Genomic DNA, 57,671 nt, shown 5'->3' with positions numbered 1-57,671 from the left:
ATATTCTCCGCGTAGATAGACAATGCGCTGCGGCTCCGGTGGAGGAATCACTAGCACCTTGCCGGGAATACAACAGCGTCCAGACAGGAAGCCGGGATTCAGTTGCTCCAGCGCCTCCGGACTGACTCCGAACAAAGCCGATATTTTCTGCTCATGATCCTCTTCCTGTACCGCATATCTTCTGCGGGGCGCGGAGGGGAGGAACAGAATCTGTCCGGGATACAGGTACGGCTGTCTGGATGCCCATGGGTTACCTTGAATGACATGCTTCGGCGTTAGTCCATGCATGGCGGCAATTCGGCTTACGGTATCTCCCCTGCGTGCAATGTATTGCTGCATATGCCTCATCCTCTCGGCATGATTTGCCGTTGCCCGCTGATAGACGTTCACCCGGGCGTGACCCGGATAGCAGCGGGACACAGCCCTCTGCTCTATTGTATGCAGCTCCAGCTGTCCCACATGAGGACACTGGGAAACTTCGTGCAGCCGCTTTAGATACATGGTATGAAAAAAACGGGCATCGCCCAAGAAGGCGATACCCGTTTTTAGTTGTCGACCGATTCAGGAATCCTGAAGGTTGTCCTTGTTCCAAGCTGCGGCAAACATAACTACAGCGTGGACACCTGCCATACGACGGGTGTTCGCTTGATCTGCTCTCCAAGCCAGTCACGGGCGATTTTCTGAAACATCTCTGCATCCCCGCTGCAAAAAAATTGGTGAATAGGACTCTCGTCTCCGCTGGCCAGCTTGCCTTTGTCATATAAAATGGTGCTTACTTCCCGGGCCGTCTCGTCCGCTGAGCTGATCAGCTTGACGCCTGCTCCCATCGTTTTTCCGATAGGTTCCACTAAAAAAGGATAATGAGTGCAGCCTAGAATCAAAGTATCAATATTGCTGTGCCTGATGCCTTCCAATGCCTGGCCTACAACTTCCTGACTTTCATCCGAACGGAACATTCCCTGCTCCACAAGCGGGACAAGAGTCGGACATGCCTGACTGACTACCTGGACATACGGAGACAACTGCTGCAACGCAGCTGTATACGCTCCGCTTCCGATCGTTCCAACGGTACCGATTACACCGACCTGACCGCTCTTGGTGACACTGATCGCTGCCCGGGCACCCGGGTGAATAACACCGATCACTGGAATGTTAACTTTGGCCGAGATATAATCAAGTGCCGCCGCCGTGGCCGTGTTGCAGGCGATGACGATCATTTTAGGATTGAACTGAATCAAATAATCTACGATTTGCTCGGTGAACAACTTCACTTGCTCGGTCGAACGGGGTCCGTACGGGGCTCTGGCAGTGTCTCCGAAATAAATGATTTTCTCCCTTGGGAGCTGTCTCATCACTTCCTTGGCAACCGTCAATCCTCCCACACCTGAATCCAATATTGCAATAGCTTGCTGCACGAACACACCGCTTCCTTCTACTTGTTTTGTGTAGCTTATGTAAGGCGAAAACAAAAGGTACCTATCTGTTACCCCAATTGCAGATATTACTCCATTTCAGGCCGTAGTTCAAGGCAGTTTGTTAAAGCTGATGAGCATTCCTGCATTCTTATGTCATAGAAAAGCCGCTCTCCGCCCCCTGCGGAAACCGGCTCTACTCAATGATATCACCCTTATGATTTCAGATCATTTACGGGTAAAGAAGTTCTTTATTTACACCGTCTCATTGCTCCCGGTTTCATTGGTAACGGCAGACTCACTGCCGTCGTTGGAGATAGCTTCAACCTCCGCAACAACACTTTCAGTCTCTGCAGCTACGGCAACTTCATCGACTACAACAGCCGTGATCACAGCCTCTTCAACTTCTACTGCTTCTACTGCTTCTACTGCTTCTACTGCTTCTACTGCTTCTACTGCTTCTACTGCTTCTACTGCTTCTACTGCTTCTACTGCTTCTTCAGTAATTATTGCGTCTACAGCATCTACAATACCGGCCGCCTCCGCAGTTTCTTCAGTATCCTGAGCAACAGTAATACTTTCGCTAACTGCAGGCTTCTCCTGTTCATCGGCTTCGGTATATTGTTTACTCCATTCCCGCACCTCGTGTACCACATTACCTACTGCATCTTTGGCTTTTCCGTACAGTTCTGTACTTTTATCACCTACCTGTGCAGCCAGTTCTTTGCTCTTCTCCAATGTAGCCGATGCGCCGTCGGCAATATCCTTCCGCAGCTCTTTCCCAGGCTTAGGAGCAAAGAGCAGAGCGGTTACCGAACCGATGACGCTTCCCGCAACAATACCCCACAACAAGTTTTTCGAATCTTTTTTCATCTTGTAATCTCTCCTTCTACTTTAAGATGTACTCCGGTTCCGAACAAGACATATCCAGGCTATTTGCGCTTGTTCCAGGCTGTCCAGAGGGTCAGCCCGGCATCCAGGGCGCGCAGAGCATGATCCATTCCAGGCTCATTACGCTCCCTGGCTCGCTCCAGCGCATGATTCACAGAAGCTGCTGTCTTGCGGCTCAGCGTCTTCAATTGTCCTCCAGCCTCGCTCAAGGATTCTCCAACGCAAGCCAGCCCCGACGCAAGCGGCTCCATTTCCCTTAGTCTTGCTTCGGCGGTCTCCGCTGCGGCCGCCGTCCGCTGCAGAGTCTCTGCAGTATCGGCGGCAAGCGAGGTACCGACCTGCCCCAGGCGGGTCACCATCTCACTCAGCGCAGCCAAGGTCTTCATGACAGATACGGTCAACAGCAAGGTAGCAGTGACCAGAACACTCATCCCGGTCACCAAGACCGCAGCCAGCCAGCCGTCCATGGCTTCTCCTCCTCCCCGCCCTACCGGGCAAGTGCCTATTTCTGCTTTATCATAAGCAGAGGGAGTTCGTCCTGTGACTGACTGGCGCAACTTTTTTTACAATACCTGTCTTGACTACCTTGACGCCATCCAACAGCGATAGCAGCGACGACCTAGACATATACTTCCGAGGTTGGCTGTTCCCTCATTATTTCAACACGTTGGCCCCCAGTTCCTGATCCAAATACTGGTGAACCTCTGCTGCAAATCGTTCAAGCGCCCCAGGTAGCTCTTGCGTTAACGGGTGCAGTACACTGCGATCCCATACGAAATAGTCCTGAACCAACGGTTTACGCAGCCCGACCAACTGAATCAGCGTATCAAACAACCCGTCTTCACTGAAGACCTTCTCCTCGTGGATAATGGAAATAATATCTTCATAGCTTCCTGCGTCGCGCATGATGAATCCGTCAATCAGGCAGCTTCCAACATCCGTGACGACCTCGATGGCCAGGTGAAGACAGCGCTCCTGTACAAGACCAATCAATGTTCCTCCGTCCCAGGAATCCGCGGCCGTCCGCAGGCCGAAATTTATATCGGGAATCTGCCCCAGAATAGTTTCGATTTGTTGTCGGTTGACATAATACACAGCAAGCCCTCCAAATCGGTTATAGTTACAGAATCAAACAGAAACGGCTTTACCGTCCTCTAAAGGACGGTATCCGTTTCAGCGAGAAATAATTTAAAAGAAAAACTCCTTTCGGAGTCTTTCCAAAGACCTTACGCCCAAGTATTCTACTTGCTTCGCCGGCCGCGGCGCTTCAGCCAGAAGAACATAATAAAGCAGGCCGCAAGAAATACAACCAGATAAGTTAACGCTTCCATCGGATATTCCAGCTCACGCATGCCTTCACCGCTTTCCGGTATATTGTAGTATACGTTACACTCACAGACCCGGTAATCTTACAGCTCGTAATCTACAGCTATGGACAGTTCTTTAACTTCATTGATATGGGCAATAACCTCTTTGTGCGCCGGATGAACTTGATAAGCCTGCAAATCCTCCAGAGAAGCCACAGTGGTTACAAGAGCCAAATCAAAGGAACGTTCTGAATGAATGATATCGGTGCCGACCTCAATTGAAAGCAGCTGTGGGATCTTTCCTTCCATGTTCCGCAGTACGACCGCCGTTGCCTCCACACTTTCTGCCGACCGGTCTTTCAATTTAAAAAACACAATATGCTTTATCATTCTATTCGCTCCCTGTCTCTATTAATTGTTCGTTGAATATTAAAAATATATCATAAGACCCGTAGTTCCGAAAGCAATGAGGTCACGAAAAAGAGTGTTCAAGTCAAAAAGTTCCATGACCTCATTTCATCTAGACGAAACCATATTTGAAATGTTAAAGTCATAGAAGGCCAAAAAAGCTCCCCAGAAACTGAGTCACTGTGGTTCACCCCATAAGCAGTATTAAGTGGAGCAATAGCAATGCATGGCCTATTAAACAGCTAGACTTATATCATTCAATCAATTGCATTTTACTACTCTTATAGCCTCCGACATCGTGGTATTTCAAGGTAATTAAAGCGTTTCGGAGCTATCTTAAACATCGGAGGAAGTATGCCTAATAATCAACCAGACTCTCATAATATCCAGGCGTGGTCTCTGATCAACCGCAAATATCTTGGACAAGGCGTTCGAGTGAAAAGATTCCGTCGTCCACAGCGCAGCCAGATTCGCAACCGGGTCCTGCTCGCCATCCTGATGGCTAAAGACATAAAGTTGTCACGTCTTGCCGAAGAACTCCCTGTTTCCTCGCGCAGCGTCAGCGCCTGGGTGTACGAAGGCCGTATTCCTTCCCGGAAAAACTTAGAGAAGGTCTGTCGTCTTCTTGGATATCCACCTCATGTCTTGTTCAATGAAGCTCTGCTGCGGCAAAGTCCGATTCTCTGCCAGCCAACACCTTCCCGGTACATGAAACGAACGTCGTCTCACTCCCCCTCCAGCAACACGATTCTGACCGGGCTGTGCATGGTCTATGATCTTTCCGTCACAGATGTCAGCATCTGGATCGGTGTCCATCCCGGAACGTTCCGCAAATGGCTGCATTTCAGTCATCTGCCCAGCCCGGCCCTGCAGGAGAAGGCGGAAGCATTCTTCCGAATTCCCCGAAATATTTTATTCGCCGATTGTGAACCGGAATAAGCAGCCAGATTACATAGGCGAGGACAACGATCAACACAGGACCTTTCTTGTCATGCCCTGCATGAACAATGAAAGGTTTTTTTGCCGCTCCCTCTTTATTTTGGATACATTAGGGCAATGCTAAGACAAAGGCTACTTGCTCTAACTCGAAAAAAGAATCAGGAGGCGCACTATGAATTTTAGCGGTATGCTAGCTTCCGGGCACACGGAGCTTTGGGAAGTAGCTCCCGGGGTTGTTGGACTCCGTACATTATTTGTGAATATTGCTTTTATAGAACTGAAGTCAGCGGACTGGATGCTGGTGGACACAGGCCTCGGCATGTATGCCGGGAGTGTCCACAATACCGCCATGGAACGCTTCGGCAGGCCTCCTCGTGCCATTATTTTGACGCATGGGCATTTCGATCATGTCGGGGGCCTCAAGGAGCTGCTCGAAAGATGGGATGTCCCGGTTTATGCACATCACCTAGAGCTTCCATATCTGACGGGAAAAGAGGACTACCCCCCTGCTGATCCCGCCGTCGGGGGTGGCCTGATGTCCATGGCGGCACCGCTGTATCCTTACCGCGGCATTGACCTTGGAACCCGGGTGGTTCCACTGCCGGTGGATGGCAGCATTCCCGGTGCTAACGAATGGAGATGGGTACACAGTCCCGGCCATAGTCCGGGACATATCTCCCTGTTCCGGGATAAGGACAAGGTCCTGATTGCCGGGGATGCTTTTCTAACCGTCAAGCAGGAATCTGCCTTTCACGTGATCAAGCAGGACCAGGAGGTCCACGGTCCCCCTGCTTATTTCACCACAGACTGGGAAGAGGCCGAGAAATCGGTCCGTCAGCTGGGTCTACTGGACCCACAGATCGTGCTGAGTGGACATGGAGCGCCCATGTATGGCAAGGAGCTCTCCTCCCAAATCGCTCACCTGTGCCGTTTCTTCAAAGAACTGGCCGTGCCAGGGCAAGGTAAGTACGTATAGTTGAATGACAAATAACAGGGCAGGATCTGACCGCTATGTAGGTGGCCGATCGCTGCCCTGCTTTTATTTTCTTAGAAGGATATCAGGTTCGCTATGTTCGTGCTTGGATATGCTCATGCGCAGGTTCGCGCTTAGGTTCGTGCGTAGGTTCGTGCAATAGTGTATCCTTAGGTTCTTGCGGGGAACGTTTCTTGCGCATAGCTGGCAGCGGACGGGAGGATACGGGCAGAATGCAAATTTCCACTGGACAGCCTTCGGCAACGCGGATGAACGTATCGGTATAGCTCAAGCTGGAACGCCTCCTAAATATGACAGGTAAACACGTTTCTTCTATTATATAATTCACGCTTTCTCCAAGCCATAACAAAAAAGGCGTACTCCCTTTTGGGAGCCGCCATTTTTGATAAAATAAGCCTAACTGCCGTGGCATCAACTGAAATTACCAGCTTGATTTGGTGATGCCGGGGATTTGCCCCTTCAAAGCCAGTTCACGGAAGACAATCCGGGAAATTTTGAATTTGCTCAAATAACCCCGCGGTCTGCCGGACACCTCACATCTGTTCTTGAGGCGGGTGGCAGAGGAATCGCGCGGCAGCTTTTGCAGGGCCAGATAGTCACCTTTGGCCTTCAGCTCTCTTCGTTTCTCCGCGTATTTAGCCACCATTTCCTGTCTCTTCAACTCTTTAACCACTTTCGATTTTTTTGCCATGTAATGCTCACCCTTTCAATGATTGTATGCCTTCCTTATTCGTTCAGCGCTGTTTTTAGTGCTTCGAGGTTCTGGCGCATGATGCCCAGATAATCAAGATTATTGCTGCGGTCCTCTTCAGTCAGGCCTTCAATCGGATTCAGCACCGCAGTCTTGGCTCCAATTTCTTTAGCAATGGTATCTGCTACACTGGAGGAAACTAAGGTTTCAAAAAAGATCGTCTTCACGTTATGCGTTTTGGCAAATTTCACGATTTCGGCCATTTTTGCTGCAGAAGGCTCCTCTTCCGGGGACAGTCCAGCAATCGGCACCTGGGTTAGACCGTATTCCTTGGCAAGATAACCGAAGGCCGCATGCTGAGTGATGAAGTCCTTGCGCTTGACTTCTTTGGTAGCTTCCCTGAACTCCTGATCCAAGGCTTCCAGCTTGGAAATGTAGGCATCGGCATTGGCTTTAAATGCTTCCGCGTGCTCTGGGGCAGCAGCCGCCAGCGCGGATTCAATGTTCCGCACCTCTTTGACCGCTAAGGCCGGGGCAAGCCAGACGTGAGGATCTAGCCCGCCATGATCATGATGATGATCTTCGCCTTCTCCATGACCATGGTCATGTTCCTCCCCTTCTCCATGGTCATGACCATGCTCATCCTCCCCATGCTCATGTTCTTCCTCTTCAGTTCCCTCCATAATATCAAGGCCCTTGCTGGCCTCGACGGAGACCAGCTTGCTGCCTGAGGCACTGTCCAGCACTTGATCGACCCAGCTCTCCATGCCGGCTCCGTTATAGACAAGCACATCAGCCTTGGTGATTCGGGCCATATCCTGTGCCGTTGGCTCCCAATCATGCGGCTCGATCCCTGGCGGGATGAGGGCTTCCACATCTGCGAGGTCGCCAGTAATATTTTTCGTAAACTCATACATCGGATAGAAGCTAACCTTAATGTCCAGCTTATGGGCCGCTGTCGCTGTAGGGGCTTCAGCAGTAGCTGCGGCAGATGTATTAGCAGAGGCTCCTGCGTTAGTTGATGTATTGTTGTTACCACAACCAGCGGCAATCAGTATGGAGGACAGGGACAGAACAGCTAAGTGACGGATATTTAATTTCATAATGAAGGTAGACTCCTTTTCTTGAACAGAGATTGTTATGAACTATGAATGCTTCTTGCGATTCCGGCGTCGGATCAGCTTCTGTATAGCAATGGCAATTAGAAGAAAGACCAGTAAAATCAAAGCTATCGTACCGCCGGGCGGAGTATTGATGTAATAGGAAGTCGTCAGGCCGCTGAAAACACCGACCAGTCCTGTGCCAATCGCGATTAGAACCGCAGCGGTGAACCCGGAGGCAATTCGCAGAGCAATGGAAGCCGGAAGCACAATCAACGCGGAGACCAGCAGAACGCCAACCACCGGCATCGCTGCAGCAACAGTCATTCCAGTCAGCACAGCGAAGGAAAAGGACAACAATCCGACATGCACGCCGCCAATGGCCGCAGTCTCTTCATCAAAGGTCAGGTTATAGAGCGGCCTGCGCAGCACGATGAAGAATACAAGACCCACAGCCGCCACCACCGCAATAATCCGCAGCTGAGTGTCGCTAACGGCCACGATGGACCCGAAGAGGTAAGAGCTAAAGCTCTTGCTCAGATTCTGTTTCAGGCTCATCAGTACAACTGCCAGCGCCAGACCCGAGGTCATAATAATGGCCACCGGAAGCTCGCTGTATGTACGGTATGAACGACGGAGCTGCTCGATGACAAGGCCGCCAATGACAGCCACGGCAAATCCGCTGAGCGCCGGATTGAGATGCAGCACCGAGCCGAGAGCAACTCCCGCGAGGGAGACATGTGACAATGTGTCCGCCATCAGCACTTGACGACGAAGCATCAGGTAAACACCGAGCAGCGGGCCAATGATGCCTATCAGGCCTCCGGCCCAAAATGCGCGCTGCATGAATTCGTAACCAAGCATTTCCAGCCCTCATTCTCCTTTCGTTCCAAGCTGATGACAGTGTCCAGATAAGGGCTTGTCTCTTCCAGGCCGTGCGTAACCATGATTACGGTCCGTCCATGCTTGCTGACATAATGGCGCATGAGCTGATACAGACCCGTGCGACTCTCCAGGTCCATACCGGTAGCTGGTTCATCTAGCACCAGAACTTGTGGTTCCTGAGCCAGCGCGCGGGCAATACAGATTCGCTGCTTTTGCCCACCAGACAGCTCGCCGATCCTGCGGTTCCGATACTCCCACATGTCTACCTGTTCCAGACTGCGCTTCACAATGTCTTCCTGCTCAGCGGTGAATCGCCGGAACAGACCCAGCCTTGGATAGCAGCCGGAGCGGACCAGTTCGATCACCTTGCTCGGAAACCCCGCATTGAAGGATGCTACTTGCTGGGGAACATAGCCGATAGTCAAGCTCCCGTTCCCAGCCCATTCTTTATTCAGCGTAACCGTACCGCTCCACGGACGAAGCAAACCAAGCATTAGTTTAAGCAGCGTCGTCTTGGCCGCACCATTCGGCCCGGTAATCCCAATGAACTCTCCACTATGGATATCCAGCGAAATATGATCTATCACAGGTTCATTCCCATAGCCGAACACAACATTCTGCATAGATGACAAAATCATGGTAAGACAACTTCCCCTCTGAATCGCTTCTACGATCAAAAAAATCGAATCTTAATAATCGTAATATTTTTTATAATCGTAATTATTACGTTTAACTTTTATGATATTATCGTAATAATTACGATTTGTAAACCATTATAATAAAATTAATCGTAAAAACAACGATTAATCTTTCCCCTTTTCGGGAGGTTCTGGCTATATAGAACGTTTTAAAAAGACACGTTGTAGAAAGCGAGGATTAACGCAATTAAGTTGATATTTTAGGGGACAATGGCTTTTCGAAATGTAATTAAGGGCATTTTTGCACCCTAATTTTCCGCAACCAAAGGTAGAAAAGCCAATTAGAGGCATTTTTGTACCTTAAATCTCTCAAAATCAGCCTTTCAGGGTGATTTTTCCAAAAATAAGGTGCAAAAATGCCCTTATTTCCTTCATTTACCTATATTTTAGGAAATTAAGGTGCAAAAATGCTCTTAGTTTGGGGAGTCGAGTTATTTCTAATTCTGATGAAGACGGGTACTGGATTTGGTTGGTTCATGGATTGCTGGATTGCTGAGGTTACTGGGGGTACTGAGGGTACTGAGGGTACTGAGGCTACTGGGGTACTGGGCTTACTAGGTTACTGAGGTTACTGGGCTTGCTCGGCTTGCTGAGGCTTACTGGGGTTACTGGGACTACTGAGGCTACTGGGGCACTGGGCTTACTAGGTTACTGAGGTTACTGGAGTTACTGGGCTTGCTGGGCTTGCTGGGCTTGCTGGGCTTGCTGGGCTTACTGGGCTTACTGGCCTTACTGGGCTTGCTGAGGTTACTGGGCTTGCTGGGCTTGCTGGGCTTGCTGGGCTTGCTGGGCTTGCTCGGGCGCTGGGCTGTTGGGGTTGTTGGGGTTACTGGGTTACTCGGGTTACTGGGGGTACTGGGGTTGCTAGGTTTAGAATATTTACGACTTTAAGCTTAAGCTCTGACTCCACAAGAATAACGCCTGCTCTTCTATTTGAATCTTAATTTCACTTAATATAGATCCTGCGTTGAGCAGAAAAAAACCGGAATTCCCATTCGGATTCCGGTTTCATTAAGACCTTGCTCCTGCTATTCCGCAGACGCAGCAAGCAATTGCTCCGCTGGCCATGGCAGCGGGTTATTGAAGGTTGTCCAGTCCTGCTTCATTTCTTCAGCAGTCAGCAGGCAGCGATCCAGCCGGGCTTCGATCTCCGAGCGATCTGCGCCAACGCCGATGAACACAATCTCGTTGAGCCGGTCGCCCCATTCTTCATCCCACTTGGCCTTAATCTCAGGCTCACTCTCCAATACCTCCACTTGCTGTTCCTTCGCCATCGATGCCAGCCAGTATCCTGCCGGCCCGAACTGAATCGACGGGCCGGCCTGGCTCAGACTGCCGGCAATATCGCCTTTGGCCGCCAGCCACACGAAGCCCTTGGCCCGCACGATTTCTTCGGGCCAATTGCTGAAGAAGAAGCTGAGCCGCTGCGGATGGAACGGCGTTCTACGCCGGTACACGAAGGAGTTAATGCCATATTCCTCGGTCTCCGGCGTATGCTCCTCCTTGTTCAGCTCGGCAATCCAGCCGGAGGACAGACTTGTTTTCTCAAAATCAAACAGGCCCGTGTTGAGAATTTCCTTGGGATCAACAGCACCGTTGACGGTACGGATGATTTTGGCTGTAGCCTGAAGCTTGCGAAGTACTGCTTCCAGCTTGTTCAGTTCTTTTTCCTCCACCAGATCGCATTTGTTCAGCAGCAGCACATCACAGGTCTCAATCTGGTCAATCAGTAGATCCACGATATCGCGGACATCACCTTCACCAGCAGTTTCTCCCCGGTCCAGCAAACTGTCGCCGGAAGCAAAATCATGCCAGAAGCGGTTGGCGTCCACCACGGTAACCATGGTATCCAGACGGGCCAGTGTAGTAAGGTCAATATCGAGATCAGGATCTTCATAAGTAAAGGTCTGGGCAACAGGCACCGGCTCGCTGATCCCAGAGGATTCAATCAGAATATAATCAAAGCGTCCTTCCAATGCCAGCTTCTCCACTTCACGTAGCAGATCATCACGCAGGGTGCAGCAGATGCAGCCGTTGGACATTTCCACCAGCTTCTCCTCCGTGCGGGACAGCGCCCCGCCCGACTTCACCAGATTAGCATCGACATTGACTTCGCTCATATCATTGACGATAACAGCGACCTTCAAGCCTTCGCGGTTGTTGAGAATATGATTCAGCAGTGTCGTTTTGCCTGAACCCAGGTAGCCGCTGAGTACAGTCACAGGAATTTTTGTCATGGGTGTTGCTCCTTTCAGGGATCAAAAATTAAGGTTGTGCTATGAACCGTCTTATCGAGTCTCACGGTGCAGCGTTACTCTTTTCAAACGAGGACTGTACTTTTTCATTTCCAGCCGTTCCGGGTGATTCTTCTTATTCTTGGTTGTGGTGTAATTGCGATCGCCAGTTTCTGTACATGCCAAAGTTACGGTGACTCTCATCTCATTCATCCCTTTCTTAAATCGTAATTATTACGATTAACAAATCATACACGCTTTATTCACCAGATGTCAACAACTACAACGCAAAATTTCTAAAGTCTGTGATTTGTGGTCTTTCCAGTACATCTATGACATAGAGATGGAAATATGAATCTATGATTCTTGTTACAAAGAATGAGGCAGGAGTGAGAAAAATGAAGATACCGGTAATCATACTCAGTGGTTTTCTCGGAAGCGGCAAAACCACACTATTATTGTCCTTGCTGCAAGAGAGCAAACAGAGGGGTCTGAATCCAGGGATTGTAATGAATGAACTGGGGCAACGGGATGTGGATGGTTATATTTTGCAGGAGCATACCGGAATGACTGTAGAAAAGCTGCTGGACGGATGTATATGCTGCAGCCGCAAGGAGGAGCTTGGAGAATCTCTTCAACTGCTGCTGGCAAGACGTCCGGATGCCATATTCATAGAACTGACCGGTGTAGCGAATCCGGAAGAAATCGCCCATACGCTGCTGGAAACACCTCTGCGAGACCGCCTTACGTTGCATTATACCGCTACGGTGCTGGATGCAGAGAATACGCTGGAATACAACAGCCGGCTGTCCGCTGACCGACAGCTTGTACGCACACTTCGCCAACAGATCGTTGCAGCGGATCTTATTATCGTGAACAAAAGCGATCTCGTAGAGCAGGAGACGTTATGGAAGATAGAGAAGGCGGTACGCAAACAGAACACAGAGGCAGATATCGTATACACTCACTATAGTAAAATCAATCTGGCGCCCCTGCTGGCCGGTATCACGCCTAGAGAGCCTCGCACTCCGGCACCGCAGCGCGCGCCCCAAACCTTCAAAAGCGCTTCAATGACCAGGGTCCTTCCGGACACCGGTGGAACGGCATTGAAGGAACATGACACTGCGCAGGAGTCTTCCTATTCCCAGGTCGCTGCTTTGACACTGACTTATCCCCAAGGTACGCCAGTCCAGCTGGCCAGAAAACAGTTCGAAGCCTTCTTTCGAGAATGCGGCGACAGCCTGCTGCGCGCCAAAGGCCATGTGATCCTGTCGGACGATGAGCCCGTCCAGCTTGTTCAATATGCTGGCATGCGGACGACTTGGGAAGCCTCCAGTTATCCCGGTCTGCCTTATGTAGTCTGCATCGGACTGAATCTGAATGAAAGTCTGCTGACCGAACGCTGGTCCGCCTTGTTCCGGTCTTGAGCTCTTTTTCACCGGTAAAAATATTCCCGCTGCTCCTGCCCGCAGCCTTCCTGCTTATTCTTGGCATCGTATGGCTGCCGGGTCATCTGGAGCTGCTGGATAATGCATATCTCCATTATTTCAAAGCAAGCTTCATCGGCATTCTGCTGGAGGCACTGCCATTTGTGCTTGCCGGGGCTGTGCTGTCATCCCTGCTTCGGGTGTTCGTGCCGGACGAAATGATCTCGCGCTGGATCCCGCGTAGTCCTGTACCCGCCATTCTCTTCGCTTGTCTGCTGGGCGTGCTGTTCCCGGTCTGCGAATGCGGTATGATTCCGCTGGTGCGCCGTCTGATGCATAAAGGCATGCCTGTGTATGTAGCAATCGTCTTCATTCTCTCCGGTCCGATTCTGAATCCGGTCGTATACGGGGCTACAATTACCGCCTTCCGTACCCATCCGGAGCTGGCTTATGCCCGCATGGGCCTGGCCTTCGCAGTGTCTTTTATCATCGGCCTGATCGTTTATTTCACCAATGCAAAGTCCCCCCTCCGTCTGTCCGTCCGGCAGGAGAATGGGGTGGATCATCATGAAAGTGCGCGTGGCGGCAAAATGGCTGCCGTATTCGTACACACCTCCGACGAATTTTTTGAAATGGGAAAATATTTGATTATCGGCTGTTTGTTGACAGCTGGTATCCAGACCTTCATGGTACAGGACAGTCTGGCCGCCATCGGCGGACGACCACTGGGATCTTATTTCTTCATGATGGGACTAGCCTTCCTGCTCTCCCTTTGCTCCACCTCGGATGCCTTTGTAGCCTCGACCTTTCTGCATTCTTTTCCGGCAGGTTCCTTGCTGGCTTTTATGGTGCTGGGTCCTATGCTTGATTTTAAAAACGCTATGATGCTGCTATCGCTATTCAAAACTCGCTTTGCCTTATTCCTGTTCTTCCTCATCTTCTCAACAGTGTTTATCGGCGCAGTATGGATGTCAGGATGGTTGTAGTTAGGAGGGAAGGACTTTGAATGAAGCCCGGAACATTCGGCTCCATTATCTGCTCAGGGCAGTGCTTCTACTGGCCTTTGCCCTTTATATTGGTCATTTGGTACAGCAGGATGCCCTGCATTATTATGTGGCGCCCAAGCTGGCACGCTGGATCAAACTCTGCCCCATCCCCTTGGTCTTGATGGCGCTCAGCCTGGCGGTACAAGCGCTGTTCGGCAGAGGGGCTGCCTTGTGCGACTGCGACCATCGTCTTCCTCGGTGGGGCATCAGAAGCATATTTCTGTACGGATTGTTTCTTCTCCCGTTGCTGTTTGGCTTCCTGCTGTCCGATAGGCCACTGGGAAGTCTGGCTGCATCTGTGAAGGGGATTGAGCTTACGTATAACATAAAGGAACCGGATCGCGAGGTTCAATTTGACAGCAACGACCCTTTTGAAGCAGAGTTCGCCCAGTTAGCGAAGCTGTTGTACAGTCAGCCTGTAATTCCGGTATATCCGGCTATTTTCTCTGAAACTTTCGGTGCAATAGACCGATACAAGCAGAATTTTGAAGGCAAAGATATTGTCGTATCCGGTTTTGTCTACCGCGAGAACACCACGATTACGAAAGGCCCGTTTGCCTTGAGCCGCTTTCTGGTGCAGTGCTGCACCGCCGATGCCACACCGTTTGGGATTATGGTGAACCCCGGTACGCAAAAAAGCCTGCCCGCAGACACCTGGGTAGAGGTCCGGGGCAAGCTTCATGTTGGGAAGTACAAAGGCAAGGATATTGTGCAAATCACCGCGGTGTCCATCACACCTATCCCGCGGCCCTCGACACCCTATATCTATACCAGTCCCGACTCTGTAGCAGAGTGGGCAAAACTACAAGCCGCTGGCAAGAGCATTAGATAATAGCATCCAGCTCATCTTCATCGCCTACGGACTTGTTCGGGTTAAAGACCTCAACCATAATCCGGGCCGGTATGCAGATAATCTGCTGCTTGGGCCTGGAGATGAAGCCCATTTCCAGCGCAATCCGCAGCGGTGCGTCTGAATAAATCATCTGAATTCCATAATCGAACACCTTGAGCGTGTTGTGTCCAAATTGGGTTTTGATATCGATAATCTGTTCTTCTTTGGTCAGCGGTACGGTCTTGTATTCCTTGCCGTCCACTGTAATCAGGGCCATCAGATCCCCTTGCTTGTAATGATCATTCAAGCTATTGAACCATTTGACTCCATAGATGGAGCCAGCTGCAAGCAGCACCAGCAGAATGATTATAAAATCGCCGCGCTTCATCTTTTGCAATGTTGATCCCTCTCACTGGCCTATTTAAAATTTAAAATACGTAATGATTACGAACAAATTAAATATAGTTAGTGGATTGAGATTTGTCAACACGCAAACATTCTGCACCCCTCAACTCTACTACTCTTTAAGCGCCACTGCGAATCCGGGCCGACCAGTCACGCAGCACACGGTCTAATTCCTTAACGTGAAGTGGCTTCGAGATGAAATCCTGCATGCCTGCTCTCATGCACATTTCCTTGTCTTCTTTTCGAGCAAAAGCGGTTGCGGCAACAATCACCGGGCTAAGCCCCAGTTGCTCGCGGATAATCCCTGTGGCCTCTATTCCATCCATCACGGGCATCTGAATATCCATGAACACCAGATCATAGGAGCGAGAAAGCACCGCTTCCACTGCTTCCGCGCCGTTCTGGGCCACATCCGCTGCGTACCCCCGCTTCTTCAGGTAAGCCAGCAGCAGCTGGCGGTTCACCGGATGATCCTCAGCGACCAGAATCGACATCGGCCCGTATTTGCCTCCGTAGTTGTTCCCAGCCAGTTCGCCTCCCAAGATAGCGGGCTTAGCATGCCGGGATTGTTCAGTCAGGCTGTTACTATGAGACTCCGGCTGCCATTCTTCTCCCGGCAAGGTGACTTGTACCGTGAAGTAGAACTCGGAGCCTTCGCCTTCCCGACTCACTGCACCGATTCCACCACCCAGCAACTCAGCCAGTTTCTTGCTGATCGCAAGTCCCAGACCCGTTCCACCATACTTCCGATTGATAGAAGGATGTAGTTGGGAGAAGGATTGGAAGAGAAGTCCCTGACTCCCCGGCGGAATGCCGATCCCTGTATCCTCTACGGAGAACTTGAGGACAACTTGTCCGGACTCTAGCCGCTCGTGAAGCTTCACGGAGATGCGGATATCCCCTTCCTCCGTAAATTTCACTGCATTCCCCACCAAGTTGACGAGAATCTGCCGCAAACGCGCTTCATCGGTGACAACCACCGGCGGCAGCGCTGGATCAAGTGCACTTGTCAGAAGCAGCCCCTTCTCTTTCACTTTGGGATAGAACACTTCATTTACATTTTGGATCACCTGGGCAAGCTCCAGCGGTCGCGGTTCTAAGGTCATCATCCCGGCTTCAATTTTGCTGAAATCGAGAACCTCATTCAGAATATGCAGCAGGGCCTCACCGCTTTTATTAATAATATGCGTGTAATAGCTTTGCTCCTCATTAAGTTCTGTTCCTGTGAGCAAGTCGGCCATGCCGATAATGCCATTCATCGGGGTCCGTAGCTCATGGCTCATAATGGCCAGAAACTCCGATTTAGCCCGGTCCGCCTCTTCAGCGGATTCCTTCGCACGTACGATCTCTTTCTCTTCCGTGATATCACGGAAGACGACAACCGCTCCCTTGCGCTCTCCGTTGTCAAAGAGTGGAGTCAGGCGGTATTTCACCAGGAAGCTGGAACCGTCCTGCCGCCAGAACACACCTTCCCGCTCTTCGTATGTAACGTTCTCCGACAAGGCCTGAATCAGCGTCTTCTGGCTGCCGGAATACGGCTCGCCGTCCAGCCAGGTCTGCTGAATGGTCAATAAATGATTACTGGCCGACCATTCTCCCGGCTCATATCCGAGCATTCCCGCAGCGGCCGGATTAATGAACATCGTCTCGCCAGCCAGATTCACGCCGAAGATCCCTTCAGAGACGGAGTTTAGAATCAGCGCATGTTCGTAGCTCAGCTTCTCGATCTGCTCCAGGTGACGCTTACGTTCCGTAATATCGCTGGTGATAGCGAATACACCCGCCACTGTACCACTGACCATAATCGGCACGTAGATAACACTCACTTCGACCACATGCCCATCCCGGTGAATGAGACGGCTCTCGAAGGTCTGCGCCTCTCCGCCCGAAGCCAGCTCGAAGCGCAGAAGAACATTGTCCAATTCATCCTCATCGACCACTTCGGTGAACTCGGACAACAACAGATTGTCATGAGAGTACCCCGTAAGATGCAGCAGGCTTGAGTTGACAGAGAGGGTTCTGCCCTGCAGATCCATGGCGCTGATTGCCGACGGATTGTATTCGAACAGGGATTTATAGCGGTTTTCACTTTCCAGAAGCTTCATTTCATACTGCTTCCGTTCGGCAATATCGCGGGTCACGCCGACAAGCTCGGATACCTCTCCGTCATCAGAGTAGATATAACGGAAGGTCGTTTCTGTCCAGATATAAGACCCGTCTTTACGGCGAAAGCGGAACACTACTGGCTCCAGCTTCTCGCCGTTCATGCATCTATGTAGATAAGCTTGTACCCGATCCGCGTCCTCAGGATGAATGTAGGCTATGCCGGGAGTCCCGACCATTTCCTCAGGGGTGTAGCCCAGCATAGCCTGACAGATCGGGGATGCATACAAGTAGGTTACGTGTTCATCCGCAGCATAGCGGGTAATAAAGTCCAGAGAATTCTCCGAAATCAGACGGTAATTCCGTTCACTCTCTCGCAGTTGCGCTTCCATGCGGCGATGCTCCGTCACATCCTGCACCACTCCACTGATCTGGAGCGCCTTGCCATCTTCATCTTGTGTGACCTGCCAGTGAGATTCAATAAATTTGACTTCCCCTTCATTCGTCATGATCTGGAAAATCGACTCGCCGCCAGTTCCGTCCTTCACTGTCTTTCTAAGCAAGCCCAGTACCTTCGTGAGGTCCTCTGGCTTGATACAGGAAATAATCTGTTTATGGTCACAAAGCGAATGATTGCCGTAGTCCTCCCTGAAGCCAAAAATATAACGCAGCTCCTTCGAGACGGTCAGGGTGCTGTTCACAACATCCCATTCCCAGGAACCCATGCCCGCCAGGCACTGGGCCGTGGCCAGCATATCCTCATATTTCTTGCGCTCTGTGATATCACGGGCGATGGCGAGTACCTTCTCAACCTCACCCTCTTCATTGCGCATGACCTGAAAGGTACTTTCGATCCACAGATATCGGCCATCCTTATGCCTGGCTCTGCGAACAAACACCTCATTATCTCCATACACCCTGTCTTCTTCCATCATCTCACGGACATCCTGGGGGTGATAATAATCGATTCTCTTGTTCCCCAGCATTTCCTGCGGCGAATAGCCGAGCAAATGCTTCACCGAAGGTGACACATAATATAGCGTACCGTCCGGCTCACCATAAGAGATCATGTCCGGTGTATTAAGGGTTATAAGATTGTACAATTGCTGATTCTCCAGATTGCGTTTCTCCGCATGCTTACGCTCTGTAATATCCGTCATCTCGGCGACCAGATACAGCGGACCCTCTCCGGATTCTCCGTGAATCAGGAACACATGGAGCGAGGCCCAGATGATCGAGTCATCACTGCGTAACAGACGCACCTCCAGATCAACCGCAGATCCGGACCCTTGAAGAAGACGATTCACCAGATGATCCAGTTCTGTGATATCACAATCGTCTTTATATACCAAATTGGAATAATGTCTATTTAAAAGTTCTTCTTCTATGTATCCCAGCATTTCGCAAAGCGCAGGATTGGAATGCAAAAGAGTCCCCTCTTTCACAGAGACTACCGCGATGCCGCTGGAAGACTGCATATACAATTGCTTAAAAATAAAGTCATGCACTGGTGGAGCCTCCTCTAAAGAATGGGGACGACAAACGTAATTGCCAAATTTTAATTCCAGTATACCTTTATTTCGGTAAATAAGCCTGATAGTTGAGGCCTAAATGTATTGAATCCAAAAAAACGAAAGCTCCCTTGAATATTTCAAGGGAGCCAATGAATTAATTTAGGGGACGGTAAAGCGATCAGATGATGACAACTCGATTGAATTGCAAGATGACTAGGGATAGCAAGGCAACCCAGCCTCGTACAATCCACTCTATGGCTTCGGACAGAAACCGCGGCGAAAGTCCCGATAAATGCCCAACATAGCAAGATTCGTTTCATCGCCAATCTTGAACTGCATGAAATTGTCATTACATCTACAGGGTGATTATGACCATATTACTTAGAAAAGTGCCTATCAGAAATTATGCCATAAGACCTAAAGGCAGCGTTTTCTAATCGGCCAAGGATTTCCTAATGTGGCTGTTTACGGATTGAGATTTCTTGTTCAGTTCGCTTGTTCAGTTCACTTCTTCCTCTGCCTGCTGCTCAGGCTGGGAGGATGTTTCATTTTCCAAAGAAGAGAAGTAAGCGATCTTGTGATCGATCTTTTTAGAAAACTCTTGGAAAAACTCAATTTTGCGGTCAATCTCCTGTTTGTGCTCCATCAGCAGCTTCCGCCGTTCCGGCAGAGTCCCGCCGCCCTCTTTGGACAAGGCAACAAACTGTTTGATCTCCGCAATCGGCATTCCTGTATCCTTCAAGCAACAAATCAGAGAGATCAAGTCAATATCTTCGTCGTGAAAACAGCGATTGCCGTTCTCGTCTCTGGCGACCAGAGGTAACACGCCTTCTTTCTCATAATAACGCAACGTATATGGGCTTAATCCGCTTTTTTGCGAGATGGTCTTGATACTGTATCCCATGGGCTAACTCCATTTCTGCCGCTTGCTCCGGCACAACTTAATCATCAAAAAAATCTCTTCTACTATATAGGCCTCAAACACAATATCAGTGGTTAACACTAAATTAGGTCGCTACAGGTTCGAAGGGTTGTTTTACAGATCCAATGATAATAATATAACATAAAACTATTGCCTTCTAGTAACCTCTAAGGTTTACAATTTATCATGAAGCTATCAAATGAAGGAGTGACTTTTGAAATGGCAGAGAAAATAAATGTAGGAAACGGCACACTGGAAGTCTCCCAAATTTCCCTGGGCTGTATGCGGATTGCGGATTTGTCCCCGAAGGAAGCGGAGGAACATATCCACGCCTCGCTGGAAGTGGGTATCGATTTCTTTGATCATGCCGATATTTATGCTGGCGGCAAAGCTGAGGAAGTATTCGGCGATGTGCTTGTGAAGAGCCCTGGCTTGCGTGACCAAGTCCTGATCCAGAGCAAATGCGGCATCCGCCCAGGTCTGTTCGACTTTTCCAAGGAACATATCCTGAGTTCTGTAGAAGGCAGCCTGAAGCGCCTGAAAACCGATTATCTGGATGTTCTGCTGCTGCATCGTCCGGACACCCTCTTCGAACCAGAAGAAGTGGCTGAAGCTTTCGACATTCTGGAGCAAAAAGGCATGGTTAAGCACTTCGGTGTCAGCAATCAGAAGCCACTGCAAATCGAATTGCTCAAGAAAAATGTTAAGCAAAAGCTGCTGTTCAACCAATTGCAATTGAGTATTACCAACACAGGCATGATCGACACTGGCTTCAATGTCAACATGGCCAACCCGGCTTCGATCGACCATGATGGTAGCATCCTGGAATACAGCCGTTTGCATGACATGACCATTCAGCCATGGTCGCCATTCCAGTACGGCTTCTTTGAAGGCATATTCCTGGGCAGCGACAAGTACCCTGAGCTAAATCAGGTCGTTAATCGTCTGGCTGATGAAAAAGGTGTCGCCGATACAGCTATTGCTATCGCTTGGCTGCTGAGACATCCGGCTAAAATGCAGCCGATTGTCGGCACCACCAACACTCAGCGCCTGCGCGATATCGCCAAAGCTACGGACATCACCTTGTCCAAAGAAGAATGGTACGAGATCTACCGCGCTGCTGGCAACGTGCTTCCATAAAAAAATTCGGCAGCGCCTCTGTTGCACATTTTGCTGACCGCATGTTTACTACTGCGTGTCTAGGACTGCATATTTACAGCAGTATGTTCATGGCTGCATATTTACGGCAGTATGTTCATGACCGGCATGTTCATGACCGGCATGTTCATGACTGCATGTTCATGACCACATGTTCATGACTGGCATGTCCTCTGCTGAATGGCGGCATCCCGGCCTCCCGGGCCAGTTTGGACCCGCAACATCCATATGTGTCCGCCTACCAGCAAAAGCCTCAAATCCACATTCAAGTGGGATTTGAGGCTTTTTTTCTCACTTCTATACGGTTATCCCAGGCGCAGAAGTTTGCAGCATCAAGAAGTTAGGTGCGATTAGGAAATAGATGCAATTATGTACCTTAATTTAGATATCTGTCTGTCGACAGATTTCAACCACGAGAAGCGGTATAGTCCCCTCCACCAGTCATCTTAACAGTAAAAAAGAGGGCTCCCTCCCCAACTAACAGCATTTTTGCACCTTATTTTTCTTCAATATAGGTAAAAAAGGGAAATAAGCGCATTATTGTATCTTATTTTTCGAAAAAGCACACTGATCTGGATATTTTGGAATATTTAAGGTACAAAATTGCACTTAATTACCAAATTCATAGTTTCTGATGAAAATTAAGGTACCAAATTGCTCTTATTTCGAAGCCTCCCGCCCCCTTTCCCCCTCTTCACACCACTCATGCAGAAAGGCTGGCTCAGAGAGCCAGCCTTAAATTATGTTCTCACTAGCCTGAGACAGCCTTGTACTATCTTCTCACTAGTCTAAGACAGCCTTGTACTCTGCCTCACTAGCCTGAGCCAACCTTGTACTTTGTCCTCACTAGCCAGCCATCCTTGTACCATCTTCTCACTAGTCAGAGATAGTACTGTACTTTGTCCTCACTGGTCCAAGCAAGCCTTGTACCATCCCAACAATCCTGTACAGAGCGTATCTGACCGGCTTGTCTTGATTCCAATCAACTCTAGCCCAGAACCTGTAGTTTAAAGATTTAACCTTGTGGCATAGCAGACACCGCATGTGTCTCGCCTTCTGCGATCTCAACGGTAATGTAGCTGACTTGTTCTCCACCTACTGTAGTTTCCTGCTTCGCAGCTACAGACGCACCGTTATAGTAGAGCGTATCGACATGACCAGGGAACGCCGCCTTCCAGACAAAAGGCTTCCCGGATTGCAGCGTCACTGCACTCTCGGCGTTGCTATTATGTTTTACTGTAATAGTGCGGTCGAGAATCGGTACATCTCCCAGCTCCGCCCATTCTAGTGATTGCGCCAGTCTTGGCAGGGTGCTGATTACGGACGCTCCGTCGCCAGCGATTCCCATCAGTCCGGCCGCCACAGAACCAATCACACAATAGGACACTTCCGGGTAATCCCGGCGATCCAGAGCTGGGTCCACCAACTCCTTCAGTTCCGTGAAGGCTTCTTCGTTCTCGCCGTACCGGTAGAAAATATCCGGCAGGTAGGTTTTGCCCTCGACATTAGCTACACGATGGATTTTGACATCCTCCAGCGCCTTGTTCAGCTTCTCACGATTCCCGATGGAGCCATAATAGAGCGGGAGGAAATTGCCCTCGGCATGGTAGACTTTTACGAATGACCGATCTTGCAGCATCGCACCATAGAAACGGTCCTCCCCTTCGTTCCACCAGTCCTTCTCGTAACGCTGTTCCAGCTCGTCTGCCTTGTCAGTATACTGCTGAGCTACTTCAGCTTGACCTTTGAGACGGGCCAACTGAGCGAATGATCGATACCCGGCAACCTGTGAGCCGATCATGTCCCCGCCAAGTAGCGGGTGAAGTCCAGCTTCATTGAAGGTAGCCAGACCTCTACGACCGTATTCCGGGTAATATTCCAAAATTCCGTCGCCATCTTTGTCCCAAGTCTTAGTATATTCATGTAATGTTAGTTGAAAAAATTTCTGCAGCTGACTGTCATTCAAGTAGTAGTCATCGCCTGTCCACTCATACTGACGCCAGCTGGTATGGATAATATCGAAGTTTGCCGGAAGATTGTACCAGAAATCATCGTCATTCTCGTAATCAACGGGGGCTGGCACGTTATCCTTCGTAATTTCCCAGTACGTACACCAGTCCCGTGATTCCGCAATATTCTCGGCAAAACGCATGATCATATTTTTGGTATGATATCGAAGCCCCAGTACCGCAGCTCCAGTGCTATGATGCATCACATCACGAATACAGAATGCCTCTCGTTCAGGCAATGCAGCTTCGTACCACAGCCCAACGGCATCTTCACCGAAGTGAGCATATTCAAGTGCCTGGCGTTTGGCCCAGACAAAACCTTCATTCAGATCTTTATCGGAGGATTGAAAAGTTACAGCACCAGCTTTGGCTTTGATTTCTCTCTCATGCGTCATACTAAGGTCACTCCTGTCCTTTTTCTATATTAGCTTAGCTTTCCTTGGAACCCGAGAAGGTCAGACCTTCCATAAATGCTTTTTGTGCTGAGAAGAACAGTAGAATACATGGCAATGTAATGACGACAGCCGCAGCCATCAGCAAGTTGGTATCCGTAGCATAAGTACCCTGGAATCCGGCCAATCCCAGCGTAAGTGTCTTCCATTTATCACTGTTGATATAAATCAGCGGTCCCATAAAGTTGTTCCAGGAGCCCATGAAGACCATAACACCGACAGCCATCAAGGCTGGCTTGGACAGTGGCAGGAAGATCGTGCGCCAGATTTTAAAATAACCACAACCGTCGATAATCGCTGCTTCTTCGAGACCAACAGGCAATCGGGAGTAGAATTGGCGCATTAAGAAAATATAGAACGCCGAGCCGAAGAAGGAAGGAACGATCAGCGGGTACAGCGTATCCAGCATGCCCAGCTTTTTGAATAGAATAAATTGCGGGATCATTGTAACTTCACCAGGTAATAGCATGGTCGATAGAACCAGTACGAACAGGAACCCGCTTCCTTTCACCTTAAACCGGGCGAAAGCGTAGCCGACAAGCGAACAGGAAAGAACCGTACCGATAATCGGCAAGATGGTTGTAATCACAGTGTTAAGCAGATATTGCGGGAACGGAAAGGCCGTCAGTGCCTTGGCATAGTTGCCCCAGCGCCAGTGTTCCGGCCAGATGCTCATCCCGGAGCCAGCAAGCTCCTCCAGACTCCGCAGTGAGGCAGAGACCATCCAGATAAAGGGATATAGAAACACTACGCTCCCGATTAAAAGTAGGAGATAGGCCAGCCAATGCACCTTTTTCTTGGTAGAATTACGCTCTTTTTTGACGGACACGACGCTTCCTCCCTCCGTTTTGCTCTGTTTCGTAGTACACCCATAAAGCACTGCTGCGGAATACAATTGCGGTGAATATCAGAATAATCACGAAGAGTACCCAGGCCAGCGCTGATCCGTAGCCCATTTTGAACCACATAAAAGCATTTTGATACAGATAATAAGCATAGAACAGCAAGGAGTTATCCGGCCCCCCGTTGATCATGAAGCCTTGGGTAAAGGTCTGGAATGCCCCGATCATGCTTGTTACCGCATTGAAGAACAGGATCGGTGAAATCTGTGGCAGGGTCACATGCCATACTTTTCTCGCAGCAGTGGCACCGTCAATCTCGGCCGCTTCATACAAGCTTTGCGGAATATCCGACAATCCGGCCAGATAGATGATCATGTTACCGCCGACCGTCCAGAGGCTCATAATAATGACCGCAGGCATCGACCAGTCCGGACTGGAGAACCAGCCGGGTCCTTCAACACCTACCAAACGCAGCAGTGAATTGACAAGGCCGACATTGGGATTAAAGATCCAGATGAACAGCACCATTTGTGCAACACCCTGCACCAGGGTAGGAAGATAATAAATCGTACGGAAAATATAAATGCCACGCAGCTTCAGGTTCATTAGAATCGCTATCGCAAATGACAGAATGACCTGCAGCGGTACACTTACCAGCGTGTAATAGAACGTTACAGATAATGATTTATAGAACAATGTATCTTTGAACAGCATTTTGTAATTGCCCAGCCCTATCCACTGCGGATCGCTGACAACTTCCCATTTGGTGAAGCTGATATAGAAGGAGAAAATCATCGGACCTACCGTAAACAGCAGGAAGCCGATCACCCAGACCGAAACGAACATGTAGAAGCTCGCCGTTTTGGTATGCATGATTTTTTTCTTCACCAGCAGTCTTGTAACAGCAAAAATAATGGCAAACACAACCGCGATAAGAGTCAGAAAAGGGAGAAGCGGCAGCAATGCTGCCGGCATCCCGATTCCTTCATAGAAATTGTAGATCCCTTCTACTAATCCATTCATAAGTATGCTCCCGTTAGTTTTGTTGTAAAATATTGTTGATCTTCTCAGCTACCTGCGGGAATACTTCCTTAACATCCTTAGTGCCGATTCCGATCGGCGTAGTATCGTCGATGGCTTTCATCTCATTGTTGATCTCATTGGTACTCTTCTGAGCTTCTTGTGTATGCTGCTTCTCAGCGGCAAGCACGAAGGCTTGCAAGTTCTTGTTAGGAGCTACAGCTTCGAATGCACTTGTAGCACTAGCGATAACCGGCACTCCGTAAGCATTTTTGTTGCCTCCGATGATTTTTTGTGCCTCTTCGTTTTGAGTCATATGATCAATGAAAAGCTTGGCCGCTTCTGCGTTCTTGCTGTTCTTACTGATCGCCAATCCGTTAACTTCTTTGGAACCGCCGTTGCCAGGGAATGGCACGAGATCCCATTTAAAGTTCTGTACATCTGCCATCTGCGGCAGGTACCAAGGACCAAAGTCGGTAAACATGCCGATTCTGCCGCCCAGATACCAGTTCATCATGTTCTGACCTTGCTTCTCACTATCATTAGGTACGATGCCCTCTTGTTTGGTGGAGACAATATATTCGGCAGCTGCAATCGCTTCCGGTGAATCAAGTGCTGACTTACTCAGATCATCAGTGTAGAACTGGCCGCCGAACGAATAGATCCAGTTGCCGAGCCACAGCGGCTCCGAACCGAAAATTTTGCTCGCTCCCTCACCGGAAGTAAGCTTTTTGGAAATGTCCTTGAATTCCTCAGTAGTCATCGGCACGGTTTGACTTGGAAGCGGAATATTATTCTTCTCAAAAAGATCCACGTTAATGGCCATTACCTTTGGTTTGATAATGAAAGGCTCGGCATATACCTTACCATCCACGCTCATGGAATCCACAAAGGAAGGCGAGCTGAACAGCGATTTATCAATTTGCAGTTCCTGGAAAGCGTTCGCAAAACCCGGCAAATCCCCTCCGGAGATCAGCATGACATCGGGGGTAGTTCCTCCGGCAATCATCGTCTGCAACTTGGTCAGATAGTCCTTTTGAATCCATTGACTCTCTACCTTAATATCAGGATAAGTCTTCTGGAAGTTGTCAATGGCCTGCTTGATCGCATCAGCTTCGCTCTGAGCTCCCCAGAAAGCAAACGTGATCTTCCCTTTGGCAGCCCCGCTATTTCCCCCTGAATTCGAAGAGCTGCTATCGCTCCCCGCGTTGCCGGAACAGGCAGATAAGGCGATTACAACAAGTAGAGATAAAACAATCAAAGACCACTTTTTCATCATGTATTCCCCCTAAGTATGTTAACTAGTTGATGACCGAATTTCCGCACCGCAGCTGCTTCTGATCATCAGCTTGGACGGAAGCACAATCTTTAAGGGCACTTCTCTGCCCCCGATGCGTTCGAGCAGCATTTTCACTGCGCTCTGCCCCATTTGCTCGGTATAGATTTTCACCGTAGTCAATGGCGGGTTGGCATAAGAGGCCATTTCAATATCATCGATACCAACCAACGCGATATCTCTAGGCACCTTCAAACCAGCTTCCTTCAGCGCTCTTCCGGCGGCAATGGCCATTGGATCGGAACCAATCAGGAAAGCTTCCGGCAAATCCTGCTTCTCGATCACTGCCTGCATGAGTTGATATCCGGTAGACATGGAGAAATCATTGCCGATGTGGACATGCTCTGGCAGGTACAGTCCCTTCTGCTTCATATAAGCTTCAAAGCTGCTTTGCCGCTGGTCCACAGAATCCGTCCCGGAGTTAGAACCAAAACGGTTAATGAAATCACGAGAACTGATCAGACCGATCCTAGTATAGCCAAGTCCGGTAAGATGATCCAAAGCCGTTCGTGTAACCTTATCAAAATCTACCACAACGGAATCAAAACGATTCTCATCCGGAGAGTAATCGACAAAGACGACATTCTGAATCCGGCTAAAGAACAGATTATAAGGATCAAACTCAAACTTCCCGATTACGATGAGACCATCCAATCCGGAAAGGCTTTCATATGAGTCATGATTAACCCAGCGGATTGTCCGCGTAATATGCAGGCCTAACTGATTGAATTCCTTCTCGATCTGCAGCCTGATGGACAGGTAGTACGGGTCCTCCGATTCAAATTGTTCGGAACAGAAGGTCACGAGTCCGATTTTATAATCCTTCAACTGCGCCGCCTGACTGGTCTGACGCCGCTGACTTCCTTTATATTGCAGCTGCTCCGCAGCGGAAAGAATCTTTCTTCTTGTCTCTTCCAATACCGAAAGGGAACGATCTCCGTTCAGCACTCGGGAAACTGTGGATGGAGATACACCAGCCAGACTTGCGATATCACGAATAGTTGCCACGACTAATCACCTTTTCACTTCATATTTGGGAAACACCCCTTATGGTTATTTTATAATTCCGCCAAGCATTTGCCAATCAAAATGTATTATGTTTACTAAACATTAGTGAACTAATGCGTGAATACAATATATCAAAGTTCAAAACGTTTGACAATACCTATTTGTCATCGCTTTCACATAAGTATCTGACCTAATAATAAGATTACCCTGATTGAAAATAACCGTTTTAAAGTTTTTGTTTACTATATGTTTCGTAAACACTATACTCTAAACAGTGAATATTAGCCCATTATCTATTTTTGCATGCAGGAGGCATTATGAAAACTTTAATCAACAACACTTGTCCCACTGTCACTGTCGTCAGCGACAGTCCCTTGTTCGACAGCACAATTGAAATCGAGACTGTTACGGAAAATCTGTTCCTGGTTCATATTAAACTTAAGGCCGCACAGAAAGAATATCCGCCAGTGTGCTCTATTGAGTGGTCCATCCCTGCCGTAGACGTTCATTCCTTATGGCATCCAGGAACGGATCGCAATAAAGCGTTTCAGGTGGATTGGGGTGACGGTTTCCAATCAAAGAGCACTTCCCTGGCACCCGTGGCTTCCCTATACAATCTGGACGGACGGAACCGCATGACCTTCGCTTTTACCGATGCTTTGAACAATGTATCTATAAAAGCAGGTATCCATGAAGAAGATTCAACCTTCCTGTGTTCTGTTACCTTATTTGAAGAAGCCATGCCGAAGATCGATCATTATGAAGCCACTCTACGGATCGACCGCAGAGATATTGCTTACAATAAAGCGCTGGAGGAGGTAACTGCATGGTGGGAAACCCTTCCTGGTTATAAGCCAGCCGAAGTTCCTGATGTGGCGCTCCGCCCTATGTACTCCACCTGGTATTCGTATCACCAGGAGCTGACCGCAAGCGAATTGGAGGAGCAGTCCAAGCTGGCCAAGGAGCTCGGGTGTGACACCATCATTGTCGATGACGGCTGGCAGACGGATGATAACAATCGTGGTTATGCCTTTACGGGTGACTGGGAAGTGTATGGCGGCAAGATTCCAGATATGAAGATGCATGTCGATAACGTTCATAAGCTAGGGCTGAAATATATGCTTTGGTACTCCGTCCCGTTCGTGGGCAAGTCCAGCAAAGTATGGGGCCAGTTCGAGGACAAGCTCCTGCGGATTGACGAGAAGCTGAACGCGGGCGTGCTGGACCCACGATACCCGGATGTGCGGGAATACCTGATCAATACCTATGAACAAGCCGTTATCGGTTGGGACATTGACGGCCTCAAGCTGGATTTCGTGGATAGCTTCCGTTTGAGTCCAGATCAACAGGAGGGTACAGCAGAAGGCCGGGATCATGAGTCGGTACCTGAAGCTGTAGACCGTCTACTCTCCGATGTCATGGAACGTCTTAGAGCTATCAAACCGGATATTCTCATCGAATTCCGTCAGACCTATATCGGCCCGCTGATGCGAAAATACGGCAACATGTTCCGTGCCAACGACTGCCCTAACGACTCCATACAAAACCGGGTCCGTACACTGGACCTACGACTCTTGTCCGGAAATACAGCTGTGCATTCCGACATGATCATGTTCAACCACAATGAACCTGTGGAGAGCGCGGCGATGCAATTGGTCAATGTAATCTTCTCCGTACCGCAAATTTCTTTGCGTCTTAACGACATTGACCAGGAATATCTGTCCATGCTGCGTTTCTGGCTAGCATTCAGCAGAGAACACGGCGATGTGCTGCTGCGAGGCGAGCTGTCTCCGCAACAACCGGAGCTGTTGTACCCGCTCGTGACTGCACGTAAGGACGACACTCAGGTCATCGCCATCTATGCTGATGTTATTGTGCCTGTAGAGCAGGACTTTACTCAATTGTTTATCGTGAACGGCACCTACAGTGAACGGGTAGTAATTAGAAGCAGCCTCTCCCCTGCTCGCTATGAGCTGCAGGTCAAAGACTGCTGCGGACAAATTATCAGCTCTGAGATCGTGGAAATAGGTAGTGGCTTGCTTGAAGTAGCGGTTCCTAAAGCGGGGCTAGTTAGCTTTAAGCGAGTGGACGCGTAGTAATCGTCTGAGCAGGCCACCTTTCTGACTACTCAAAGGGACTCCCGCTCAAAGCGACCTAATATCATACGACCCAAAAACCGCTGGCTTCTTGTAATCCAGCGGTTTTATATATTGTCCTTCCCTAATCATTGAGCTGATGATGCCCCGATCGAATCGTTGCATTTCATCATCTACCATTTATGCAATTGCGCTTTTTCTGCGTAAAATGACAAAGCTGGCAGAGGAGATATCGGGGTACAACTGCGGGATGCGCTCTACAATTTGAAAATCGCCGAACTGCGCGAGCCTGCTCAGTAAGTCCCGGTCTTTGATCGTATAAATGATCTGCTCATCATCACCGGTATCGAGTTTGGAATAAATAACAACGATATCACGTGACGCATTAAGCACATGAGACAGTGTTGCCTGGAAGTGGTTTTCATCAATGATATGGTAAAGTACATCTAAACAGACAGTCATATCGGCTTGCAATCCTTGTTGACCTCCCGTCCAAGTCAGCGGATGGTACGTAGCAAAAGCTTTCGTCGGGTCATCGCCGTATTTTTCCTGGCATATCCGTACGGATTCCGATGAAATATCAAGTCCAATGTACCGCGGATAGTTGATTAATCCCAGCTGATGCCCGTCCCCGCAGCCAAATTCAATCACTTCGTTAACGTTATAGCGCTCAATGCAGGCGTTGACAACCGCAGCTTTGAACTCTGCCAGCACACCGTAAGATCCAGATCCCGAGTTTCCGCCTGTCTTATATGTTTGTTCCCAGTAGTTAATGTAATCAAAGGTCATTTGCATCCTCCGTTTCTATAATAGGAGTTCCTAAAAGCATATGCGGGGATTGATGCAATATGACATTAAGCTCGCCTGAAAGCTTTCCAGTAGGAAAGCCAGCATCAAAATATAGACTATCGACAGATTTCAACCACTATGAGGTTTGACCACCGCCTTGGGCTAAGCACCATGTTCCGGGAGACGTACGCGGGGTGGAAGAAGTGGCCTATTCCCCTTCACCAGTCGTCTTAACAGTGAAACAGAGGGGATACCTCCCCAACTAACAGCATTTTTGCACCTTATTTTTCTTCAAAATAGGAAAAAGAGGGGAATAAGGGTATTTCTGTATCTTATTTTTCGAAAAATCCCGCTGAACGGGGTATCCTTGAAGAATTAAGGTACAATATTGCACCTAATCCTCTCAAACCCTTAGCTGAAGAGGATTTAAGGTACAAAAATGCCGTTAATTGCACTTCGATGCTTCTTATGTAAGCTCTCTTAAATGAAACAAGCTCCCTGGCAAAAAGCCAGGAAGCTTGGGAGCTTGTTATGTCATTCCATTAGAATGTTGCAGCTACTTTAGCTACTTGTTCCAATCCCTCAGCAATAATATCTGCCGAACGATCTTGGTTTTGGTTATGACCTTCAATAATAATCTCTTCAGCTTGAATTCCGAACATACCCAGTGCAGTCTTCACTGGCTTCACAGCGGATTCCAAAGCAGACATCGGCTCACTGGAGTATACTCCGCCGCGGGCATTCAGCAATACAACTTTCTTGTCTCCTGCCAGTCCAACCGGACCTTCGGAAGTATATTTGAATGTCTTCCCTACTTGTGCAAGATAGGAAATATAAGTGATGAGCGGTGCAGGTGCCATGAAATTCCACAGTGGGAACGCAATAACAACTTTATCAGCAGCAAGGAATTGGTCCAAATAACCGTTCACTGTTGCAGTCAAGGATGCTTCTTCCGGTGTCAGCTCCCAGCCTTGGCTAATTTTATATAGTCCAGTAATGGCGGTGTTGCCATAGTAAGGAAGGTTTGCTTCGTATAGATCCAGTTCTGTCACGGCATCCTGTGGATGTGACTCTTTGTACGCTCCCAGGAATGCTTCATACATTTTCACACTTACCGCTTGTTCTGCCGGACGATCATTTACCTTCACGAATAATACATTTGCCATTTTAATTTCTCTCCCTTTGTCTATTATATTTATAAAGTGCAGCTTCTAAAAAGCTTTTTCCTGATAACCTGTGCCGCCTGCGCTCCTTGCAGGTAATGGATCACCTCCTTATCCGAATGTCCCTCAGGACTTTAATTTGCTTTCAGCCTGTAAGCCCAGCTTCTTTAACAATTCCGTCAGTTGATGCTTATCCTCATCCGTCAATACAGAGAACATATCAGCTATAGTCTGCGTATGTTTGGGGAAAATATCATCAAAAAGGGCTTGTCCGTCATCTGTCAGCTTGATTATCACCAATCTTCGGTCCTCTGCGCTTACTTCCCGTTGAATAACCCCCTTCTTCTCCAGCTTATCCACTACATAGGTCACACTTCCGCTTGGGATAGAGAATTTTTCGCCGATCTTTTGAATAGCATGGGGACCTTTATTATATAGAAACTCTAGAATATGAAAGGCCCCGATATCCACTCCATACCTGCTGATATCCTTCTTCATGAGGTCGCCTACAGATTGCGCGGATTTCATATATACCCTGAGCAATCGCAGGTCGAGCTCGTTTTGTTCATTATCCAAATTCATTTCAATTACCACCTTTGTTGACAACTAAAGGGGGATTTATGAACGTTTTTAGCCGACTAACGCCCCCCAATTTATAAATAATACCACAAGCCCGAGAATCAATAATACCAAAGGCATTCCCAGCTTGGAGGCAGGATCCTTCACGCGAACATGTGTAGCAACAGCCCCGATCATAGTCACCACAACGACTATTCCACCGATAGCCGCAAATTGCTCTTTCCAGATCCCGATGGCCATGAATACTCCCCCCGCCAATTCAACCAGACCTGTAAAAATACGGAACGCTGCGGGAAGTCCGTAACGCTTGAATTCTTCCACCATCTGCTTCGAACCAAACTTCGTGAAACCGAACATAAGGAAGCCCAACGCCAAGATGGACTGCAATACAATCGATAAAATACTCATAAAATAATATCCCCCATCACTTTTAATAAAATTATTTATCTTAATGATATTTATAATAATATTAGGATAATTATCGTAAGTCAATTACTTTTTTTCACTACCAAAAAAAGAAACCCGAGATCATCAAAATGATCGGGTTTCTCGATACACTACAAGCTGTGAAGCATCAACTTAACATTAATCCATCGTGCCCACTGCTTTTAAGTTGAATGAACCGCTAGTACTTATACCAGCTTCATCACGCAGGGTAGTGAGCGCCGCTTGTAAATCCTCTTTTTTCACGTAAACATAAGGGCTTTTCCAAACAGTATCCATATGTAATGAACGAATATGCTCCGGTTTAATCTTCGGGAAATTGAACACCCATTGCTGGAGCTCCTCTCCCGGTATATCTGACTTTACGTTATTGCCGATAATGTCGAGCACTCTTCCCCATTGGGAAATCCCTTGAAAAGCACCCAGCTTGTCAATAATTTGCTTGATGACTTGCTGCTGCCGATCATTACGTGCAAAGTCGGAGGATTCTCCGGTGCCTTGATTCGATTTGCGATACCGCACAAAGTCCAGCACCTGCTTACCATTCAGCTTCTGCAAACCTTTGTTTAAATCGATATTCGTCCCATCTGCAGTATCGATATACTTCATGTCCATGTCGACATCAATGTCCAATCCACCCAGCAAGTCTACCGTCTGCTTTAACACATCAAAATTCACCACGACCATATGATCAATGGGAATACTTAATAGATCGCTAAAAAATTGCTTTGTATTAGGGATAGCCTGCGACTTATCTTTAATATAGTGGTAGGCATAATAGTAATTGGCTTTGCGGGAAGGCAAAGATTTGGGCTTAAGCAGCAAGTCACGCGGTAGTGATAGCAGACTGGTGGACCTGGTCTCCGGATTATAGCTGACGAGCATCAGCACATCCGTATTCATCACCCCGCCACCCCCATCCCGGCTATCTACACCGGCGAGCAGAAAGATCATCGGCTCAATGTTTTCCTTTTTATTATTATCGCTCTCCATTGGAAGAGCCAAAGGCTGAACGACTGCTGCCGGTGCCGACATGCGCTGAATGGCCGTATCCGTCTTTTGATATAGGTATCCCACATACGCCCCAGCTCCAAGGAGAAGAGCGCCGATAACAAGACTTATACTCGTCACAACTTTACGGGTCGTGCTCCACTTGCCTTTACTCTTGCTTTTGCTCTTTCTAGACATAATTCCCTCCACTCCACTTCATTAGCGTCTGTATACACCCGATGTTCAAACCTGTCTTCTAATTCTCAGATGGTTCAATGGAGACTTCATCCTTATGAACTTTAACACTTAGTACTAAACCAATCGCAAGGATATTACTGAGCAGTGAACTGCCTCCATAGCTGATAAATGGTAATGAAATACCCGTCAGGGGCAGCAAACCAATATGCATACCGATATTAACGGAAACCTGAAAGATTAACATGGCGATAAAGCCGGTAACCAAATAGGACCCTGCACGATCTCTACTGTCCATAGCGATAAAGATCATCCGATATACGAGCAATAAATACAGAAGCAGCAGCACTGCCGAACCTATAAAGCCATAATTCTCCCCGATGACTACATAGATAGAATCTGAATAAGCATAAGGAATGAAGCCTCTGCTTACATAAACTCCATCACCTCCAGACAACCCTCCTGATCCGATCGCTGTCATCGCATTTTTAACATGCCATGATTTATCAGGATCACTGGTTGGATCCAGGAAGACTTGAATCCTGGACATTTGATGAGGCTTGACAAACTTGGATAGCAATTCAAAGTTAGCATTGTATAGCCATAATACTGTCCCGACCGAAATGATTATCGTACCGAGGATCAGAATCATATATATCGCACGGATATTGCCAACCCAAAGCATGCTAAGTAATATCCCGACAAAAACCAGCGCCGTACCTAAATCTGGTTGTTGCAAGATTAAGACGAACGGGAGCACAAAAATTCCACAGACTGGTAATAAATCTTGAATGAAACGGAGCTGCTTCCCCTCTCGTTTTCCGAGCACATGAGCAATCAGCAGCACCGTGGAGATTTTCGCCAACTCCGACGGCTGAAGCTGAAAGCTCCCAATACTAAGCCACCGGGAAGCGCCGTTAATGTGTTCTCCAACAAACTTGACCAACACAAGCATCCCTATACTCATTCCATAGAGAAGGTAGGCCAGCTTGCCCATTAGAATTTTATAATCAATCAATGCGATCATTAACATCGGAATGCAAAATGCACCAAATAAATATAGATAGTTAATTTGAAGTCCCGCTAGATGTGTATCCGCTGTTGCTCCATAAATAGCAATGCTCCCAATGGAAACGAGACATGTTACAAGAATAAGTGTGGATAGATCCAGTTTTGCAAATTTGCTGGTGATAAACATATGGCAACCTCTATTTTGTTGAATTTCTAGAGCTTTCTTGACGTCTTCTATGGTTATCTCTTGAAATGCTAAGGAGAATACCTGTACAGGCCAAACACAACATGAGCGATGATCCCCCATAGCTAATAAAAGGGAGCGGCACACCCGTAATCGGCAGACTGCCAATTACAGATCCAACATTCAGGAGGAATTGAATAAATATCATCATCACAATGCCCATTCCCAGCATGAGACCGAATGGATCGCTACTCCTTATTGCAGTAATAAACCCTCGCCAAATAAACAGAAAAAATACGACGAAGAGCAGAAATGTGCCGACAAACCCCAACTCTTCGCCAATCACGGCAAAGATAAAATCGGTATGAGCCTCCGGTAAATAAGACAGCTTCTGCACACCTTGACCGATCCCTGTACCAGTAAGGCCTCCATTACCCAAAGCATAGAATGACTGTGTAAGCTGATAGCCCGAGCCTTGCAGATCATCTAGCGGATTCAGAAAAGCGCTGACGCGCTCAAGACGATAACTTTTACTAACCGCAAGATAAATAAACATAGGAACGAGAGCCAGGCTTAGCAAGAACATATGACGGAGGTCAACATCACCGACCCACAGGATCGTTACTGCAATAAAGAACAGGATCAACACAGTTCCAAAGTCCGGTTGTCTCATGATAAGCAGCAGAATCGTGCCGATGACCATGATAATGGGAAGCAAGCCATTGCGGAAATTGCGGATTCGCTCCCCTTTTCTGCTAATGATGGCCGACAAATATACGATAACCGTTAACTTGGTGAACTCCGACGGCTGCAAATTAAAACCGCCCAGCACAAACCATCGTCTTGCACCATTAATGTTCGCCCCTCCGATTAGGACGAGAGCAAGTGTCAGTAAGGAGAACGCGAGCAGGATCGGTGAAGCCTTCTTCCACACTGAAAAAGGAATAGACATAAAAATGAGCATCACAAATAATCCGGTAAGCGCAAATACGCCTTGTTTCATGACGTAGTGCCACGGACTAGCATGTTTTATGAAAGCAGCAGGATAGCTGGCGCTAAAGATCATAATCAGACCAAAGCCAACCAGCAGCAGAGTTAAGAAAAAAAGAGTGAAATCCGGGCGACCTCTTATTTTAAGTTTCAAATCATAGATGACCTCCACCACGCCAGCCACTATTCACCAATAAATTACTTCAGATTGAGTTCCCCGTGATAGGCCTTTTTGGAGAACAGCTTTAACTTGTCTTCACTTAACTTATACACATCCAGGCCGTTTCCAGCCTCACCCAATGACCAGCCCAGGGCAAGCTCGTTAAAGCCATCATGATCTAAATCCAAGAATCCGGCATACTCCAGACCATAACCAAAACCCTGGATCTCTGAGACCACCTTCCACCCCTCGTTATGCTGCTTGAACAGTGCGGCTTTTAACGGCTTACCCGCCTCTTTATTGTCTTCATAGACAACCACAGCTTCATCAATTCCGTCTCCATCCATATCTCCAAAAGAAACATCATGACCCTCTTGGCCCTGTAAAGGGGTGACCAGTTGCGCCTTATCCGGCAGCAGTTTGATCAGCTCCTGACTGGTATCATAACGCTGCTTGCTCGCTTCGGATAAAGGAGGCTTAATCATATCTATAGGTGTTGCTGGAACCCGGCATCCGCCAAGCAACCATAATGTTGTCAGCATGACACCTGCTTTAATGAATTTGCTGGACACTAGGATCATCGACTCCTCGCTTATCCGCTCTTTACATATTTTATCTGCGGACGGGATTAAAGTGGTTATGAAATAGTTAAACTTTGCGTTCATTTATACTGGAAGTTCTATTTGTACCCGGGTTCCCGCTCCTGCCACACTGCTAATTCTCAATCCACCATGATGCAGCTTAATGATTTGATCCGATATGGACAGACCGAGTCCGCTGCCTGCAGCATGTGGATCGCCTTTATAGAATTTGTGCAGTACATTCTCTAGATCGGCCTCCGCGATCCCTGAACCAGTATCCTCTACGGTAATCACTACTTTTCCCGGAGCACTATGGGCTTCAATCAGGATTTCACCTGAGGGGGGAGTGAATTTGAGTGAATTATCAATGAGATTAATCATGACCTGCTTGAGACGATTCTCATCTGCTTGAATGACAGGCAGTGACTCCTGAACGTTTACTTCGAGTGAGATACCTTGCCGGGCTGCTCTTGGGGCCAATTGCCTCCCGATATGCTGCAGCAATTCTGTCAGCTCTACTGATGCGAGGTGTATGACTATTCTACCGCTATCCAGCTTGGAGAAATCAAGCAGCTCGTCAACCATATGCGTTAACCTGTCACTTTCTGACTCAATAATATCAAGCCCATCCTGCAATAGAGGCTGACTCTCGCCCCCATTCGCCTTCAATGTGATGGCCCAGCCTTTGATCGAGGTTAACGGGGTGCGCAACTCATGAGATACGGACGAAATAAAATCATTCTTAAGCTGTTCGCTCTGCGAAATACGACTCGCCATCATATTGAGCGTATCCGCCAAGGAACCCAGCTCATCCTGGTAACGCTTCTGCACTCTTATGCTGAAATCTCCTTCGGTCATTTTATCTGCGGCATGTTTAAGATCTTTGATGGATCTCGTAATGGTCCAGGACAGCAACAACCCGAGAATCGTCACAATCACAATCACCAACATGCCGACACCGATTAGTAAAAATGCAATTTGCTCCACTGTATGTATGGTTTCTGTTAAGGACGTAATAAACCTGACTTCCCCGACGATGATTTCATTGGCCTGTAAAGGATAGGCGACCGCTAAAATAGCCTCCCCGGTCACAGGGTCCTTCCCTCTCCAAGTACCAGGCTGACCCTGAATCGCTGACTGCACATCCCCAGTCATAACCTTATCGCCTTGAAGTCCGTTCGAATCCTGCAAAAGCCGACCCGATGAATCAATAATCTGCACCTGCGCCTCGGAATTATTGGAAAATCCCTTCAATAAACGTTCCGATTGCTTCTCCAGATCCTCCTCGGCAAAATACTGTTGAAAAAAAGAAGCGGATAGCTCCGCTTGATTCATCAGGATTCGCTCTATATTGTGAAAATAGTAGTATCTTACGGATACATTAAGAAAAATCTCCAGAATGAGCACCGTCAGGCAAATGACTACCAGATAACTGCCTACTAATCTTTTCTGAATCCCCATCCCTTCAGCCGTCCTTCCTAAAGCGATAGCCTAGTCCCCATACCGTTTCAATCCAATACGGATTGGAGTCGTCATCTTCGATCTTCTCGCGCAATTTGCGTACATGAACATCTACTGTTTTAGGATCGCCAATATAGTCCTCACCCCATACGAGATTCATTAATTCATTTCGGGAGAGTGCGGTATCGGGATGTTCCAGAAAGGTTCTGATCATTTGGAATTCCTTCGGCGTTAATTCAATTGGAACATCATGCTTGAACACCTTATTGGCATTAAGGTCCATCCGAAGCGGTCCGGCTTGAAGAACAAGCCTCTGCGGTTTTGCAACGGCTTCTGTCCGGCGCAAGATGGCCTTGATTCGTGCCACCAGCTCTAACGGATTAAACGGCTTGACAATATAATCATCAGCGCCGATTTCAAGTCCTTTGATTTTGTCCAGATCTTGTCCACGTGCGGTTAAAAAAACAATAATAACCCCAGGGTCCTGCTCTCTTAGCTCCCGACAGATTTCAAAGCCGTTACCATCCGGCAGCATAATATCCAGAACAATAACATCGGGATGATTGCTTGTGAAGCTCTCCAAGGCTTCTCCTACGCATGCCGCCTCACTTACCACAAAGCCGTTATTGATTAAATTAATCGAAATAAAACGTCTAATATTATCGTCATCTTCAACAATCAATACATGATTACGAACAGCAGTATTCACGCTTTCCACCCCTATTAACCTGTTTCCTGATAAGTAAAATACAAAAAAAGCTCTCCCTATAAAGAGAGAGTCTTGGGTGCAGGTTCATATTCAATCACATGTGGATATTACTCTATATTGAGGGGCTTGTCAAAAAAAGAGAGGGCTGCCCCCCCTCTGTCATTCTTATCTCTGAAGTTCTTTCTCCGTGTAAACAATCGGAATATTGGACTTGATTTCTATTTCAGGCTTGGCTATATAACCTAAGCTCTCATAGAATCCTACCGCTTGTTGTTGGCTCGTAATTACAATTCGTTGAAACTCCAATTCTCTGATCCAGCTCTCTGCGGCTTCAATGAGAAGCCGACCATAGCCTTTACCCTGAGACTCCGGAATCACAGCGACTCTTTCGATCTTCGCATACCCTGCGTTTTCCAGGTTAATGCGTGCAGTAGCGATGGGCTCATCATCCTCTTCTAGCAATATGTAATGATATGGTTTACCATAAACCTCATCGAATTCTCCTTCCTTTGAGAATCCTTGCCCTTTAACCGAGGTTTTGATTCTTACTTCATAGACGCCGGACAATTGCCAAACCTGATCAACCCTATAAATAACCGCCATGTACAGCTCCTTTGCTTGAATGGAATATCTTTATTCTTTAATTTACTTCACTGCCTCCAGTGTATAGCGGTTGGCCGGAACCTTAAGCCCCAGGTTGCCACGAAGGGTATCCGAATCGTATTCAGTACGGAAAATCCCCCGCTGTTGCAAGACCGGAACGACCAGATCCACGAAGTCCGCCAGCCCACCCGGCACAACGGTACGAATGTTGAAGCCATCCGCAGCCCCACCTTCAAACCATTCCTGGATCAGATCAGCGATCTGATCCGGTGTACCGATGAACGATGTTCTTGGTGTAGCGGCCTGCAGTGCCACCTGGCGCAAGGTTAATCCTTGCTCTTTGGCCTGCTGTTTAATCTTGTCCGTTGTGCTACGGAAGCTGTTACTGCCGAGCTCACCGATTTCAGGGAAGGGCTCATCCAGTGGGAACGCTGAAAAATCGAAGTGTTCAAAATAACGTCCTAGATAGTTCAGCGCCTGATCTATACTGACCAGCCCCGCGATTTCCTGATACTTTTGCTCGGCTTCTTCTGCTGTTCTGCCAACGATCGGACCAATGCCGGGGAAAATCAGGATATCCTCTGCCTTGCGTCCATACGCCGCCGCTCTTGTCTTGACGTCGCTATAAAACTCCCTTGCCTCTTCCAGCGTCTCATGCCCTGTATATACGGCCTCGGCTGATCTGGCAGCCAAATCCTTACCGGATTCGGAAGAGCCTGCCTGAAATATGACCGGGTACCCCTGCTTGGAACGTGCTACATTAAGCGGCCCCTGCACTGAAAAGTGTGTTCCTTTATGATTCAGTGTGTGCAGCTTGGTTCGATCAAAGAAAACATCATTGTCCTTATCCCCGGGAAAGGCATCATCCTCCCATGAATCCCACAAGCCTTTGACTACCGCCAAGTGCTCCTCCGCAATTTCGTAGCGTAAAGCATGGTTCGGATGCTCACCTTTGCCAAAATTCAGCGCCGATCCTTCCAGTGGTGAGGTCACCACATTCCAACCGCTTCTTCCTCCGCTTATTTGGTCCAGAGAAGCGAATTGTCTCGCAACCGTAAACGGTTCACTGTATGAAGTAGATAGTGTAGCGACCAGTCCAATATTCGAAGTGAAGCCCGCCAACGCAGATAGTATAGTCAATGGCTCAAAACGATTCAGAAAATGCGGATTAGATTTCTCATTGATATAGAGACCATCCGCAACGAAAAGCAGATCGAACTTCCCTTCCTCTGCCTTCTGCGCCTGCTTCTTGTAGAAATCCAGACTTACACTGGCGTTAATCGGAATGTCTGGATGCCGCCAAAAGGAGACACTGTTCCCAACCCCCTGCAAGACTGCCCCCAATTTCAATTGTCTTTTCTGCATGTTTAACTCCTCCTCGTATAGTGGTTTATATTGATCATTCTTGATAACGGATAAAGTGCTCACTTGTTCAAGCTACTGCGAGTAGGGTCGCCCGCAATGCCCAGCTTTGTTCGATCCCCCTGCTTAAATTCCTGCACTCTAACCGTCCATGCTGCCCCCAGGAGCGCAACAGCCGTAAGGAGAAATACAACAGGAATCCCAACCCATCCGCCCAGAAAACCGCCAATTAGCGGCCCCAGCACAATTCCGAATTGATTGGCGGTCTGGCTCAGACTGACAGCTCTGCCCCGAAAATCGCTGTCGGCATATTTGATGATCAGTGCATTCATAGCAGGGTACACCGCGGCGAAGAATAGCCCATAGATAAAGCGCAGACTTCCAAAATAAATCAGGTTATAGGCTGTCAATTGCAGAAGACTGCCAATCCCGCCGCCCAAGAGACCGATAAACAACGTTTTCTCGTATCCGATTCTGCCGCCAATTTTTCCCCAACGAGGCCCCATAATTACCGTAGCAATACCGATCGCCGAGAAGACAATGCCTGCACTAAGTGTCGCATTACTGATGTCTCCGCCAATCTGAACAACGTAAAGCGTTAGCACAGGTTCGATAATCAGCACGGAAGTCGAGACGAGTAAAATCAGAGCATAAATCCGCATCAGACCAGGATTGGAGGCCGCTTTTTTCAAATCATCCAGGATGCTCGAATGCACCGCAGTGTGGTGCTCGCGCGATTCTTTTACCCATAGAACCATAAGAGCCGACAAAAGCGTAATCACTCCCGATGCAATGAAACAGCCCCGTAGTCCGATCCAATGGCTGAGCACGCCACCCACAAGAGGCCCAAGAATCCCTCCGGCAGCGGTGGAGGTCGAGATGACGCCCAGTGCATACCCCACATGCTTTTCAGGCGTATTCGTACCAACCAATGCAATGGATGCAGGGGTGAAGCCGGCCATAAGTCCCTGAAAAATCCGCACCGCAATAAACGTATAGGGATCATAGACAAAATAATTCGCCATATGAGCAATTGCCAGTCCCACGCCTGAACGGATCAGCATTGACTTGCTACCGTATTTGTCGGCCAGCGAGCCCCAAAATGGGGCACATAAGCCACTGATCAGAAAGCTAATCGAAATCGATACGCCAGACCAGACTTCCAGTCCACTATGGATGTTCAGATCTGTTTGCAGAAACAGAGGAAAGAACGGGACCGATAAGGTGTATGCCATATGATTGAAAAAAAGTCCCAGCCACAGAATATACAGATTTCGCTTCCAGTGCAGCATCCTCATCCCTTATATTGAACAATTCCTATATAAAAAGTAGGTTATTATCCATATTAGAATACCCCTGTCAGAATGTATAATTGAAAAGTTCGATAGATTCATTCAAGAATTGAATCTGTTCACCAATTACAAAGCTGCATGAACAGTACCTTGAATTTTCGAAAAATAAAAAGGCTCACAAATTGCTACAAGAGCAAGTTTGTGAGCCTTTAACGATAATGTAATGCGGTCGAGAGGACTCGAACCTCCACAGTATTGCTACCACACGGACCTGAACCGTGCGCGTCTGCCAATTCCGCCACGACCGCATATTATGTATACTGCGATTGAATCTGATTTGTTTCAACCAGCGAATCAATCACCGTAATTAAGAATATACTCCTTTCCTGAAGAAATTGCAAGCTTTATTTTAAAAAAATTATTCATCTTCTAGATTCATAGAATGAATATAGGCAAAACCAATCACCTCTATCCATTCTATATATTTCACTTATAAGGAATCTATATGATACAACAGAAGCAAGACTTCACGACGAAGGGAGCTTCACTTATGAATCAGTTATGGCATACCAGTACCTATGATAAAGATATGGCGTTTGTCTCACAGTTTGGCGAGTCGTTAATCGATCTGCTTCAACCTCAGCCTGGTGAGAGGATCATCGATTGGGGCTGCGGTACTGGTGATCTCGCTACGGCGATAGCTTCCCATGGCGCAGCCGTCACTGGTATCGATGCTTCTGCCGAGATGATCAGAACGGCACGCAGCAAGTACCCGGAGCTGACCTTTATTGAAGCAGACGGGCAGAACTATGTGGCGGAACCAGCTGCTGACGCCATTTTCAGCAATGCAGCCCTTCACTGGCTGCTGGATGCCGATGGTGCAGCCGCATCCATCGCCGCAAGCCTGCGTCCAGGCGGACGTCTGGTCGTAGAGTTCGGCGCGCTGGGCAATATTGCGTCCATTGTCGCCGGACTGCCCCGTGCTTTTGCTGCAATTGGCCAGAGCGACAAGCAGCGCCTGCCCTGGTATTTCCCAAGTACGGGGCAGTATACCTCCCTGCTGGAGCGTCACGGGTTCACCGTGGACTTCGCCCTGTGCTTCGACCGTCCGACACCGCTGGAGGGTGGTGAGCAGGGCTTTGCGACATGGCTGAACACTTTTGCCAACGGAATTCTGAAGGTCCTCTCCCCTGCTGAACGTGCAGAGGTGATCTCCCGGATGGAAGAGGCACTTAAACCGACATTGTTCCAAGAGGGACGCTGGGTCATGGATTACCGCAGAATTCGCGTGCTGGCTTATAAGCGGTAGACAAAACTCTTTTATATAAACATTACCTTGCTACTGCGGATCGTTTGCTCCACAATAGAGGCTGAACGGAAACCGGACTGATCCAAGGAATGCTGCAACATTGAGATTACGATGAAGGCCTATTGCCTGTAGTAGAGCGCTTCTGAAATCACTATAAGTACAGCAAAGCCGCCGGGAGTTCCGGCGGCTTTACCTTATTATAGGTGCTGCACTAGGACTGCTTGTCCACAATACGCAATTCAGAGTCGCCAACATATCTGTTGCTTCCCGCGCCAAGTCCCACCAATAGCAGCACTACGCTGGCGCCAAGCAGCAGGATCAGCGGCAAGCTCCAGCTACCGGTCAGGTCATGCAATAAACCGAATAGAGCGGGTCCAGCTGCCGCCAGCACATAGCCGATGGATTGGGCCACGCCTGACAGCTCAGCGGCTTGCTGTGTGCTCCGTGTCCGCAGGCTGAAGAACATCATCACCAGCCCGAAGGAAGAACCGCCAGCGATCCCGATGGAACAGGCCCACAGCAGCATCCATGACGGGCTGCCCAGCCACACGCCTCCAATCCCTACTATATAGAGAACAAAGATGCCGATAACGAAACTGCGCTGACTTTTCATGCGTCCAGCCAGAAGGGGGATAAAAAAAGTGAACGGAAGCTGGGCAAGCTGCATAATAGACAGAATCCAGCCGGCATGGCTTAGCGTCATCCCCCGCTCCACAAGAATCACGGAGAACCAGGCGATCAGAACATAGTAGAGCAGCGATTGCAGGCCCATGAAAATTGTAACCTGCCACGCCAGACTGGAGCGCCACAGATTCCCGCCAGAAGCTGAAGCGGCTCCCGGGGAACGCTGCTCGAGATTGCGGATTTGCGGAATCCAGAGTAGCGTGGACAGAGCCGCTATGACAAACCAGATGGCCAGCGTCCCTTTCCAGCCGAGTCCGGTCCCGCTAGCCAGCGGTACACTGATACCAGAAGCGATTGCGGCGCACAAATTCATGGATACAGAGTAAATGCCGGTCATCAATCCGGTATTATGCGGGAATTTACCTTTAATTAACCCAGGCATCAATACATTACAGACGGCGATAGAAAGTCCAAGAATAGCCGTGCCAAGAAACAGCATTCCAGTTCCCGCAGATGAGCGAATCAGAATACCTATCGATAGCAGCAGCATTGACGCAACCAGCACATTAGCCAGGCCGAACCGGCGAGCCAGCTTGGGGGCAAACGGGGACAGCAACGCAAAGGCCAGTAGCGGCAAAGTAGTGATCGCCCCTGCTGCTGTATTGGATAAGCCCAGATCGTCACGGATCGTTTTGACCAGCGGACCAACGGAAGTAAACGGAGCCCGCAGGGCCGCAGCTACAATTATGATTCCCAGAATAAGCAGCCAGTTGTCCATTCGAGATCGGGATGCCGATTTTTTAACGCCGGTGGCTGTTTGTTCTTGTCTTGTGTTCATGATGTTATTTCCTCCTTGGGACCAAAAAAATACCCGCAGGTCACAAACCTGACAGGAATTGATCATAACCCAACCTATTATACGCTTTGTGCACGCCAAACACAGCATTGACAAATCAAAGATGCCTCTTTAGTATCCTAATAATGGAGATTATACCTGCTAATCCAGTTATAAACCCACCTATATAAGATGAATAAAAGATAAAGAACAAAAAGCGAGAAGGAACGAAGGGGGAAGTTTGGAACTGGAGGAGCGAAGCGCTCGCCTTTATCGCCAGATTTCAACCGCTAGAGGCGGTTATAAAGAAGAAATCTGGGGATAACAGCGACCGGAAGTCCAAACATTCCACCGTAGTGACGACCGAGCCATACGTTCAAATCTTAAGTTCGTCTTATATATATTAAATAAAAGAAAAGAGTGAAGAAAGATGATCCGTCGGTTTGCATCCTATTATCGGCCCTACAGAAAGCTGTTCATCATCGACTTCTCCTGCGCGGTCGGCGCGGGGCTGCTCGAACTTGCATTTCCAGTGGCCGTTAATAAATTTATAGACGACCTGCTCCCAGGCCAGAATTGGCCGCTCATCCTTATTGCCTGCGTTGCGCTTCTGGCGATCTACGCTCTCAATACAGTGATGCAGTATATCGTGACCTATTGGGGACACATGCTGGGAATTAATATCGAGACCGATATGCGCAAAAAAATGTTCGAGCACATTCAGAAATTATCCTTCCGTTTCTTTGATAATAACAAAACCGGCCATCTGATCGGCCGGATTACCAACGACCTGAATGATATCGGCGAGATGGCGCACCATGGCCCGGAAGATATTTTCATCGCGGTCATGACCTTAGTTGGTGCTTTTATCCTGATGGCAGACATCAATCTCAAGCTCGCCATCATTACCTTCGTCATCGTCCCGATCATGGCTTGGGTTATTATTTACTTCGGACGGAATATGACCACTACCTACCGCCAGCTTTTCGGCAACGTCGGCAACTTCAATGCGCGCATTGAAGACAATGTCGGCGGTATCCGTGTGGTACAATCCTTTGCTAATGAAGATCATGAAAAAGAGCTGTTCGCAGTAGACAACCAAATGTTCCGTCGCACGAAGCTGCTAGCCTATAAAATCATGGCCAAAAGCTTGTCCGTCAGCTATATGATGACCCGCCTCATTACCATCCTGGTGATGATCAGCGGCGCTTGGTTCTTTATCCAGGGCGAACTGGCTATCGGTGAGTTTGTTGCCTTCATCCTGCTGTCCAATGTCTTCTTCCGCCCGATTGAGAAGATCAACGCCGTAATTGAGAGCTATCCCAAAGGCATCGCCGGTTTCAAAAGATATTTGGAGATTATAGACACCGAGCCGGACATCAGCGACAAGCCGGATGCGGTGGAGGTTAGTGCATTGCGCGGTGACATCGCCTTCCAGAACGTCACCTTCGGTTATGATGATCAGCGGCCAGTGCTGAAGGGTATCAGCCTGAACGTCAAGGCCGGAGAGACTGTTGCCTTTGTCGGTCCTTCCGGTGCGGGCAAAACAACCATCTGCAGCCTGCTGCCCCGCTTCTATGATGTCACCGGAGGGGCGATTACCGTCGACGGCATCGATATTCGTGACTTGAAGCTGAACTCGTTGCGTAAGCAAATCGGGATTGTACAGCAGGATGTGTTCCTCTTCTCCGGCACGATCCGCGAGAACATCGCTTACGGTAAGCTCGATGCCCAGCTACCTGAGATCTGGGAAGCCGCTCGCCGGGCCCATCTGGAAGAGCTGATTCAGAATCTGCCGGAGGGCATGGAGACGGTGATCGGCGAGCGTGGCGTGAAGCTGTCCGGTGGACAGAAGCAGCGGCTGGCTATCGCGAGAATGTTCCTGAAGAATCCGCCGATTCTGATTCTCGACGAAGCCACCTCTGCACTTGATACAGAGACAGAAGCCGCAATCCAGCAGTCACTGAGTGAGCTGTCCGTGGGTCGGACCACCCTGGTCATTGCCCACCGCCTGACGACGATCAAGAATGCCGACCGAATTATCGTTGTTAACGAAGACGGTATTGCCGAGCAAGGACGTCATGATGAACTGGTTCATGCCGGTGGAATTTACAGCCGTCTGCATCAGGTGCAGTTCAACGCCTAACGTTCAATAACTCAGTAGATGCAACAGAGTATTAACTTTTACTCAAAAGAAAAGCTGTCCCAGCGTTATCTTCAGGAACGCGGGACAGCTTCGGTTTAATAGGTTAACCAGAGCTTTCTGGTTAACCTATTTTTTTGTACAATGATCAGGAAACAGACAGCCTCCGCAGATGTCAAATTACGATGTCCTGGCTATAGCCCAGGACCAGCTTGACCTTATGGAATACCAGTACAGCGCTTATTTTTTCGCGATATGCACTTTCAACTGCTTGCCCTTCACGGTAGTCTCCCGCATAGCCTGAAGCACCTGTGGACCTTTGCCGTTCAGTATATCCACATAAGTTACATTATCCTGTATCGTGATGATTCCGATATCTTCAGCAGTCACCCCATCGAGCTTAGCCAGCGTGCCGACAAAATCCACCGCCCGGAGCTTCTTCTTCTTGCCGCCGTTAAAGTACAGCTTCATGATGTCCTTGCTTAAGCTTTCGCTCCGGTCCTTCTTGCGCACTGGCTGCCTGTTGATCTTCTTCCCGAACGCTTCCTGCGCTGCTACCACATCATCCTCAGAAGGAACCGGCATCACAGGAATACTGAAGCCAATATAGTCTTCAATCTCCTTCACCCATTTATGTTCATTCGGCGTCACAAAAGTGATGGCTTTACCCGATTTGCCTCCACGAGCGGTTCTGCCCGTCCGGTGAACATAGCTTTCTTTCTCCAACGGGATATCGTAGTTGATCACATGAGTGATATTCTCGATATCAATTCCTCTCGCGGCTACGTCGGTGGCAATCAGGTAACGGAACTGCCCTCTCTTAAAAGCATTCATAACCTCAAACCGTTCGTCCTGCATCATGCCACCATGGATCTTGTCGCACGGGTATTCCAGATCAGCCAGGCCGCGGAACAGATCATTCACCTGCTCTTGGGTCCGGCAAAAGATAATGCAGCTGTCCGGGTTCTCCACCGTGAGAAGATCGCTCAGCAGCGAGAATTTGGCTGCCGGTCTCACTTCAATAAGCGCATGCTCGATCGTCGCCGTGGTGATGCCGCTGGCCTGAATCTCAATATCCACTGGTTCATTCATATACTTGCGACAGAGGTTCTTAACCTTGTCCGGCAAGGTTGCGGAGAATAACAGGGTCACCCGATCCTGCGGTAGCTTCTGGATAATCGCCTCCACTTGCTCAATAAAGCCCATGTTAAGCATTTCATCCGCTTCGTCAATAATAAGATATTTCAGTCGATTCAGCGGCAATGTGCCTCGCTCGATATGATCAAACACGCGTCCTGGTGTCCCCACGACGACATGCGTTTTTTGTGTAAGCTCTATCTTCTGCGGGGCAAAAGGCGATTTGCCGACCAAGGCTACCGCTTTGATCCGCTTCAGGCGCCCGATGTTGGTAATGTCATTCTGCACCTGCGCAGCAAGCTCCCGTGTAGGCGTCAGAATCAGCGCCTGCGGCTTATTCTCTGCCCAATCCACCAGTTCGCAGACCGGAATACCGAAGGCAGCTGTTTTTCCACTGCCAGTTTGTGATTTGACGATCAGATCCTGCCCTGTCAACGCCACGGGAATAACCTTGCTCTGTACCTCTGTAGGCGTGGCATAGGAGAGTGCTTCCAGCGCTTTTAAAATATCTTCTTGTAGTTCATAATCCTTAAATTGTAATCCGCTCATCATTCAACCTCTTCTTTACCCAAGTAGCAGCTAGCTGCCCGCATTCCATTCCTTGTAGAACTCATCTAGAAAATGAAGCATAAACCCATGACGTTCCTCGGCCAGCTTACGCCCGTAAGGCGTATTCATCAGGTCTTTCAGCTTCAGCAGCTTCTCATAAAAATGATTAACCGCCGTTCCTTTACTGTAATCCCGGTATTCCGCCTTCAGCGATTCCTCGCGCGGAGGCAGGCCGGGATCATGCATTGGGCGCCCCTTCGCACCCGAGAACACGAACGTGCGGGCAATGCCGATTGCACCAAGTGCATCCAGACGGTCCGCATCCTGCACGACCCGCCCTTCCAGCGTTTTCATCGGTTCGCCCCCACCACCGCTGTAAGACATCGTGTCAATGATCTCGAGAATATGTTCAATCTGTCCACGATCGTCTATGCAGGACAGAAGCCAATTGCGGACCTTCTCCATTCCGGCTTTCTTGGAGGGGTTCAATTTCTCGTCGGCAACATCATGTAGCAGTGCCGCCATGGCGCAGATGAAAGGGTCTGCCTGTTCCTGCGCCGCGATGGCACAGGCGGTATTTCTGACTCTATCGGAATGCCACCAATCATGGCCCGTCGTATCCTGGCCCAATTGCTCCTGTACAAAATCCTCTGTGCGGGAAATAATGTGTGAGGTGTTCATGGGTACGCTCCCTTTTCGCTATAAATAATAGTACAATGAATCAATTTCATAAATCCATAAGTGAGCGTCTAATCATCGATATCTAGTTGTACATGGTTTAGGTATAACTAGATATTTCACCTATCGGGATTGAAATCTGCATGATGAAGTTGATTCACATGGACGTCTCATTATAGCTTACACACAGCCATTCGCCTACCTTAATTGAGACGACATCAAAAGTATTGACTTGCAAGACCTAACATTATCCGTTATAATCTGCTGTAATTACGAAGAAAGGGAGATGATTCACCATGTGTCTTACTACAACGAACCTCATATTGAATCAACTCCATCATTATTACAAACAGCGTTAGCACCCCTGTAACTATTCAGGGCGGGCTAACGCTTTCGCGTTTGGCCTCCCTGCGGCATATGCGAACGCGCAGGACCAAGAGGTCCGGCGCGTTTTTTTGTTCTTTAAATTTATGACTATGCCAATTCAAAGGAGCTGCCAACCATGCAAAATGTCAAAGGAACCTACGATTACTTCGGAAAAGAACAACGGCTGCGGAAAAAAGTTCAAGCCCTCCTCGAAGAACAGTTTGCACTATATGATTATGAATCTATGGATACTACTTTGCTGAACGAGCTTGAGCTGCTGACCTCAAAGTACGCCGGGGGCGATGAGATTCTGAAAGAGATGTATCAACTCAGCGATCAAGGAGAACGCAGATTAGGACTTCGCTATGACCTAACCATTCCCTTCGCCAAAGTGATTGCCCTGAATCCTGGAATTGAACTGCCTTTCAAGCGTTATGAGATCGGCAAAGTATTCCGCGACGGTCCGGTCAAGCGGGGACGGCTACGGGAATTCCTGCAATGTGATGCCGATGTCGTCGGCATTTCCGGCCCGGAGGCAGAAGCCGAGCTGATGCAGCTCGCAAACGAAGTCTTCCGCAGGCTGGAGATCCCTGTCGTGATGAAATGGAACAACCGGCGCTTCCTGGGTGAAATTCTGGAGGCCCTTGGCGTCCCAGCCTCCGACAGCTTATCGGTGATGTTGACTCTAGACAAGCTGCAAAAAGTCGGCGCAGCTGGCGTGAGGAGTGAGCTGACGGACAAAGGGCTTAACGATGATACGACCGCCGCCATTCTCGAATTGATCGGGATGGAAAATCCTGATTTTGAACAACTGTGTAGCAAGTATAACTTGACCGGACAACCTGGCGCTGTAGAGGTACTCTCCCTTCAGACCCTGATCTCGAAGATAGGGCTGCAGGAGACCTGTCAGTTCGATCCGTTCCTGTCTCGAGGCCTCTCCTTCTACACCGGTACGGTATATGAGATTTTCGATGCCTCCGGCACCTTCACTTCCAGTCTCGGTGGTGGCGGAAGATATGACGCCATCATTGGAAAGCTGGTTGAACGGGAGGATATGGCGTACCCGACGGTTGGATTGTCTTTTGGCATGGAATCGATTATGGCCCTCCTTGGTGAACGTCCGATGGAGGAGAATAACGCCTCAGTCATGATTATCCCCATAGGTGACGATACCATGGCGCAGGCGCTGCTCACCGCAGCACAGCTTCGTGTGGAAGGTATCCGTACCACAATTGAAACCGGGAAACGTAAGCTCAAAAAGGTGCTGGCTTCCGCCTCGACCAAAGGCATCCGATATGTGATTCTCATCGGGGAGAATGAAGTTAGCGAAGGGATTGTACGGCTGAAGGATATGCAAGAGCAATGCGAATATACCGTTGCGCCGGATGAAGCCATCTACTTAATCACCAAATAGCTGCTCTTAGTAGCTCATGAACTGACCTAGTGCTCACGAACTGATCTGGTGCTCATGAACTGATCTAGGTTCCTGCGGATCTCACTCCTGCATGAGATAGCCGCTGGGGGTCCAAACATTGCTGAGCTGATGGACATGATACTTAGGGGTACTTTCGTAGTTCCACCATTTGGGACCAGCGACAGCAACAAGAGATACAGGAACTTCTCCTGTACCTCTTACGCTGATTGCTATATATTTTTGCAAACCATAGAGATGGTTTGATCCCTAACCAGTTTCCTATGCCTCAGAACGCATCTTGAAATAGCGCTCCCGGTACTCTTTGGGAGTCTTGCCATAATGCTTTTTGAAGGCAATACTGAACTCATCTGGACTGGCATAACCAACGGTCATAGCAATATCGGATAGCTTCAGTACGTTCTCCTGAAGGAATGGTTCGGCCTTCGCTGCCCTCACACTACCCACATAGTCGTTCAATGTGGAACCGACATGCTGCTTGAACAGTCGTGACAAGTCTGCTTCATTCATATGATACTTATTCGCTAGTATTGGAAGCTTCAATCCGTAACCATAATTAACCTCTACATACTTTCTGACTGCCTCGACCAAAAACACTCCGTCCCGGTCTTCAGTCTTCTTCACTTCCTCTATCAGATGCTGGGCTCTTTCGCTAAGCGCTTCCAGTAACCATTCACCGGAGGGGTGACCCGAAAATAGTGACTGTCCATTCCATAGATATTTCTGCAGCGAGGAACCGCCAGAAGCATACTTTCCAGCTAGAGCCACCAGCAGCAGCAGAATTCGTAGCGCCAGAAAGGTATGCTCATCGGCAGAGCGCTCTTCTTCTACACCCTTACCTTCAAAAATCTCCGTCAGCTGCTCACGGACAGCCTGCATTTTGTAATGCTCAATGCTGTTTGCCAGTTTTCGTTCCGTTCCCGGGGAGAATGTCGGCAGTGCCTGGAGATCTGTCCTATAATCAGCATCGCGCTCCCTGCTCAGTCCCCAGTTCCATAAAGCCGATGCAAATCCATTCTTCAGGTTCTTCAATCCTTTGAATTCCATTCCGATCCCTGCTGCACTGTCAAGCATCAACTCTGCTCCAGAGGTCTTTCGCAGTTCCTGCAAGAACCGGGCAGCCTTGTCCTCATCTGCCGCCTCCTTCTTAAGAGCGATCAGGAAATACTTTAAGGCGGGGTTCCCCGGATCGCTGAACGGATAAACGCCTTTCCACCTGGCCGCCGTCTCACGGCATAGCCTCTGAAAACTTTGGTACAGCAAGTCACGCCGTTCTTGCCGTTCTTTTGCCCATATAGGCGGAAGATGCATCTCCACTGTCACAAACTGTCCCCGCAGGTCATTCCCGGCAAGTGGCGCCATTCCCAGCTGCGTAAGCCGTTCCCTCACAGCTCTTGTGCTGTACCATTCCCCCTTCACAAGCTGCAGTAGATGGTCCTCCTGCAGAAGCCATAGCTGCTCGCTTCGTACAACAGATTTCGCTTTCAGCCTTGTAGGCTGAGCAGAGCCTTGTCCTTCGTAAAGATCAACCGCAAGCTTGGCAAGCAGTGCATTCAATTCATCGCGTGCAACTGGCTTCAGCAAGTAATCCTTCACGCCAAGTCTGACGGCTTCCCGCAGATCCTCAAAGTCAGAGTACCCCGACAACGCCACTGTCCGCAGACCAGGGTACTTTTCCTTGCATATCCTGATGAATTCGATTCCGTCCATCTGTGGCATCCGCATATCCGAGATGATTACCTGGGGCAAGGGCTTTCGCTTCAACAGCTTGAGCGCCTCACTCCCGCTTCCCGCCTCTGACACAATCTCAAACCCCGCAGCCTTCCAGTCAATCTTGGTCTTGATGCTGCTGCGAACACTTTTCTCATCGTCAACTAGCATTACCCCATACATTCTTTCAACCCCTTGTCCAGAACGCGGCGTACACGCTGTCTGCCGTGCAGTGAAGACAGCCCACATGCTCACTTATGCTAACAGTATGTTCCAAATCATCGGAAACCAGACCAGCATAAGCTTTTCATTAGAAGGGGGTATCTCAAAAGGGTACGATCCTCTTCAAATAGGCAGTACATTTGAAGCTGGCTTTGAGCTAGGCTTAGATTTAACAGGAAAAAGTACCGTTAATTCTCCCCTTTCAAGGGTTTTGCTCGAATTACGGGAAATTCTCCAGTTAATTTTCTACCTTGTAAGAAAATCGATGGGTATCCTCGATATTAACTGGAGTTTTTCCAGTTATTTTTGGGAAGCACGCTATTTCCGAACAATTAACGGGAGTTTTTCCTGTTATTTAAGCGCTGCATGACATCCTCTTTTGCTTTTACCGGATTCGCAACGCTTGAAGGCCGAGTGGCTCTAGCTACCTATCCCTTGACTGCCCCTTACTCATCCCTTACTCATCCCTTACTCATTCCCTCCCCATCACTTGCCCATTTCTTACCTATTTCTCGCCTATCCCTTGCCCATCCTTTACTATTCCTTCCCCATACCTTGTCCTGCCTTGCGCTCACTTGCCCAAAAAGGGGAGCGCCGACCACAAATAGAACATGGCGGGGTCAGGAATCTCCTGAGCACCTCCATGTTCTATTTGTCGGATTATTGTTTTCGCACTATTGTTTTCGCATCATTTTTTCCACATTTTTTTGTGCACATTATTTTTAAACAGCTGAACATCTCATCAGAGAATACACCTAGTCGACAACCCATCAAGTGCTACAAGAACAACTTTCACGCCTTGTCGCTATCTGTTACTTCTTCCATTTCTCTTATATAACAGCCTGTTCTAAATTTTAAATTTCTCAACGAGAACCAGCATTTCTTTGGCACTCTGTGTGTTAGCATCCGCCATTGCGGCTTCCTCAAAACTCTTTTCCACAATATCCGCCGTTTTCATTGCAATATCCTGCACACCAACCGCGCCTTCATTCACTGTGGCCGCCACTTGATTCACTGCAACGGTAATACTCGTGACTCCTTCACTCAAGTGATCCGCGGCAGATTCGAACTGATGCATCAATTCGTTGACCATCTGAGCATCCGTATTATAGCGCTGGCTGACCTCTATCAGCCGCCCGTAGTCCCCCAGAACATTTTGGTCGATAAAAGCAAGAATGGCCTCGGAGTTATCTTTCATTTGTTCAACAGAAGAATACACATTCTGCACAACGCTCTGAATACCAGCTGCCGTGGCAGAGGATTTCTCGGCCAGCTTGCGGATCTCCCCAGCTACAACCGCGAACCCTTTGCCCGCTTCTCCCGCACGAGCAGCCTCAATCGCCGCATTCAAGGCCAAGAGATTCGTCTGACTTGTAATCGAGAGAATCGTATCCGTCAGTACATTGATCTCCGCAATCGCGTGGGAGCGCTCGATCGCTTTTTCCATATCGGTACGTACTGTTTCATATATCGCTTTGGCCTTATCTGTCGATGACATCGCATCATGCTGGAGTTCCAGCGCCCGCTGCGTAATCTGGCTGGACACTTCTGCACCCTCTCTGGCTCTGCCGGAGATCATATGTACATGGGTCTCAATCTCATGGATGGCCGCCGTCATTTCCTCGGTCGAAGCTGCCGTCTCCTCCATACCCGCTGACAGCTGTTCAGCAGTAGTCGAATTATCATGCGCATTCTCACGCACCTCAACCGATAGCTTCTCCAGAGTCTCGGCGTTGCCCAGCACCTTGGTCGAAATCGCAATCAGGCTGCCAGCCATCTCCCGAAGCACTACACGTGTCTCAAACATCGCCTTGGCAATGGTACCTGTCTCATCCTTATTTTTAACCAAATACTCGTATTGTGCATCGTACTTCAAGTCCAGCTTGGCCGTCTGATTAATCATATCGGTCAGCTTAACAATCGGAGACGAGATTCTACGAGCCAGCCATAATCCAGTGAGCAAAGTGACTAGCAGAATTCCCAGCCCAAGCAGCAAAATAAACCTCGTCATTGCTTCAACTGGTCGCTTGATTTCGTGAATATCACCCGTTAATACCAGTGTCCATTTAGTATCTGGCAGCACCGTGAAGGAGGCTTTCTTCTGCACACCATTATAGACATATTCCACAGAAGCGTCCTTTGGTATAACCCCAGCCTGGATTTGCTCTACGACAGATTTGACTTGTGCGTTCTCCACAGCGGTTCCTACTTTACTCTTATCGGGATGATAGAGAATAATTCCTGTCTCATCTACGAGGTAGGCATAAGAAGACGGGGCATTAACTGCTTTGGCGTTGTCCAAATATTGTGTGATGCTATCAGTCGTTACGGCAGAGGCTATGAACCCGACCATTTTGCCGTCACTCTTCACCGGGTGGACAAAAGCAATGATAAAGGCACCCGTTAATTTCGATTTCAGCGTTTCGCTGATTACCGGCTCACCGGTGGCCAGTACGCTTTTCGTATAGGCTCTATCCCCCACGCTAACTCCTAGCAATTTTGTGTCACTGTCTCCGACGATTGTCCCATTCATATCGACCACAAACATATGCTCCAGATTGCCGGCGTCTTTCACCAGGCCCTGCAGCCTAGTGTTCACCTTATTCTGCAAAGGGTCGCCGGTCTGAATGTCTCCTTTACCTGCTTTTAGAAGCAGTTCGGCAATTTCTGTCTGTCCGGCAACCAGTGCAACACTTTTCTTTTCCTTGTCGATCATAATTTCAATATTCTCTGCTTTGTTGTCTGTGACTTGCTCCATTGAAGATTCTGTAAGATTGAGTATCGTGTGGGTTGACTTGTTGTAGGCGAATATACCCATTACTGAAGTGGAAAATAGGGTTATTGCAATTAGCATGATCGATAATTTTATTCGAATCTTCATCGTACTCGACACCCTTCCCGGCATGATCTAATCTTTTAAGGAATCCAATAGTTGCAGTCATTATTATTACCATTACTATCGGATTTGGGTCCATATTAATGAATATATAAAGTCGAAATACAGTAAAATAGATCATATTTTGTCGAAATGTAAATTTTAATGTTTTCAAAGTTTAAATTAATGAAAAAACAGGCGGTGTTTTCCACCGACCTGCCTGGTCTTTTATCCTACCTTATGGAATATCATCCGGTTCTTTAGACACCTTGGGGAAACAAAGCATCCCTAGCTGGACAAGGCTGCTTATCCAGAAATTGAGCCAGTGGTCCTGGCATGTTGCTGTACAGATCTTTGAGCGCAGTTCCATTATAGATGTTGCCAATGATAACTGGATGACAGAGTTCGGAGATCAGGATATCGCCATTGCCATGCAGATGGAGCTGTTTTTTGCCCTCAATGCAGTGCGGGAAATACACGCCCGGCTGTTCCTGAAAGCCCATCTCCTCCATAAAACGGTCCATGCAAGTAAAGTACAGCGTGGTATCGTCTTTTTTACGAGAAATCAAATCGTTCACGGCCTGCTTAAGCTGCTCCCGAGCAGCGATGGCTTTCCAGCCAGTATGCCCCATGATGATGCTATTCTGAATCTCATGAGTCCGTACCCCCATATCATAGACGTGATCGCTGATCTCATTCATGTTATCCTGCGTTTCGCTGAATAGCAGCGTCTCCAGTACAGTGTCCACCGGGGTGGCCGCGAAAAGGCTGATATTCTCTCTGATTTTCTTATAGATACTAGGGTGGATATTATAATACTTGGAAAAGGCCTCCGCCGTAGTGAAGTTGAAGGAAATATGTATGGTGGTCAATCCAGCCTGCACCAATTGATTGATTCGTTCGGCACTCAGCAGACTGCCATTGGAGTTCAGCTGCGTCTGAATCCCCCGGGAAGCACAGTAGGCGACAATGTCTACGCAATCCTGAAATTTCAACGTCACTTCACCGCCGGACAGACGTACTCTTTTGAGCCCCGGCAGTTCTTCCAGAATCCGAATCACTTCCTTGCCATCAATACTTTGCCCGTCATTTCGGTTGTAAGCACAGCAGTAATCACAGCGGAAATTACAGTTGGAGGTGACCCCAACTTCCAGCCCCTCCAGTTCGTATGTCAACGGTTTGTCTAGCTCCAAGGATTTATATTTCATGTTCACAAGTCCTCCTGCAAAATAATAAGTACCTTTTAAAGGTCAACCTTAGTGATTATAAAGGTTTGTGGCTCAGGATTATGTGACTTTTATTCTATGTAAATCGAAACCAGATTAGATAGCGCTCCTACAGTTCCAAACTTCCCCCTCGATCCTCCTCGCTTTTTGTAACCGCAGCAAAAAACCCCTCACTACTTCGAGGGGGTTCCGCTTCATTATCTTATCTATTACATTTGATCGTTCTATTTGCTGTTCAGAAAAGCCTTGGGCGACACATAGATGAATCGTTCCGCCCGAGCCATGACATGGAATTTTTGCTCCGGGAAATGACGGTAGAGATA

At 48.5% G+C, this 57,671-nt stretch carries 53 protein-coding genes and 1 tRNA gene (2 of these 54 running past the window's edge); 12 read left to right on the top strand and 42 right to left on the bottom strand.

What is annotated here, in order from left to right; translation table 11 throughout:
• From AC3Y23_RS14085 to AC3Y23_RS14060, 6 genes are all read right to left on the bottom strand, one after another.
• Positions 1 to 339 carry the beginning of a M14 family zinc carboxypeptidase gene (locus tag AC3Y23_RS14085; RefSeq protein WP_379200002.1) on the bottom strand. It extends 876 nt beyond the left edge of the window, so 339 of the gene's 1,215 nt are visible here — the first part of the coding sequence; the start codon lies at positions 337 to 339; its stop codon lies off the left edge, out of view.
• Positions 340 to 608: 269 nt separating this feature from the next.
• Positions 609 to 1,415, bottom strand: coding sequence for a glutamate racemase (racE, locus tag AC3Y23_RS14080; protein WP_379199872.1), 807 nt, complete (start codon positions 1,413 to 1,415; stop codon positions 609 to 611).
• Between the two features lie 252 nt (positions 1,416 to 1,667).
• Positions 1,668 to 2,285, bottom strand: a complete 618-nt coding sequence (locus tag AC3Y23_RS14075; RefSeq protein ID WP_379199870.1) for a YtxH domain-containing protein — start codon at positions 2,283 to 2,285, stop codon at positions 1,668 to 1,670.
• 59 nt (positions 2,286 to 2,344) lie between these two features.
• On the bottom strand, positions 2,345 to 2,770 hold the full coding sequence (locus AC3Y23_RS14070; RefSeq protein ID WP_379199868.1) for a hypothetical protein: 426 nt from the start codon (positions 2,768 to 2,770) through the stop codon (positions 2,345 to 2,347).
• Positions 2,771 to 2,957: 187 nt separating this feature from the next.
• Entirely contained in the window at positions 2,958 to 3,398 is a 441-nt protein-coding gene (locus AC3Y23_RS14065) for a DUF86 domain-containing protein (RefSeq protein ID WP_379199866.1), read from the bottom strand.
• Between the two features lie 314 nt (positions 3,399 to 3,712).
• Positions 3,713 to 4,000, bottom strand: coding sequence for a Dabb family protein (locus AC3Y23_RS14060; protein WP_066371957.1), 288 nt, complete (start codon positions 3,998 to 4,000; stop codon positions 3,713 to 3,715).
• Between the two features lie 372 nt (positions 4,001 to 4,372).
• On the opposite strand from AC3Y23_RS14060, the gene AC3Y23_RS14055 reads away from it, so the two are divergent.
• Complete coding sequence (locus tag AC3Y23_RS14055) at positions 4,373 to 4,957, top strand: helix-turn-helix domain-containing protein (protein WP_379199863.1); 585 nt, start codon at positions 4,373 to 4,375, stop codon at positions 4,955 to 4,957.
• Positions 4,958 to 5,129: 172 nt separating this feature from the next.
• On the top strand, positions 5,130 to 5,933 hold the full coding sequence (locus AC3Y23_RS14050; protein ID WP_379199861.1) for an MBL fold metallo-hydrolase: 804 nt from the start codon (positions 5,130 to 5,132) through the stop codon (positions 5,931 to 5,933).
• A gap of 91 nt (positions 5,934 to 6,024) precedes the next feature.
• Here AC3Y23_RS14050 and AC3Y23_RS14045 read toward each other — a convergent pair whose 3' ends face one another.
• From AC3Y23_RS14045 to AC3Y23_RS14025, 5 genes are all read right to left on the bottom strand, one after another.
• Positions 6,025 to 6,222 (bottom strand): hypothetical protein, encoded by a 198-nt coding sequence (locus AC3Y23_RS14045; protein WP_379199859.1) that lies wholly within the window; start codon positions 6,220 to 6,222, stop codon positions 6,025 to 6,027.
• A gap of 150 nt (positions 6,223 to 6,372) precedes the next feature.
• Positions 6,373 to 6,642: a 30S ribosomal protein S14 gene (gene rpsN / locus AC3Y23_RS14040; RefSeq protein ID WP_379199857.1), complete on the bottom strand. Its 270-nt coding sequence runs from the start codon at positions 6,640 to 6,642 to the stop codon at positions 6,373 to 6,375.
• 35 nt (positions 6,643 to 6,677) lie between these two features.
• Positions 6,678 to 7,745 carry a metal ABC transporter substrate-binding protein gene (locus AC3Y23_RS14035; protein WP_379199855.1) on the bottom strand — a complete coding sequence of 356 codons (1,068 nt, stop codon included), beginning with the start codon at positions 7,743 to 7,745 and terminating at the stop codon, positions 6,678 to 6,680.
• Positions 7,746 to 7,787: 42 nt separating this feature from the next.
• Positions 7,788 to 8,612 carry a metal ABC transporter permease gene (locus AC3Y23_RS14030; protein ID WP_379200000.1) on the bottom strand — a complete coding sequence of 275 codons (825 nt, stop codon included), beginning with the start codon at positions 8,610 to 8,612 and terminating at the stop codon, positions 7,788 to 7,790.
• Positions 8,558 to 9,265 carry a metal ABC transporter ATP-binding protein gene (locus tag AC3Y23_RS14025; protein WP_379199853.1) on the bottom strand — a complete coding sequence of 236 codons (708 nt, stop codon included), beginning with the start codon at positions 9,263 to 9,265 and terminating at the stop codon, positions 8,558 to 8,560. The genes AC3Y23_RS14030 and AC3Y23_RS14025 overlap by 55 nt, the downstream gene beginning before the upstream one ends.
• 735 nt (positions 9,266 to 10,000) lie before the next feature.
• On the opposite strand from AC3Y23_RS14025, the gene AC3Y23_RS14020 reads away from it, so the two are divergent.
• Entirely contained in the window at positions 10,001 to 10,216 is a 216-nt protein-coding gene (locus AC3Y23_RS14020) for a hypothetical protein (RefSeq protein ID WP_379199851.1), read from the top strand.
• A 137-nt stretch (positions 10,217 to 10,353) separates the two neighbouring features.
• On the opposite strand, the gene AC3Y23_RS14015 is transcribed toward AC3Y23_RS14020, so the two are convergent.
• Together AC3Y23_RS14015 and rpmG are read right to left on the bottom strand one after the other, a co-directional pair.
• Positions 10,354 to 11,562, bottom strand: a complete 1,209-nt coding sequence (locus AC3Y23_RS14015) for a GTP-binding protein (protein WP_379199849.1) — start codon at positions 11,560 to 11,562, stop codon at positions 10,354 to 10,356.
• 51 nt (positions 11,563 to 11,613) lie between these two features.
• On the bottom strand, positions 11,614 to 11,763 hold the full coding sequence (gene rpmG, locus AC3Y23_RS14010; RefSeq protein WP_083205233.1) for a 50S ribosomal protein L33: 150 nt from the start codon (positions 11,761 to 11,763) through the stop codon (positions 11,614 to 11,616).
• Between the two features lie 194 nt (positions 11,764 to 11,957).
• On the opposite strand from rpmG, the gene AC3Y23_RS14005 reads away from it, so the two are divergent.
• From AC3Y23_RS14005 to AC3Y23_RS13995, 3 genes are read left to right on the top strand one after another with little or no spacing between them, the layout of a single operon-like run.
• Complete coding sequence (locus tag AC3Y23_RS14005; protein ID WP_379199846.1) at positions 11,958 to 12,986, top strand: CobW family GTP-binding protein; 1,029 nt, start codon at positions 11,958 to 11,960, stop codon at positions 12,984 to 12,986.
• Positions 12,983 to 13,972, top strand: coding sequence for a permease (locus AC3Y23_RS14000; protein ID WP_379199844.1), 990 nt, complete (start codon positions 12,983 to 12,985; stop codon positions 13,970 to 13,972). Before AC3Y23_RS14005 ends, AC3Y23_RS14000 begins: the two co-directional genes overlap by 4 nt.
• Before the next feature lie 16 nt (positions 13,973 to 13,988).
• Positions 13,989 to 14,864, top strand: coding sequence for a TIGR03943 family putative permease subunit (locus tag AC3Y23_RS13995; RefSeq protein WP_379199842.1), 876 nt, complete (start codon positions 13,989 to 13,991; stop codon positions 14,862 to 14,864).
• Here the strand turns inward: AC3Y23_RS13995 and AC3Y23_RS13990 are convergent.
• From AC3Y23_RS13990 to AC3Y23_RS13980, 3 genes are all read right to left on the bottom strand, one after another.
• Complete coding sequence (locus AC3Y23_RS13990) at positions 14,857 to 15,252, bottom strand: NusG domain II-containing protein (protein WP_379199997.1); 396 nt, start codon at positions 15,250 to 15,252, stop codon at positions 14,857 to 14,859. The genes AC3Y23_RS13995 and AC3Y23_RS13990 overlap by 8 nt on opposite strands.
• 136 nt (positions 15,253 to 15,388) lie before the next feature.
• Positions 15,389 to 18,880, bottom strand: a complete 3,492-nt coding sequence (locus AC3Y23_RS13985) for a PAS domain S-box protein (protein ID WP_379199839.1) — start codon at positions 18,878 to 18,880, stop codon at positions 15,389 to 15,391.
• A gap of 505 nt (positions 18,881 to 19,385) precedes the next feature.
• Entirely contained in the window at positions 19,386 to 19,790 is a 405-nt protein-coding gene (locus AC3Y23_RS13980) for a MerR family transcriptional regulator (RefSeq protein WP_379199837.1), read from the bottom strand.
• Between the two features lie 237 nt (positions 19,791 to 20,027).
• On the opposite strand from AC3Y23_RS13980, the gene AC3Y23_RS13975 reads away from it, so the two are divergent.
• Positions 20,028 to 20,948 (top strand): aldo/keto reductase, encoded by a 921-nt coding sequence (locus tag AC3Y23_RS13975; protein WP_379199835.1) that lies wholly within the window; start codon positions 20,028 to 20,030, stop codon positions 20,946 to 20,948.
• Between the two features lie 1,033 nt (positions 20,949 to 21,981).
• Here AC3Y23_RS13975 and AC3Y23_RS13970 read toward each other — a convergent pair.
• From AC3Y23_RS13970 to AC3Y23_RS13950, 5 genes are read right to left on the bottom strand one after another with little or no spacing between them, the layout of a single operon-like run.
• Positions 21,982 to 23,370 (bottom strand): MGH1-like glycoside hydrolase domain-containing protein, encoded by a 1,389-nt coding sequence (locus tag AC3Y23_RS13970; RefSeq protein ID WP_379199833.1) that lies wholly within the window; start codon positions 23,368 to 23,370, stop codon positions 21,982 to 21,984.
• Positions 23,371 to 23,404: 34 nt separating this feature from the next.
• The gene (locus AC3Y23_RS13965; RefSeq protein ID WP_379199831.1) at positions 23,405 to 24,256 is read right to left on the bottom strand and encodes a carbohydrate ABC transporter permease; all 852 of its coding nucleotides are present in this window, start codon (positions 24,254 to 24,256) and stop codon (positions 23,405 to 23,407) included.
• Positions 24,234 to 25,292, bottom strand: a complete 1,059-nt coding sequence (locus AC3Y23_RS13960; RefSeq protein WP_379199829.1) for a carbohydrate ABC transporter permease — start codon at positions 25,290 to 25,292, stop codon at positions 24,234 to 24,236. Before AC3Y23_RS13960 ends, AC3Y23_RS13965 begins: the two co-directional genes overlap by 23 nt.
• 13 nt (positions 25,293 to 25,305) lie before the next feature.
• The gene (locus AC3Y23_RS13955) at positions 25,306 to 26,565 is read right to left on the bottom strand and encodes an ABC transporter substrate-binding protein (protein WP_379199826.1); all 1,260 of its coding nucleotides are present in this window, start codon (positions 26,563 to 26,565) and stop codon (positions 25,306 to 25,308) included.
• Between the two features lie 21 nt (positions 26,566 to 26,586).
• A complete protein-coding gene (locus AC3Y23_RS13950) occupies positions 26,587 to 27,633 on the bottom strand; it encodes a LacI family DNA-binding transcriptional regulator (protein ID WP_379199824.1) in 1,047 nt (348 codons plus the stop codon).
• 317 nt (positions 27,634 to 27,950) lie between these two features.
• Between AC3Y23_RS13950 and AC3Y23_RS13945 the strand changes: the two genes are divergently transcribed.
• Positions 27,951 to 29,729, top strand: coding sequence for a glycoside hydrolase family 36 protein (locus AC3Y23_RS13945; protein ID WP_379199822.1), 1,779 nt, complete (start codon positions 27,951 to 27,953; stop codon positions 29,727 to 29,729).
• Positions 29,730 to 29,909: 180 nt separating this feature from the next.
• Here AC3Y23_RS13945 and AC3Y23_RS13940 read toward each other — a convergent pair whose 3' ends face one another.
• The 14 genes from AC3Y23_RS13940 to AC3Y23_RS13875 form a co-directional block, all read right to left on the bottom strand.
• Entirely contained in the window at positions 29,910 to 30,518 is a 609-nt protein-coding gene (locus AC3Y23_RS13940; protein ID WP_379199820.1) for a methyltransferase, read from the bottom strand.
• A 542-nt stretch (positions 30,519 to 31,060) separates the two neighbouring features.
• Positions 31,061 to 31,684 (bottom strand): FMN-dependent NADH-azoreductase, encoded by a 624-nt coding sequence (locus AC3Y23_RS13935; protein ID WP_379199818.1) that lies wholly within the window; start codon positions 31,682 to 31,684, stop codon positions 31,061 to 31,063.
• A 123-nt stretch (positions 31,685 to 31,807) separates the two neighbouring features.
• Positions 31,808 to 32,263 (bottom strand): MarR family winged helix-turn-helix transcriptional regulator, encoded by a 456-nt coding sequence (locus AC3Y23_RS13930; RefSeq protein WP_379199816.1) that lies wholly within the window; start codon positions 32,261 to 32,263, stop codon positions 31,808 to 31,810.
• Between the two features lie 48 nt (positions 32,264 to 32,311).
• Entirely contained in the window at positions 32,312 to 32,668 is a 357-nt protein-coding gene (locus AC3Y23_RS13925) for a DoxX family protein (protein ID WP_066372027.1), read from the bottom strand.
• Between the two features lie 177 nt (positions 32,669 to 32,845).
• Positions 32,846 to 33,892 carry an LCP family protein gene (locus AC3Y23_RS13920; RefSeq protein WP_379199813.1) on the bottom strand — a complete coding sequence of 349 codons (1,047 nt, stop codon included), beginning with the start codon at positions 33,890 to 33,892 and terminating at the stop codon, positions 32,846 to 32,848.
• Positions 33,893 to 33,950: 58 nt separating this feature from the next.
• On the bottom strand, positions 33,951 to 35,087 hold the full coding sequence (locus tag AC3Y23_RS13915; protein WP_379199811.1) for an FtsW/RodA/SpoVE family cell cycle protein: 1,137 nt from the start codon (positions 35,085 to 35,087) through the stop codon (positions 33,951 to 33,953).
• 10 nt (positions 35,088 to 35,097) lie between these two features.
• Positions 35,098 to 36,228, bottom strand: a complete 1,131-nt coding sequence (gene ftsW, locus AC3Y23_RS13910; protein ID WP_379199809.1) for a putative lipid II flippase FtsW — start codon at positions 36,226 to 36,228, stop codon at positions 35,098 to 35,100.
• A 44-nt stretch (positions 36,229 to 36,272) separates the two neighbouring features.
• Complete coding sequence (locus AC3Y23_RS13905; protein ID WP_379199807.1) at positions 36,273 to 36,806, bottom strand: hypothetical protein; 534 nt, start codon at positions 36,804 to 36,806, stop codon at positions 36,273 to 36,275.
• Positions 36,807 to 36,899: 93 nt separating this feature from the next.
• Positions 36,900 to 38,276, bottom strand: coding sequence for a sensor histidine kinase (locus AC3Y23_RS13900; RefSeq protein WP_379199805.1), 1,377 nt, complete (start codon positions 38,274 to 38,276; stop codon positions 36,900 to 36,902).
• Positions 38,277 to 38,280: 4 nt separating this feature from the next.
• On the bottom strand, positions 38,281 to 38,985 hold the full coding sequence (locus AC3Y23_RS13895) for a response regulator transcription factor (protein WP_379199803.1): 705 nt from the start codon (positions 38,983 to 38,985) through the stop codon (positions 38,281 to 38,283).
• A gap of 165 nt (positions 38,986 to 39,150) precedes the next feature.
• Positions 39,151 to 39,588, bottom strand: coding sequence for a GNAT family N-acetyltransferase (locus AC3Y23_RS13890; protein ID WP_379199801.1), 438 nt, complete (start codon positions 39,586 to 39,588; stop codon positions 39,151 to 39,153).
• A gap of 42 nt (positions 39,589 to 39,630) precedes the next feature.
• Positions 39,631 to 40,953 carry an LLM class flavin-dependent oxidoreductase gene (locus AC3Y23_RS13885; protein WP_379199799.1) on the bottom strand — a complete coding sequence of 441 codons (1,323 nt, stop codon included), beginning with the start codon at positions 40,951 to 40,953 and terminating at the stop codon, positions 39,631 to 39,633.
• 59 nt (positions 40,954 to 41,012) lie between these two features.
• Positions 41,013 to 42,242, bottom strand: a complete 1,230-nt coding sequence (locus AC3Y23_RS13880) for an MFS transporter (protein ID WP_379199797.1) — start codon at positions 42,240 to 42,242, stop codon at positions 41,013 to 41,015.
• 224 nt (positions 42,243 to 42,466) lie between these two features.
• Positions 42,467 to 42,550 (bottom strand) — tRNA-Leu (locus AC3Y23_RS13875).
• Positions 42,551 to 42,792: 242 nt separating this feature from the next.
• Between AC3Y23_RS13875 and AC3Y23_RS13870 the strand changes: the two genes are divergently transcribed.
• A complete protein-coding gene (locus tag AC3Y23_RS13870; RefSeq protein ID WP_379199795.1) occupies positions 42,793 to 43,551 on the top strand; it encodes a class I SAM-dependent methyltransferase in 759 nt (252 codons plus the stop codon).
• A 211-nt stretch (positions 43,552 to 43,762) separates the two neighbouring features.
• Here AC3Y23_RS13870 and AC3Y23_RS13865 read toward each other — a convergent pair whose 3' ends face one another.
• On the bottom strand, positions 43,763 to 45,013 hold the full coding sequence (locus AC3Y23_RS13865; RefSeq protein WP_379199793.1) for a CynX/NimT family MFS transporter: 1,251 nt from the start codon (positions 45,011 to 45,013) through the stop codon (positions 43,763 to 43,765).
• Positions 45,014 to 45,440: 427 nt separating this feature from the next.
• On the opposite strand from AC3Y23_RS13865, the gene AC3Y23_RS13860 reads away from it, so the two are divergent.
• Complete coding sequence (locus AC3Y23_RS13860; protein WP_379199791.1) at positions 45,441 to 47,156, top strand: ABC transporter ATP-binding protein; 1,716 nt, start codon at positions 45,441 to 45,443, stop codon at positions 47,154 to 47,156.
• Positions 47,157 to 47,393: 237 nt separating this feature from the next.
• Here AC3Y23_RS13860 and AC3Y23_RS13855 read toward each other — a convergent pair whose 3' ends face one another.
• Both AC3Y23_RS13855 and AC3Y23_RS13850 read right to left on the bottom strand, forming a co-directional pair.
• Positions 47,394 to 48,839 (bottom strand): DEAD/DEAH box helicase, encoded by a 1,446-nt coding sequence (locus AC3Y23_RS13855; RefSeq protein WP_379199789.1) that lies wholly within the window; start codon positions 48,837 to 48,839, stop codon positions 47,394 to 47,396.
• A gap of 30 nt (positions 48,840 to 48,869) precedes the next feature.
• On the bottom strand, positions 48,870 to 49,520 hold the full coding sequence (locus AC3Y23_RS13850; RefSeq protein WP_379199787.1) for an HD domain-containing protein: 651 nt from the start codon (positions 49,518 to 49,520) through the stop codon (positions 48,870 to 48,872).
• 499 nt (positions 49,521 to 50,019) lie between these two features.
• Between AC3Y23_RS13850 and AC3Y23_RS13845 the strand changes: the two genes are divergently transcribed.
• Positions 50,020 to 51,297 (top strand): histidine--tRNA ligase, encoded by a 1,278-nt coding sequence (locus AC3Y23_RS13845; RefSeq protein ID WP_379199785.1) that lies wholly within the window; start codon positions 50,020 to 50,022, stop codon positions 51,295 to 51,297.
• A gap of 279 nt (positions 51,298 to 51,576) precedes the next feature.
• On the opposite strand, the gene AC3Y23_RS13840 is transcribed toward AC3Y23_RS13845, so the two are convergent.
• Entirely contained in the window at positions 51,577 to 53,208 is a 1,632-nt protein-coding gene (locus tag AC3Y23_RS13840; protein ID WP_379199783.1) for a response regulator transcription factor, read from the bottom strand.
• Between the two features lie 85 nt (positions 53,209 to 53,293).
• On the opposite strand from AC3Y23_RS13840, the gene AC3Y23_RS13835 reads away from it, so the two are divergent.
• Positions 53,294 to 53,617, top strand: a complete 324-nt coding sequence (locus tag AC3Y23_RS13835; RefSeq protein WP_379199781.1) for a hypothetical protein — start codon at positions 53,294 to 53,296, stop codon at positions 53,615 to 53,617.
• 477 nt (positions 53,618 to 54,094) lie between these two features.
• On the opposite strand, the gene AC3Y23_RS13830 is transcribed toward AC3Y23_RS13835, so the two are convergent.
• The 3 genes from AC3Y23_RS13830 to AC3Y23_RS13820 form a co-directional block, all read right to left on the bottom strand.
• On the bottom strand, positions 54,095 to 56,128 hold the full coding sequence (locus tag AC3Y23_RS13830) for a methyl-accepting chemotaxis protein (protein ID WP_379199779.1): 2,034 nt from the start codon (positions 56,126 to 56,128) through the stop codon (positions 54,095 to 54,097).
• A 254-nt stretch (positions 56,129 to 56,382) separates the two neighbouring features.
• Positions 56,383 to 57,330, bottom strand: coding sequence for a radical SAM protein (locus AC3Y23_RS13825; RefSeq protein ID WP_379199777.1), 948 nt, complete (start codon positions 57,328 to 57,330; stop codon positions 56,383 to 56,385).
• Positions 57,331 to 57,572: 242 nt separating this feature from the next.
• Positions 57,573 to 57,671: the end of an MBL fold metallo-hydrolase gene (locus tag AC3Y23_RS13820; protein ID WP_379199775.1), read on the bottom strand. It continues 753 nt past the right edge of the window; only the last 99 of its 852 coding nucleotides appear in the window; its start codon lies off the right edge, out of view — the gene reads right to left on this strand; its stop codon occupies positions 57,573 to 57,575.

It is taken from the genome of Paenibacillus sp. MAHUQ-45 (assembly GCF_058133325.1).
This window is presented reverse-complemented; position numbering and strand designations above follow the sequence as displayed.

Excerpts from the sequence above, each read along its gene's own strand:
- AC3Y23_RS14075 (WP_379199870.1), bottom strand. The coding sequence starts at position 2,285 with ATGAAAAAAGATTCGAAAAACTTGTTGTGGGGTATTGTTGCGGGAAGC.
- AC3Y23_RS14070 (WP_379199868.1), bottom strand. The coding sequence starts at position 2,770 with ATGGACGGCTGGCTGGCTGCGGTCTTGGTGACCGGGATGAGTGTTCTG.
- AC3Y23_RS14060 (WP_066371957.1), bottom strand. The coding sequence starts at position 4,000 with ATGATAAAGCATATTGTGTTTTTTAAATTGAAAGACCGGTCGGCAGAA.
- AC3Y23_RS14055 (WP_379199863.1), top strand. The coding sequence starts at position 4,373 with ATGCCTAATAATCAACCAGACTCTCATAATATCCAGGCGTGGTCTCTG.
- AC3Y23_RS14050 (WP_379199861.1), top strand. The coding sequence starts at position 5,130 with ATGAATTTTAGCGGTATGCTAGCTTCCGGGCACACGGAGCTTTGGGAA.
- rpsN (WP_379199857.1), bottom strand. The coding sequence starts at position 6,642 with ATGGCAAAAAAATCGAAAGTGGTTAAAGAGTTGAAGAGACAGGAAATG.
- AC3Y23_RS14035 (WP_379199855.1), bottom strand. The coding sequence starts at position 7,745 with ATGAAATTAAATATCCGTCACTTAGCTGTTCTGTCCCTGTCCTCCATA.
- AC3Y23_RS14025 (WP_379199853.1), bottom strand. The coding sequence starts at position 9,265 with ATGATTTTGTCATCTATGCAGAATGTTGTGTTCGGCTATGGGAATGAA.
- AC3Y23_RS14015 (WP_379199849.1), bottom strand. The coding sequence starts at position 11,562 with ATGACAAAAATTCCTGTGACTGTACTCAGCGGCTACCTGGGTTCAGGC.
- rpmG (WP_083205233.1), bottom strand. The coding sequence starts at position 11,763 with ATGAGAGTCACCGTAACTTTGGCATGTACAGAAACTGGCGATCGCAAT.
- AC3Y23_RS14005 (WP_379199846.1), top strand. The coding sequence starts at position 11,958 with ATGAAGATACCGGTAATCATACTCAGTGGTTTTCTCGGAAGCGGCAAA.
- AC3Y23_RS13990 (WP_379199997.1), bottom strand. The coding sequence starts at position 15,252 with ATGAAGCGCGGCGATTTTATAATCATTCTGCTGGTGCTGCTTGCAGCT.
- AC3Y23_RS13980 (WP_379199837.1), bottom strand. The coding sequence starts at position 19,790 with ATGGGATACAGTATCAAGACCATCTCGCAAAAAAGCGGATTAAGCCCA.
- AC3Y23_RS13975 (WP_379199835.1), top strand. The coding sequence starts at position 20,028 with ATGGCAGAGAAAATAAATGTAGGAAACGGCACACTGGAAGTCTCCCAA.
- AC3Y23_RS13970 (WP_379199833.1), bottom strand. The coding sequence starts at position 23,370 with ATGACGCATGAGAGAGAAATCAAAGCCAAAGCTGGTGCTGTAACTTTT.
- AC3Y23_RS13960 (WP_379199829.1), bottom strand. The coding sequence starts at position 25,292 with ATGAATGGATTAGTAGAAGGGATCTACAATTTCTATGAAGGAATCGGG.
- AC3Y23_RS13955 (WP_379199826.1), bottom strand. The coding sequence starts at position 26,565 with ATGAAAAAGTGGTCTTTGATTGTTTTATCTCTACTTGTTGTAATCGCC.
- AC3Y23_RS13945 (WP_379199822.1), top strand. The coding sequence starts at position 27,951 with ATGAAAACTTTAATCAACAACACTTGTCCCACTGTCACTGTCGTCAGC.
- AC3Y23_RS13940 (WP_379199820.1), bottom strand. The coding sequence starts at position 30,518 with ATGACCTTTGATTACATTAACTACTGGGAACAAACATATAAGACAGGC.
- AC3Y23_RS13935 (WP_379199818.1), bottom strand. The coding sequence starts at position 31,684 with ATGGCAAATGTATTATTCGTGAAGGTAAATGATCGTCCGGCAGAACAA.
- AC3Y23_RS13930 (WP_379199816.1), bottom strand. The coding sequence starts at position 32,263 with ATGAATTTGGATAATGAACAAAACGAGCTCGACCTGCGATTGCTCAGG.
- AC3Y23_RS13925 (WP_066372027.1), bottom strand. The coding sequence starts at position 32,668 with ATGAGTATTTTATCGATTGTATTGCAGTCCATCTTGGCGTTGGGCTTC.
- AC3Y23_RS13920 (WP_379199813.1), bottom strand. The coding sequence starts at position 33,892 with ATGTCTAGAAAGAGCAAAAGCAAGAGTAAAGGCAAGTGGAGCACGACC.
- AC3Y23_RS13915 (WP_379199811.1), bottom strand. The coding sequence starts at position 35,087 with ATGTTTATCACCAGCAAATTTGCAAAACTGGATCTATCCACACTTATT.
- AC3Y23_RS13900 (WP_379199805.1), bottom strand. The coding sequence starts at position 38,276 with ATGGGGATTCAGAAAAGATTAGTAGGCAGTTATCTGGTAGTCATTTGC.
- AC3Y23_RS13890 (WP_379199801.1), bottom strand. The coding sequence starts at position 39,588 with ATGGCGGTTATTTATAGGGTTGATCAGGTTTGGCAATTGTCCGGCGTC.
- AC3Y23_RS13885 (WP_379199799.1), bottom strand. The coding sequence starts at position 40,953 with ATGCAGAAAAGACAATTGAAATTGGGGGCAGTCTTGCAGGGGGTTGGG.
- AC3Y23_RS13880 (WP_379199797.1), bottom strand. The coding sequence starts at position 42,242 with ATGCTGCACTGGAAGCGAAATCTGTATATTCTGTGGCTGGGACTTTTT.
- AC3Y23_RS13870 (WP_379199795.1), top strand. The coding sequence starts at position 42,793 with ATGAATCAGTTATGGCATACCAGTACCTATGATAAAGATATGGCGTTT.
- AC3Y23_RS13865 (WP_379199793.1), bottom strand. The coding sequence starts at position 45,013 with ATGAACACAAGACAAGAACAAACAGCCACCGGCGTTAAAAAATCGGCA.
- AC3Y23_RS13860 (WP_379199791.1), top strand. The coding sequence starts at position 45,441 with ATGATCCGTCGGTTTGCATCCTATTATCGGCCCTACAGAAAGCTGTTC.
- AC3Y23_RS13855 (WP_379199789.1), bottom strand. The coding sequence starts at position 48,839 with ATGAGCGGATTACAATTTAAGGATTATGAACTACAAGAAGATATTTTA.
- AC3Y23_RS13850 (WP_379199787.1), bottom strand. The coding sequence starts at position 49,520 with ATGAACACCTCACACATTATTTCCCGCACAGAGGATTTTGTACAGGAG.
- AC3Y23_RS13845 (WP_379199785.1), top strand. The coding sequence starts at position 50,020 with ATGCAAAATGTCAAAGGAACCTACGATTACTTCGGAAAAGAACAACGG.
- AC3Y23_RS13840 (WP_379199783.1), bottom strand. The coding sequence starts at position 53,208 with ATGTATGGGGTAATGCTAGTTGACGATGAGAAAAGTGTTCGCAGCAGC.
- AC3Y23_RS13835 (WP_379199781.1), top strand. The coding sequence starts at position 53,294 with ATGTTCCAAATCATCGGAAACCAGACCAGCATAAGCTTTTCATTAGAA.
- AC3Y23_RS13830 (WP_379199779.1), bottom strand. The coding sequence starts at position 56,128 with ATGAAGATTCGAATAAAATTATCGATCATGCTAATTGCAATAACCCTA.
- AC3Y23_RS13825 (WP_379199777.1), bottom strand. The coding sequence starts at position 57,330 with ATGAAATATAAATCCTTGGAGCTAGACAAACCGTTGACATACGAACTG.